Raw genomic sequence first — 57,671 nt, 5'->3', positions numbered from 1 at the left:
GCGTAGAGTAGCGAAGTCAGTAATAATTTTGTGAGTGGCCCTATTTGCCGCGATGCAATTAATTACCTGATATGTTTTTCTTTCATCAGGTACGTTTGACGTTATTTTCGGAGCAAGATTGATGCAGAATATTCTCGAATTATTTAAAGCCATAGGCTTAGGCTTAGTATTGCTACTGCCTTTGGCAAACCCATTGACGACAGTGGCCTTGTTGCTCGGGTTGTCCGGTAATATGACCAGCGAAGAGCGCAATCAGCAGTCAAAGATGGCATCAATCTACGTCTTCTTTATCATGACCATTGCCTATTATGCCGGGCAAGTTGTCATGAATACTTTCGGTATTTCGATTCCCGGTTTGCGTATTGCTGGTGGATTGATTGTGGCATTTATCGGCTTTCGGATGCTTTTCCCTCAGCAATCGGCTGAAGACACACAGCTTGAAGCAAAATCGCAGGATTTAAAGAAGCGCAAATCTATCAATATTGCCTTCGTGCCATTAGCTATGCCAAGCACTGCGGGGCCGGGGACCATTGCCATGATTATCAGTTCCGCCGCCTCCGTAAAAGGCCATGCCATGTTCAGCCCTTGGGTTGTAACGGTTGCACCGGTACTGATTTTCCTCAGTGTGTCACTAATTTTGTGGGGGTCACTGCTTAGTTCTGGGGCCATTATGCGCTGGGTCGGTAAAAGCGGTATTGAAGCGATTTCGCGTTTGATGGGGTTCTTACTGGTGTGTATGGGCGTGCAATTTATTATTAATGGCGTCTTGGATATTATCGCCAACTACCAACCCGCCATTGCATAACGAATAACGCAAGTTAAGAGAGAAACGCTAGCCGATGTTTATACTTATTAATACCAAGTTACAGCGTCCATCGACTACATCGGTTAGCGTTTTAATATTATTCTGACATCGCCCGGTAAGCAGTATCCACTTTCCACAAATAACGTGGTGCTTGCGCAGCCGGATGCTTCTTTTGTATATGCTGATAAAATTCGTTCGGGCTAAGACTATTAATTTTATTCACTGCCAGACGTTTATCTGATGAGAAAGTCCGCAGCATGGCACCCGCGCCATTGGCATAAGAAACGATAGTTGCATAACGCAATGTCTGCGGATCACTGATCCCCGCTAACTGCTGGTTTTGCAAAATATTGATATAAGCCGTCCCAATATCAATATTCTTCACCGGATCTTTTAATTCACCAGAACTCGGTTGACCATTGCGCCCTTTCATTCGGTACGCATCACGACCTGCGGTTGAGGCTTTAATCTGCATTAAACCCACTGCATTTGAGGTGCTCACCACATCAGGATTATAACCCGACTCCACTTGGATAATGGCTTTAATCAAAGTTTCATCAACACCATAATGGCTGGCTGCTTGTTTAATTACATCGCTATACGCAACTGTACTTGAACCGGCGCTGCTTTTCGGTGCATTAAGGAAACCACCTTGTGGCGCGTTCTTCAGCCACCCGTTATTTGCTTGCGGTGGAGGGGTTTGTTTGGCACACCCCGCCAGCAATAAAATTGCCATTAGGCAACCGACTTTTGGATTCACAGTATTCCCCGTGCTAATAAGCCGTTTTGTAGCATATACAAGTTGTCACCTCGTCCAAATAGATTTTTTGGCCTAGTTTGACCATTATCAAGATAATGATCAGGCTATATTCGGTAACTATCGGTAAGTTTTAGTTTATTGTATGGCAGGTCTTGACATCATCGCTAATGATATTGATAATCATTTTCATTTAAAGAAAGGGAACATCGCCATGTTTACTAAGCAAAAAATACCCTACCTGCACCCCATTAGCCGCCTGACACCCCGTTTTTTACGCGCCGTAGCCCTGTTTATGCTCGTTGCATTTTCAGCACTGAGTAGCACCTCGGCATTGGCAGAAAATAAACCCAACGACCCCAATAAAAAATTCAAAGTTGTGACGACGTTCACAATTATTCAGGATATTGCACAAAATGTCGCCGGTGATGCTGCCGTCGTTGAGTCAATAACCAAGCCTGGGGCTGAAATTCATGACTATCAACCCACCCCACGGGATATTGTAAAAGCGCAATCTGCGGACTTGATACTCTGGAACGGCATGAATCTGGAGCGCTGGTTTGAGCGCTTCTTCGAAAATATTAAAGATGTCCCTTCGGCCGTCGTCACCGATGGCATTACGCCACTGCCTATTCGTGAAGGGCCATATAAAGGCATTCCTAACCCCCATGCCTGGATGTCGCCGTCAAACGCATTGATCTATATTGAAAACATTCGCAAAGCACTGGTTGAACACGATCCAGCTCATGCTGAAACCTATAACCGCAATGCCAAAGCTTATGCGGAAAAAATTGCCGCTTTGGATGCTCCATTACGTGAACGTTTATCTCGCATCCCAGCAGAGCAGCGCTGGTTGGTGACCAGTGAAGGGGCATTTAGTTATCTGGCGAAAGATTATGGCTTTAAAGAGGTTTATCTATGGCCAATCAATGCCGAGGAGCAAGGCTCTCCGCAACAAGTGCGCCGTGTCATTGATACTATGCGTGCGAATAAAATTCCGGTGATATTTAGCGAAAGCACCATTTCTGATAAGCCCGCTAAACAAGTCAGTAAAGAAACCGGTGCGCAATACGGTGGGGTGTTATATGTTGATTCGTTGTCGAACGAAAAAGGGCCAGTTCCTACCTACATCGACCTGATTAACACCACAGTACAAACTATTGCGAAAGGATTTGGTCAATGAGTCATGCTGTTTTTGTCCGCCCGGAGTTGATAGTGGATAATGTCACTGTCACCTATAACAATGGGCATACCGCTATTTATGACGCCAGTTTTTCACTCACTGGTGGGACTATCTGCGCATTGGTCGGCGTCAATGGCAGTGGTAAATCTACCCTCTTCAAAAGCATTATGGGCTTAGTGAAGCCCAGTGTTGGCAAAGTCGAGTTAAGCAATAAGCCGATTAGCCACGCATTGAAGCAAAACACTATCGCTTACGTGCCGCAAACAGAAGAGGTGGACTGGAACTTCCCGGTGCTAGTGGAAGACGTTGTGATGATGGGCCGATACGGGAAAATGAATTTTCTGCGTATTCCGAGCCGGGAAGATAAAGCCATTGTGGATAAGGCTATCGAACGGGTGGGGTTAACCGCATTGCGTTCACGCCAGATAGGCGAACTTTCCGGTGGGCAGAAAAAACGGGTGTTTTTGGCACGAGCACTGGCTCAACAAGGTTCGGTTTTGTTGCTGGATGAGCCGTTTACCGGCGTCGATGTCAAAACAGAAAATGCCATTATTGATTTGTTGCGCGCACTTCGTGATGAAGGTCATCTGATTTTAGTTTCAACACATAACCTCGGCAGTGTGCCAGAGTTTTGTGATCACGTAATTCTAATTAATCAGACGGTGTTGGCGGCGGGCCCAACCGAAACCACCTTCACCCAAAAGAACCTTGAAATGACCTTTGGTGGTGTGCTGCGCCATATCAACTTGTCTGGCAATACACTGCATGACGATAACGACCCGCGCACCGTCACGGTTATCACCGATGATGAGCGCCCTGCGGTATTTTATGGTCACACCAAAAATGATCCACCGGCACAAAGCCAGTCGAAGGAGAAAAATCTCTGATGCTGGACATTTTACTGCAACCCTTTAATTACAATTACATGGTCAAGGCCATTTGGGTCAGTGCGATTGTCGGCGCGGTCTGCGCTTTCCTCTCGGCTTATTTGATGCTGAAAGGCTGGTCGCTGATGGGCGATGCACTCTCGCACTCGGTCGTTCCCGGCGTTGCTGGCGCTTATGCCCTTGGGCTGCCTTATGCCGCCGGTGCCTTCTTTACCGGCATGCTGGCGGCATTGGCCATGACACTGGTTCGCCACATCACCCGCCTGCGTGAAGATGCTATCATCGGCTTTATTTTCTCGACCTTTTTTGCCGTCGGGCTATTAATTGTTTCCCTCAATCCAACGTCAGTAAATGTGCAGTCGATTATTTTCGGTAATATTTTAGGGATAGCCGATGAAGATGTATTGCAGGTGGAAATCATTATTTTGGTTTCTTTTGTGATTTTATGTCTGATTTGGAAAGACCTGCTGGCGGTGTTCTTTGATGAAAGCCATGCCCTATCGATAGGATTATCGCCACTGCGGTTAAAAATTCTGTTTTTCACCCTGCTAAGCGCCTGTACTGTGGCGGCCTTGCAAACCGTTGGCGCAATTTTAGTCATTGCTATGGTGGTGACACCGGGAGCAACCGCCTACTTGCTCACCGACCGCTTCAGCCGCTTGCTGGTGATCGCTATCGCCATCGGTGCTTTTACCAGTGCTTTTGGTGCCTACCTCAGTTTCTATCTTGATGGCGCGACGGGCGGAGTGATTGTGACGTTACAAACGTTGGTTTTCCTGTTGGCCTTTTTCTTTGCCCCTAAACATGGCTTGCTGGCAACTCGCTACCAAACTCGCCAGAAGCGCCGCCACCCGGTCGCAACACATCCGGAGGATAATGTATGAATGCATTGTTCAGTCTGGTCAGTGAGCCTTTCGCCTATCCCTTTATGCAACGGGCGATCGTCGCTGCTATCGTGACCGGCGTGGTGTGTGCGGTCTTATCTTGCTATCTGGTGCTAAAAGGCTGGTCACTGATGGGAGATGCTATCTCTCATGCTGTGTTACCCGGTATCGTATTGGCTTTTTGGCTCGGTATCCCACTGGTTATTGGGGCGTTTGTCTCAGGGATTTTTTGCGCCGTCGCCACCGGTTATTTGAAGGAAAACAGTAGGGTCAAAGAAGATACTGTCATGGGAATTGTATTCTCCGGTATGTTCGCATTCGGCCTGGTGCTGTTTTCGCGCATGGATACTGACCAACACCTTAGCCATATTCTGTTCGGCAATATGCTGGGTATTTCACTGGCTGAGCTCAAACAAACTTTATGGATAGCGGGGTTCACCCTGCTGGTGGTGTTATTAAAGCGCAAAGATTTCATGTTGTATTGCTTTGACCCAAATCACGCCCGCGTGATTGGCTTGCCGGTTAAGTTACTGCACTACGGCTTACTTTGCCTGTTAGCATTAACTATCGTGGCTTCATTGCAGGCGGTGGGGGTTATTTTAGTCATCGCCATGTTGATAGCGCCCGGTATTATCGCCTTTCTGGTTTGTCGCAGTTTTGATCAAATGCTGGTGGTTGCTACACTGGTTTCGGTCACCGCCTGCGTATTAGGCACATTAGTCAGCTTCCATATTGATGGAGCCACTGGCCCCTGCATTGTCATTATTCAGGCGCTATTCTTTGTTGTCGCGCTGATTTATAACCATATAAAGCCGGTAAAAGGCCGCACAATAGCCACAGTGACACAAGACGAAGGCGCTGAAAACAGCGCAAAAGGTAACCTGCTATAATCAATTGAGTCACTAAGCTCGCTACAGCTAAATATAAGCCGTATTGTATTCAAACTTTACGGCTTATTTATAACTTGATATCACTCAGTCTATTTTCCACTGTGTTATTTCTGTAGCCCTAGCGCATTGACGTTATCGAAAATATGTCACGAATTGGGCGCAGAATATGTCTTTTATTTGATCCTGCACCGGTATCCCTGTGCATCAGCTCTTGTTATTCACAGGATAAAGACGCTAACCTAATGATCTATACCCATGAAACTAGATTTGCAGGTAGGTAGCTAATAGGGGGTGAATCATGTGGCAAGCAGTGAATCGTCTGTTAGGTGAATATCTCGGCCCCGCTGAAATTCGGGAAAGAACCGAATTACCGGGCGGCGATATTCACGAGGCCTGGCGTCTCAGTTATGGTGAAACTGAGGTTTTCGTCAAATGTGATACTCGCGAGATGCTGCCCATATTTACCGCCGAGGCAGACCAACTCTCTTTATTAGCTCGCAGCAAAACTGTGCAGGTGCCTGAAGTTTATGGTGTCGGCAGTGATCGTGATTATAGTTTCCTGTTACTTGAATATATTCCGCTTAAACCCCTCGATGCCCATAATGCTTATTGCCTTGGGCAGCAATTAGCACATTTACATCAATGGAGTGAGCAACTGCAATTCGGGTTGGATTTTGATAATGATTTGGCCACCACGCCGCAACCTAATAGTTGGCAACGCCGCTGGGCACAATTTTTTGCTGAGCAACGTATTGGTTGGCAATTACAGTTAGCCGCTGAAAAAGGAATGTCGTTTGGTGATATCGACCATATAACCCATCTTGTTCAAGAGCGGTTACAAAGCCACCAGCCACAACCTTCTTTACTACATGGCGATTTATGGCCAGCTAACTGCGCTGCCAGTGCTAATGGGCCGGTTATTTTTGATCCCGCCTGTTATTGGGGCGACCGAGAATGCGACCTTTCCATGTTACCGCTCTACCCTGCATTACCCGCTCAGATCTATGACGGCTACCAGAGTGTCTGGCCGCTCCCTGCTGGGTTTATTGAACGCCAACCTCTTTATCAACTTTATTATTTATTGAACCGTAGTAACTTATTTGGCGGGCAGCATTGGCTTAATGCACAGAAAGCCGTCGAACAGCTGTTACATCCAGAGCGGTTTTAATTTCTCTCCGTAAGAAAGCGTAATTTGAATATCGTCACCAGCACCCTAAAAGTTGGATAACCAACCAGTCAGGGTGCTTTCTTGTGCCCCAAGATTCGGCAGTGAAATCAAGTTTTTCTAAAAAAGTTTGAACAAAACCACAGATTAGATGCATCCCAGCCGTCTAATAATGACAGCTCACCCTGTTCTTTTTTGCCAGCGACAACCTCCGCCAAAAAGCGCTTACTTAAATAAAATCAAGAGCCTTCATTGAGGAATTTTAACCCTCCTCAATAGGAATTCTATTGCCAGAAAATTGGGAGTAAGACAAATGGTGGATATTCGCGAGTGGGAAAACCTTGCTAATAAAGAACTCAGCCGACGCGGAAAGAGTGTCGAAGATTTAGTCACGAAAACCTCGGAAGGTATTGCGGTGAAAGCGCTATATACCGCCAGAGATCTTGAGGGGCTAGAGGTGACCGGCTCCCTACCCGGAATGGCCCCTTATGTCAGAGGGCCACGCGCCACCATGTATGCTGCTCAGCCTTGGACTATTCGTCAATATGCCGGATTTTCAACAGCGAAAGAATCAAATGCTTTTTATCGCAGAAATCTAGCAGCCGGGCAAAAAGGTCTTTCGGTCGCTTTTGATCTGGCGACCCACCGGGGTTATGACTCTGATAACCCGCGGGTTTCTGGTGATGTCGGTAAAGCGGGCGTCGCCATTGACAGTGTCGAGGATATGAAAGTCCTGTTCGACCAAATCCCGCTGGACAAAATGTCTGTCTCCATGACGATGAATGGCGCAGTGCTGCCGATTATGGCGTTTTATATTGTAGCTGCGGAAGAACAAGGGGTGGCTCCCGCCCTGCTGACCGGCACGATTCAGAACGATATTCTGAAAGAGTATCTGTGCCGCAATACCTATATTTATCCACCCAAACCCTCCATGCGCATCATTTCAGACATCATCGCCTGGAGCTCTCAGAACATGCCGCGTTTTAACACTATCAGCATCAGCGGCTATCACATGGGGGAAGCCGGTGCCAACTGTGTACAGCAAGTGGCTTTTACCATTGCAGATGGTATTGAGTACATCAAAGCGGCACTGAGTGCTGGCTTAAATATCGATGACTTTGCCCCGCGCCTCTCATTCTTCTTTGGTATTGGCATGGATTTGTTTATGAACATCGCCATGCTACGTGCGGCGCGCTACCTCTGGAGTGAGGCAGTGAGCCAGTTTGGCGCGACTGACCCTAAATCATTAGCGCTGCGGACTCACTGCCAAACTTCCGGCTGGAGTCTGACCGAGCAAGACCCTTACAACAATATTATTCGCACCACCATCGAAGCCCTTGGCGCAACCCTGGGTGGGACACAATCTTTGCACACCAACGCCTTTGATGAGGCACTCGGCCTGCCCACTGATTTTTCAGCGCGAATTGCCCGTAATACGCAAATCATTATTCAGGAAGAGTCCGAGATTTGCCGCACCATCGACCCACTGGCTGGCTCCTATTTTGTCGAGTCACTCACCGATCAAATCGTCAAACAGGCCAGAACCATTATTAAACAGATTGATGAGGTTGGCGGCATGGCAAAAGCCATTGAGGTCGGGCTGCCCAAACGCATGATTGAAGAAGCCTCCGCCGGTGCGCAGTCTCTGATTGATCAGGGGAAGCGCGTCATTGTTGGTGTCAACAAATACAAATTGGAGAAAGAGGCCGAAACCCCAGTACTGGAAATTGACAACATTAAAGTGCGCAATGAACAAATTGCGCAATTGAAACGCATTCGTGCTGAACGCGACGACGAGGCAGTGCAGCACGCCTTGGCTAATCTGCGCCACGCCGCTGGGCATCATGAAAATCTGTTGGAAGCCGCAGTTCAGGCTGCTCGCCTGCGCGCCACTCTGGGTGAAATTTCAGATGCCATGGAAGAGGAATTTAATCGCTATCTGGTGCCCAGCGAATGTGTCACCGGGGTAATTGCACACAGTTACCATCAGAGTGAAAAAGATGCACAGGAGTTTGATCAAATACTGGCTCAAACCCAGCATTTCCTGGCCGAACATGGCCGCCATCCACGAATTCTGATCGCCAAAATGGGTCAGGATGGTCACGATCGTGGCGCGAAGGTGATTGCCAGCGCTTACTCTGACCTTGGCTTTGATGTCGATCTTAGCCCGATGTTCTCGACACCGGATGAAATTGCCCGACTGGCAGTCGAGAACGATGTCCATGTCATCGGCGCTTCCTCACTAGCGGCGGGTCATAAAACTTTGATTCCTGAATTGGTTGCAGCATTGCGCCAATACCAACGTCAGGATATTTGTGTGGTCGCCGGCGGTGTTATTCCGCCGCAGGATTATGCCTTCTTACGTGAACGTGGTGTTGCCGCCATTTACGGGCCGGGCACCCCAATGCTCGCCAGCGTGCGCGACGTATTACAGCTCATCAGTAACCATCATGATTAGCCGCGACAATCTTGACGATTACATTTGCCGCTTGCGCCAAGGTGATCGTGCGGCATTGGCTCAAGCCATGACGCTGGCAGAGAGTAGCCATCCCCAGCATCGGGCACTCAGCGCCCAGATGCTAGACCACATCATGCCCTACACCGGTCGGGCTAAACGGCTGGGAGTGACTGGCACGCCCGGTGCGGGAAAAAGCACTTTTCTCGAAGCGTTAGGTGAAGAGTTGCTGTCGCAGGGGCATAAGGTGGCGGTGATTGCGGTTGACCCCAGCAGCCCGGTCAGCGGTGGCAGTATTTTGGGCGACAAAACTCGCATGTTGAATTTGTCTCGTGCCGAGCATGCTTTTGTCCGTCCCGTCCCCTCAAGAGGCCATCTTGGCGGGATCAGCCAAAGCACCCGAGAACTGATTTTACTCTGTGAAGCGGCGGGCTACGACATCGTTATTGTAGAAACTGTCGGTGTCGGGCAATCGGAGACAGAAGTTGCCGCCATGGTGGATTGTTTTCTGTCGCTGCAAATTGCCGGTGCTGGCGATGATTTACAAGGCATCAAGAAAGGCATTATGGAAATGGCTGACTTCATCATCATCAATAAAGATGATGGCGAGAATCACGTCAATGTCGAAATTTCCCGCCATATGTACCACAGCGCGCTGCAAATTATCCGACGAAAATATCCCCTATGGCAGCCGCGAGTTCTCACCTGTAGCGCCCTGGAAAAACGCGGTATCCGCGAAGCCTGGCAAGCGGTGCAAACCTTTTGGCCGGTAATGGCGAACAGCGGGCAATTGGCGGCCTTGCGCGCGCGGCAAAATTTGGCGTGGGTTCACCAACAAATCGAGGCCAATACGCTGGCAGCACTGTTTGCCCGTGCTGATTTACGCCAACACTACCAGCAAATTGAAGCGCTGTTGCAGCAAAACCAAATCTCACCGCGGGCTGGAATTAGCGCCATCACCGATTTTATTACGCAAAAAATCTTCAATTAAAGGGAAATGATTATGTCTTATGAGTATGTCAAAGTATTGATTGCTAACCGGGTTGGTATTATTGAGTTTAATTATGCCCGCAAGCTCAATGCATTAAGCAAAGTATTTATTGATGATTTAATGCAAGCATTGCATGACCTCAATAACACCGATATTCGCTGCATTATTTTGCGCGCCGCGGAAGGCTCTAAAGTGTTCTCTGCCGGCCATGATATCCATGAATTACCCACTGGCCGACGCGATCCGCTGTCCTACGACGATCCACTGCGCCAAATCACCCGCATTATTCAAAAATATCCTAAACCGATCATTTCTATGGTTGAAGGGAGTGTATGGGGCGGCGCATTCGAGATGATTATGAGTTCAGATATTATCATCGCCTGTAGTAATTCGACCTTTTCAATGACGCCCGTGAATCTGGGGGTTCCCTATAATTTAGTCGGTATTCATAACCTGATTCGCGATGCCGGTTTTCACATTGTGAAAGAGCTGATTTTTACCGCCGCCCCTATCTCAGCCCAGCGCGCCCTGTCAGTGGGCATTCTCAATCATGTGGTTGAGCCTGAAGAACTGGAGGATTTCACGTTAAAACTGGCCCATGTCATTTCCGAAAAAGCCCCACTGGCCATTGCCGTGATTAAAGAAGAACTTCGCGTGCTGGGTGAAGCCCACACCATGAATTCTGATGAATTTGAGCGCATTCAAGGTATGCGCCGCGCAGTCTACGATAGCGATGACTATCACGAGGGCATGAGCGCCTTCATGGAGAAACGTAAACCTAACTTTCTTGGGCGTTAACCCTACTCAGACAGAGGATTTCTCTATGAAACGGTCATATCGCATCATGAGCGCGGATACCGCCGCCGAGTGTATTGAGCATGGGAATATGGTGGTCTTCAGCGGTTTTACCCCTGCCGGTGCGCCAAAAGTGCTGCCCGGTGCTATCGCCAGGCGTGCCATGGATCATCATGAGCAGCAAAAAGAGTTTCAAATCCGCTTACTGACCGGCGCATCCATCAGTGCCCAAGCCGATGATGAGCTGGCGCAAGCGGATGCCATTGCATGGCGAGCGCCTTATCAAACCGCCTCGCTACTGCGGGAGAAAATCAACCAAGGGGCGGTAAGTTTTGTTGATTTGCATCTGAGCGAAGTCGCCCAAATGGTCAATTATGGTTTCTTTGGTGACATTGATGTGGCGGTGATTGAAGCCTCGGCGCTCAGCGCCGATGGCAAAGTTTACCTCACCAGTGGTATTGGCAACTCCCCGGTTTTCTTACATAAAGCTAAAAAAATCATTATTGAATTGAATCATTATCACAGCCCACGCGTGGCTGAATTGGCTGATATTGTGATGCTGGGTGCCCCGCCTCGGCGCAATACGCTGCCAATATTCCACACCCTGGATAAAGTGGGGCAACCTTATGTACAAGTTGATCCCAGCAAGATTATTGGCGTAGTAGAAACTGAGTTACCGGATGCCAGTAACAGCCTCGACCGGGAAAACCCATTATGTGAGCAAATCGCTGACAACGTAGTTAATTTTTTACTGAATGAACTCAGGCTAGGCCGGATTCCACCGGAGTTTCTTCCGTTACAAAGTGGTGTGGGGAATATCAATAATGCGGTGATGAAGCGCCTTGGTGAAAATCCTCACATTCCGCCTTTTATGATGTACTCCGAGGTGTTGCAGGAGTCGGTTGTCCGGCTGATAGAAAGCGAAAAAGTGTTGGGTGTCAGTGCCTCCAGCTTGACCATTTCACCCACTTCACTGAAAAAAATTTATGACAATATGGATTTCTTCGCGAACAGAATAGTGCTGCGTCCGCAGGAGATATCTAACCATCCTGAAATCATTCGCCGCTTAGGTGTCATTGCGCTGAATGTCGGGCTCGAGTTTGATATCTACGGCCACGCCAACTCCACCCATGTGGCGGGTACCGAGTTGGTCAATGGCATTGGCGGCAGCGCCGACTTTGAGCGCAATGCTTATTTGTCCATTTTCATGGCCCCGTCGATCGTCAAGGGCGGCAAGGTCTCTACCATTGTGCCAATGTGTACTCATGTTGATCACAGTGAGCACAGCGTCAAAGTTATTGTCACCGAGCAAGGTGTGGCTGATTTACGTGGGTTATCGCCCATGCAACGTGCTGCGGCTATCATCAATAACTGCGCACACCCAATGTATCGTGATTACCTGCATCAATATCTGGCGCAGGCTAAAGGGGGTCATTTGCATCACAATCTGGCGCAAGCCTTCCAACTCCACCAAAATCTGTTCGAGTATGGCTCCATGTTAGTGCCTTAATCGCCATTACGGTCAGCATGTATATAGCCCATGACTTGTTCAATATGGTGATTATTCTTGAGTGAATAAAGATACTCACGCATGTACATGGGCTGATTCGGCGCATCGAAATATTTCAGCTTGGCCGGATTCACCAGTCGATAAGCAAACTGGGGCACAACCGTCAGAAACTGCCCCTGCTCTACCGCGCTGATTTTCGCCATAAAACTATAAGGGCGATAAATAATGGTGGGATTAATACCAATTGAACGAAAATGCGCATCTAATAACGATTCGAAATTAGCTCGGTTCTGAAAACGCATTTGTAACCACGGCAATGTATTCAATAATTCAAGTGATTGGCTATTTTCAAAGCGGCGCGAGACTAAAAAACCGAGCCGCAACGCAGGGAGCTCCGTGCTCTGCAAACTATCAATGTGAGTCACCCGCGGCGAAGCTTGCTGTGGCGAGATAATAAAATCTACCCGGCGATCCAGTAAATCATCAATGACCGTGTTTTCGCTAAATTCAAACGGCTGTGCGGTAATTCCATCATATTTGTCGCTAAGGCTGAATAACTGATCAAAAATAATTGTGGGGTAGGTGTTATCAATACCAATGACGATGTTTTTCTGCCGCTGGGACAGCGAGACAATAGTATTATCAATGGCAGAAAGCCGTTGATAAATTGGGAATAGCTCCTGATAAAGCTCTTGCCCAGCTTTGTTTAAACTGATGCTTTTCTCATTACGGGTAAACAGTGCATATCCCACCAACTCTTCCAGAGCCGCAATGCTTTTACCAAACGGCGAGGCTGTCATGTGTAATTTTTCGGCGGCTTTCGCCATGCTGTTTGTCTGAGCCAAAATAATAAAATTACGCATTTTCTTCGAAATGAAAACGTTCATTACTTTACTGATATCGCAGTGAAAAGAGATCTACAGCATAAGGGAATTACACAGGTAAAATTGTGAGTGCAAGAAGAGTATCGTATTCCGCGGGTCAGAAAATTCTTTCAATAGATTAATTTGCTTATTTATCATGGTGATAAATAGCAAGAAGGCCCGAATAAATGGGCCAATTTATGTATTTCTCTGGTCTGCCCGCTATCGGTGCTAACCCTGAGCCATCAATCCCAATAACTTGATAACAAAATAGAACGCCACGCCGATCACTAATGGCAGAATGTATAAGGTAAAAAACTGCAAAAATATCGTGTGATGCGGTAGGACAATCTTCTCTTCCAACTGCTCCCGAGTGCGCCCTTCGCTACCTTTGGCCTGCTCTAAGATCAGTTGGTCTTCAATGCCTTCACGGATGTGCCGCACTTGCCGCGACATACGGGCACCTGATGCCTGTAATGACAAACCAACAAAAATCAGCATATAAATGATAAAGAACATAATGTTCGATGCCGAAAAGTCTTGCTCGAAATTCGGTACCGGCGAGTTGTACCAGAAGATATCCAGAAAAGTGGTGTTGAAGCGGATCATATCAGTCATGACGTGGATAAAATCCAGCATAACTGCATTAACTCCGGTGCTCTTTTGACTATATTGATAGGCAAAATTGATAATTGAAATCAATGTTGACAGCAGTGCTGGAATAAAAACGAGCCACCCGGCGATCCGTTTGATAACAGCGACACGCCCAGCCTGTTGATAGGTCATGACTTCTCCTTGTAAATACCACAACTTATGTGGCCTTAGTTTACCCGCTACATCCCGCTTTTGTGCAGGATTTTGTTGCAATACTTGCGACTAACATAGATTCAAGCCTAGCTCATCCGACGAAATATCATTACGTTAATAAATTAAATTGTCAGAAAGAGAAAGAATTGCGTTCCCCCCGTTCAATCATTATGAACCAATGATAAAGTGTAAAACCCGTAGCGATATACCAACAGGAGTGATGACAAATGGCGACCCCTAACACCATTAAGGCCGCAATTTTCGATATGGACGGCTTGCTGATTGACTCGGAGCCATTATGGCTACAGGCTGAACTGGATATTTTCACCTCACTGGGGCTGGATACCACCTCGCGAGATACTTTGCCCGATACACTGGGTTTGCGTATCGATTTAGTGGTGAAGATGTGGTTCCAGGCCATGCCATGGCAAGGGCCGAGCCAGGCAGAAGTATGTAAGCTCATTATCGCCAGGGCGATAGAGTTGGTGGAAGAGAAGCGCCCAGTGTTGCCTGGCGTCGAATATGCGTTGGATCTTTGCCGCCAACAAGGACTAAAAATTGGTTTGGCCTCAGCCTCACCCTTGCATATGCAAAAGCGTGTGCTGGCAATGTTGGGAATTGAAAAATACTTCGACCGCTTGGTTTCCGCAGAATACCTGCCCTATAGCAAACCGCATCCTGAAGTTTATCTGAATGCCGCCTCTGATTTGGGTGTTGACCCACTGCAATGCGTCACTTTAGAAGATTCTGTCAATGGGATGATTGCCACTAAAGCGGCTCGCATGCGCTCTATTGTTATTCCATCCGAAGAGTATCGTACCGACCCGCGCTGGGCGTTAGCGGATATTCAGTTAGATTCGTTAAAAGAATTACGCAGAGAAGATATTTCGTGATCGACGATTTTTAATGACCGCGTTGTTATTGCAGATGAATAAGTATCGAGACAATGACAATAAAGGCGGCTGACATTGCAACTCAGCCGCCACAAGACGTTTTAGAGGAAATCATCCCGCTTAGGGGTAAAGGTGTCGATCAAAATACTGTTATCTTCCAGTGATACCGCACCGTGCATCTCATTCTTAACCGCGCGATAGGCATCCCCTGCTTTCAAAATACGTTTCTGCCCTTCAATTTCGACTTCAAAACTGCCGGCAGCGACATAAGCAATCTGGTCATGAATATCATGCTTATGTGCCGTACCAATGGCACCTTTGTCAAAATGAACGCAGACCATCATCAATTCATCACTCCAAGTCATGACTTTGCGTTTGATGCCATTACCTAGCTCTTCCCATGGCGTTTCATCATTAATAAAGAACATCTTCATCATTTCTCCTCATTATTGTGCAGAATTGTCTGTAGCGTAGTCACAGTTTTACGTTGAATTCGGCTCATTCTACGGCCAAATTCCGCAGTTTGATCATATTTAATCCAAAAATCATGACGTCCCTCAAAAAATAATAAAACATCATTTCATTTTTATTGAATTAACTTCCCGCAAATACTATCATCATCGCATTGAAGAAACACTCAGTCAGAAGTTAAACCTTCGTACGCGGTCAACATCATTCCGACTTCATGCGAATTTTCTCATCTGGCGAGCTATCTGATTGGGGTTATATCCCTCCAAGATATTGTTCTGAAAGAGAGGCACCGACATGCAAGTTCGTCAAGGCATCCATAGCGACCACGCAAAGCAACTTGATACCGCGGGTCTGCGTCGTGAATTTCTAATTGAAAATATTTTTGTCGCAGATGAATACACCATGACCTATAGCCACATTGACCGAATTATTGTCGGTGGCATTTTACCGGTCAAAAAAGTCGTCAGTATTGGTGATGAAGTGGGTAAGCAGTTAGGGGTCAGCTACTTTCTTGAACGTCGTGAGTTAGGGGTGATCAATATTGGTGGTCCGGGCCTTATCCGCGTTGATGGCCAGAGTTATGAAATCGGCAATGAAGAAGCTTTGTATGTCGGTAAAGGCGCAAAAGAAGTGCAATTCAGCAGCGTCGATAGTGCGCAACCAGCCAAGTTCTACTACAACAGCGCGCCGGCACACACCACTTATCCCAATAAAAAAATCACACTGGCAGAAGCCGCACCGCAAACACTGGGTGATGACGCTACCAGTAATCGTCGCACTATCAATAAATACATCGTGCCCGATGTGTTGCCAACCTGCCAACTGACGATGGGCTTGACCAAGCTGGCACCCGGCAACCTTTGGAACACCATGCCTTGTCATACCCATGACCGCCGCATGGAAGTGTATTTCTACTTTGATATGGACGAAGAAACCGCAGTCTTTCACATGATGGGCCAGGCACAAGAGACTCGCCATTTATTGGTCCACAACGAACAGGCTGTTATTTCACCGAGTTGGTCTATCCATTCGGGTGTGGGCACTAAGCGTTACACCTTCATCTGGGGCATGGTTGGTGAAAACCAAGTCTTCGGTGATATGGACCACATCGCCGTTAGCGAACTGCGCTAAATGTTTGCCAACAGCGTTAAGCGTCACCAACCAAAGCCGTCATTTGGCGGTTTTCTCCCCAATATTATAATCGCGGTAATCTTTGACCGCCTTGAGAGAGATGTTAGCTATGATCTTAGATTCCTTTGAGTTAAAGGGTAAAGTTGCTCTGGTTACCGGCTGTGACACTGGTTTAGGCCAAGGTATGGCGATTGGTTTGGCCGAAGCGGGTTGTGATATCGTCGGCATAAACATCGTTGAGCCACTAGATACTATCGAAAAAGTGACTGCACTGGGCCGCCGTTTCTTGAGCCTGACTGCCGACCTGAGCAAAATTGATGGTATCCCTTCCTTATTAGAGCGCGCAGTTAAGGAATTTGGTCAAATCGATATTCTGGTTAATAACGCCGGTATTATTCGCCGTGAAGATGCGATCAACTTCAGCGAAAAGGACTGGGACGATGTCATGAACGTGAACATCAAAACCGTGTTCTTTATGTCTCAAGCAGTGGCCAAACAATTCATCAAACAAGGCCATGGCGGCAAAATCATCAACGTTGCTTCAATGCTGTCTTACCAAGGCGGTATCCGCGTGCCATCTTATACTGCATCGAAAAGCGCAGTGATGGGCGTCACCCGTCTGTTAGCCAATGAATGGGCAAAACACGGCATCAATGTGAATGCGGTAGCGCCGGGTTATATGGCAACCAACAACACCCAACAACTGCGTAAAGATGAAGAGCGCAGCAAAGAGATCCTTGACCGTATCCCGGCAGGCCGTTGGGGCTTACCTGATGATCTGAAAGGCCCAGTGGTCTTCCTGGCCTCTAAAGCATCTGATTATATCAGCGGCTATACCATCGCCGTTGATGGTGGTTGGTTGGCTCGCTAAACCAATAATGATGATTAATTTGAGTTAAGGTTTGTTATACCGAGTTATAGACAATACGCAGACTCATAATCACCTTAAGGCACAACAGAAGTTGTGCCTTTTTTATTAGTTATTTATCAAATAGTTAACAAATAAACTCATCTTGAAAATCCTGCCAAAAAACCAAAAATAAAAAATTCAAAACAACGTTCCGACTTCGATCACACTTTTGTCATTCGCCCAATGACTCGCCAGTAAATACAAATATAATGGATTGAAACGATGTTTCTATTTATAAGGAACCTTAAACCGGTTCCGTACTGATGTTCAGATGATGGGGTTACGGTGATGGATTTTGTAGGCAACATTAAAGGCAGCGACGCAACGATGATCAACTGGCTCAGCGCTATTCGCAGCTATGTTGATTTAGTCCAGTCTGTTGGTCACAGCAAGCAAAACCCAACCCCTCTGATGGCTGATGGTTTTGACGTCCAGACCCACCAACCGGTAGTCTGGGCATTCCCTGATGGCCGTAATACTCCGATATCTAATTTTGCCAGTCAACAGAATTGGTTGCGCACTTTAGATGCTCTCAGTCTAGTGACGCAGGACCCGCAATATCACCAACAAGCACGGGTGCAAACGCGCTATTTCATGCAACTGGGTGTGCATGAGCAAAGCGGGTTATTTTACTGGGGCGGGCATCGCTTCTTAAATTTGGATACCTTGCAGACCGAAGGGCCAGAATCAAAAGCACAAGTGCATGAACTTAAACATCATCTGCCCTATTACAATCTGCTGGCCAGCGTTGACCGGGAAAAAACACTTAATTTCCTGCAAGGGTTCTGGCATGCCCATGTTGAAGATTGGCAAGCGCTGGATCTGGGCCGCCACGGTAGCTATGACAAACAACGTGACCCTCATGTTTTCACGCATCTGCGTCATGATGTGGTTAAACCAGAGGAGTTGCCACAGTTACCTGAGACTAAAGGCCTGACCTTTGTAAATGCAGGAACCGATCTGATTTACTCAGCTTATAAATATGCTGAGTACACCGGTGATATCGCCGCGGCGGCTTGGGGCAAGCATTTATATCGCCAATACGTTTTAGCTCGCAATCCTGAAACTAACTTGCCGGTTTATCAGTTCAGTTCACCACAACAGCGTCGCCCCATTCCGGCTGATGATAACCAGACCCAATCTTGGTATGGCGATCGCGCCAAGCGCCAGTTTGGCCCTGAATTTGGTGAAATTGCGCGCGAAGCGAATGTTTTGTTCCGCGATATGCGCCCACTGTTGATTGATAACCCATTAGCTATGTTGGATATTCTGCGTCAGCAGCCCGATGCTGAAGTGATGCAATGGGTGATTGAGGGATTAAAGAATTACTATCGTTTCGCATATGACGTCGAAAGCAATACATTGCGCCCATTATGGAACGACGGTCAGGACATGAGTGGCTATGTCTTGCAACGTGATGGCTATTATGGGGCCAAAGGCACGGTTATATCGCCATTCGTATTAGACGTTGATTATTTGCTGCCGCTGGTTCGTGCCTGGCGCTTAAGTGAAGATGACGAGCTGTTAGATCTGATTGGCGTATTGCTGCATCGCTGGCAGTTGGCTGAGTTAAACAAGCAAAAGCGCCGCGCAACACTGATGATCGGCAAAAAACCCGCCGCCACGCCTTATCTGCTGCTGGCCTTAGTTGAACTGGCTGAGCATTGCCAATGTACCCAATTATTTGAATTGGCCTGGCAAACTGGCAATACCTTATTTAAGCAACATTATCATCACGGCCTGTTTGTCGAATCGGCAAATCACCGTTATTTCCGTATCGACAACCCGATTGCATTAGCTTTATTAACCTTGATTGCAGCCAAACAAAATAAGTCGGCGGCAATACCTCAATTTATTACCAATGGTGGTTACATCCACGGAGATTATCGGGTGAATGGTGAAAGCCGCACTCTATACGATATTAATTTTATTTATCCGAAGCTTTTGAATCAGTAGTTTTATTTATCTTTCATGTTATTAAAAATAGGTAAGCATTATGAATGAAAACAGAATGCTGGGGTTAGCCTATATATCACCTTATATATTAGGGTTGATAATATTTACGGCTTTCCCCTTTGTATCATCTTTCTTTCTCAGTTTTACTGAGTATGACTTAATGAACCCTCCCGTTTATAACGGGATCGAGAATTACCGTCATATGTTCCTTGAAGATGATTTATTCTGGAAATCCATGGGCGTTACTTTCGCTTATGTGTTTCTTACTATTCCATTAAAATTAGCCTTTGCTCTGGGGATCGCTTTTGTACTGAACTTCAAATTACGTGGTATCGGCTTCTTCCGTACCGCTTTCTATATTCCGTCAATTCTGGGCAGTAGCGTAGCAATTGCGGTTTTGTGGCGTGCTCTGTTCGCCATTGATGGTTTGCTGAATGGTTTCATCGGTGTATTTGGGCTTGACCCAGTCAACTGGCTGGGAGAGCCGGCACTGGCATTGACATCGGTCACATTACTGCGTGTTTGGCAGTTTGGTTCTGCCATGGTTATCTTCCTGGCCGCTTTGCAGAACGTACCACAGTCCCAATATGAAGCTGCCATGATTGATGGTGCTTCTAAATGGCAAATGTTTATGAAAGTTACCGTGCCACTGATCACGCCGGTTATTTTCTTCAACTTTATTATGCAAACCACCCAGGCATTCCAAGAGTTTACCGCGCCTTATGTCATAACCGGTGGTGGGCCAACCCATTACACCTATTTATTCTCGCTCTATATATACGATACAGCGTTTAAATACTTTGATATGGGATACGGTGCGGCACTGGCCTGGATATTATTCCTGGTAGTCGCCCTCTTCGCCTCAATTGCATTTAAATCTTCCAAATATTGGGTCTTCTACTCCGCCGATAAAGGAGGAAAAAATGACTGACGTACAACAAAACCCCAACCAGAAGAAATTAAATCTGGCGCAGGATATTGCTGATGCGGAAATTAACCGCACATTGCGTAAAGCAAAAGTCAGTGCCGCTATCCGCTATGTCGTTCTGATTATTGTCGGGCTGATGATGCTTTATCCTTTGCTGTGGATGTTCTCGGCGGCATTTAAACCTAATAATGAAATTTTCACCACATTAGGATTATGGCCAGAGCACCCGACACAAGATGGCTTTGTTAACGGTTGGAAAACCGGTACTGAATATAATTTCGGTCACTACATGCTTAACACCTTTAAGTTTGTTATTCCGAAAGTCATTTTGACCATTATCTCTTCCACTATCGTGGCCTATGGATTTGCACGTTTTGAGATCCCATGGAAGAAATTCTGGTTCGCAACATTAATCACCACCATGTTGCTGCCGAGTACTGTGTTATTGATTCCGCAATACATCATGTTCCGTGAAATGGGCATGCTGAATAGTTACATGCCACTGTATCTGCCACTGGCGTTCGCTACACAAGGGTTCTTCGTCTTTATGCTTATCCAGTTCTTGCGCGGTGTTCCTCGCGATATGGAAGAAGCAGCACAAATCGACGGATGCAACTCCTTCCAAGTGTTGTGGTATGTGGTCGTGCCAATCCTGAAGCCAGCCATTATCTCTGTGGCCCTGTTCCAGTTCATGTGGTCAATGAACGACTTTATCGGCCCACTGATTTATGTCTACAGCGTAGATAAGTATCCGATAGCGCTGGCGCTGAAGATGTCAATTGACGTGACCGAAGGCGCACCGTGGAACGAAATTCTGGCAATGGCAAGTATCTCCATTCTGCCGTCCATCATTGTTTTCTTCCTGGCTCAACGCTACTTCGTTCAAGGCGTAACCAGCAGCGGAATTAAAGGTTAATAGAGGATTTATCATGGCTGAAGTCATTTTCAATAAATTAGGCAAAGTTTACTCCAACGGTTTCCGCGCGGTTCATGGCATTGATTTGAAGATCCATGATGGCGAATTTATGGTGATTGTTGGCCCATCTGGCTGTGCTAAATCCACTACCCTGCGCATGTTGGCAGGCTTGGAAACCATCAGTGATGGCGAAGTACGAATTGGTGATCGGGTGGTCAATAACCTGGCGCCGAAATCTCGTGGTATCGCCATGGTGTTCCAAAACTATGCGTTATATCCGCATATGACAGTGAAAGAAAATCTGGCGTTTGGCTTGAAGTTAAGCAAGCTGCCAAAAGACCAAATTGAAGCACAAGTTGCTGAAGCGGCAAAGATTTTGGAATTAGAAGACCTGCTGGATCGCTTACCACGTCAGTTGTCCGGTGGTCAGGCACAGCGTGTTGCGGTTGGTCGTGCCATTGTTAAAAAGCCAGATGTCTTTTTGTTCGATGAGCCGTTATCAAACCTAGATGCCAAACTGCGCGCATCAATGCGTATCCGTATCTCAGATTTGCATAAGCAACTGAAGAAAAGCGGCAAAGCAGCAACTACCGTTTACGTCACCCACGACCAAACCGAAGCAATGACCATGGGTGACCGTATCTGTGTGATGAAACTGGGCCACATTATGCAAGTGGATACTCCAGATAATCTCTATCACTACCCTACCAATATGTTTGTTGCCGGTTTTATCGGCGCGCCGGAGATGAATATCAAACCGAGCACGCTGGTAGAAAAAGACGGGCAAATTGGCCTGACCGTCGGCCAATACACCCTGGTCTTAAATGAAAAACAGCAGGCTAAAGTTGCCGCCCACGCCGGAGAAAAAGTGTTCTTCGGCGTACGTCCTGAATTCGTCAGCATGTCTATGCAGCCGTTTGCCGAAAATCACTCACAAGGTGAATTGGTACGAATGGAGAACATGGGCCATGAATTCTTCATGTATATCAAGGTTGACGACTTTGAATTGACCTGCCGCTTACCGTCTGACGAAGCACGGCCAATTATCGAAAATGGCCTGCATCGCACCGTGTATTTCCAGTTTGATATGGATAAATGCCATATCTTTGATGCAAAAACAGAAAAAAATATCTCTCTTTAACAGGAGCAGTACCTAATGAAAAAAGCGATCCTACATACGCTAATAGCATCCACTCTGGCGTTATTGTCACACCAAGCTTTTGCAGCACAGGATGAAGTCAATTTACGTATGTCATGGTGGGGGGGTAATGGCCGTCACCAGGTAACATTGAAAGCGATCGAAGAATTCCACAAACAACATCCGAATATTAATGTTAAATCGGAGTATACCGGCTGGGATGGTCACTTATCTCGTCTGACGACACAGATTGCAGGTGGTACTGAGCCAGATGTTATGCAGACTAACTGGAACTGGTTGCCTATTTTCTCTAAAGACGGCACTGGCTTCTACAATCTGTTTAACGTAAAAGAACAATTAGATTTGGCACAATTTGATCCAAAAGAACTGCAACAGACCACAGTTAATGGCAAGTTGAATGGTATTCCAATTTCTGTGACTGCGCGTGTTTTCTATTTCAATGATGCGACTTGGGCTAAAGCAGGTTTAGAATATCCTAAGACATGGGATGAATTACTTGCTGCGGGTAAAGTGTTTAAAGAAAAACTGGGTGACCAATATTATCCAGTGGTATTAGAGCACCAGGATACATTAGCGTTAATCCGCTCTTATATGACCCAAAAATACAATATCCCTACCATTGATGAAGCAGGTAAGAAATTTGCCTACACACCAGAACAGTGGGTTGAGTTCTTTACCATGTATAAAACCATGGTAGATAGTCATGTTATGCCATCCACCAAATACTATGCCTCATTCGGCAAAAGTAATATGTATGAAATGAAGCCGTGGATTAATGGTGAGTGGGCCGGCACTTATATGTGGAACTCCACTATAACTAAGTATTCCGATAACTTGACCAAACCTGCAAAATTGGATCTTGGCCCTTACCCAATGCTGCCAGATGCGAAAGATGCCGGCTTATTCTTTAAACCAGCACAGATGCTTTCAATTGGTAAAACAACCAAGCATCCAAAAGAAAGTGCGATGTTAATCAACTTCTTATTAAACAGCAAAGAAGGGGTTGAAGCATTAGGTCTGGAGCGCGGCGTGCCATTAAGTGCGGCTGCTGTGACCCAGTTACGTGCTAGTGGTGTAATTAAAGATGAAGATCCTTCTGTGGCTGGCTTGAATATGGCGCTGGAATTGCCACATAAAATGACAACTTCACCATACTTTGATGACCCGCAAATTGTTTCTCTGTTCGGTGACGCCATTCAATATATTGATTATGGCCAGAAGACCGTACAAGAAACTGCAGAATACTTTAATAAACAAGGTGACCGTATTCTGAAACGCGCAATGCGTTAATTAATTAGTTTAATTTAACTTAAGCTTCTAATAAACCCTGCCATTAATTTGGCGGGGTTATTTCGTTTTATAAACAAAGATAATAACGACCAATTAGACCGACATCACAATTTAATATTTGTTTAAAAAATTAATCATCAACAAAGATCTGGATCACATAATTATTTATAAATACAAATAGAATGTACATCCACAACAAATGAAACGTTGTTTCTTTATTCGTGAAATTGTTTTTCAATCGTATGTTGATTCTTTATAAATTTGTTAATGACTGTTGCTTTAAATAACCATAACCCTGGGATTATATAAAAAATGAAATTTAAATTACTGACTCTGGCAGTGGCATCTGTAATTAGCTTTAGTTCTGTGGCAACAACAATTGATTACCGACATGAAATGAAAGACACCAGTAAATCAGATCATAAAGACCGTTTACTGATCTCCAATCGCTTTGCTAATGGTTTTGGTTTGTCTTTGGAAGGGAAATGGGGCCAGCATAGTTCCGACACAACTCCGAATAAACCATTCAACGAGCATGTTAGTAATGGTACTGAAGTGGTTGCCAGCTATGTTTACCAATTCAATAAAACATTCTCACTGGAACCTGGTTTCTCATTAGAGTCAACTTCAGACTCTAACAACTACCGCCCTTACCTGCGTGGTAAAGTCGCCTTTACTGATGATTTCTCAACCTCACTGCGTTATCGCCCATATTACAAACGTAACCAGCCAGCTCAAACCAAACAAACAGAGAAGGGCCACGAGTTCACCATGCTGTTTGCCTATAACTTCTTGAAAGACTATTCAGCTGAATATGAATTGAACTACAAGAAATCTGAAGACGAAATTCTGGCAAATAAAGAGAAAGAAGAGTGGAGCCATGACCTGAAGGTCGCTTACAAGTGGGATAAAAACTGGAAGCCTTATGTTGCAATCGGCAACGTGGCAGGTAGCAAAACCACTGACGAGCGTCAAACTCGTTATCGTGTAGGTGTGCAGTACAGCTTCTAATTTTGGCCTTGTAAATAGACGTGTCGTTATAAGTACCCTCATCATTATTTGTTAAATTATGCCCATACCCGTATTACTTTGGGGAAAAGTTGACTCCCGGTCGCTTTTCCCCTTTTTTAAGCCGCGTAATCAGGGCCCCAATATCCAGTCAATCACCTCGCGCCTCGTCCCCTACATTTCCCCCGCAGCACAGATATCACACAGCTGAATACCAAAGCGGAATTTACCTCTCTCAGCCAGAGAAAAATGAGACATTTAGTTACAGCGTAACGGCTATCTAAAGCGAGATAAATCTCATATACTGGATATATCAACAGCTACAGATTCGGAATTCAAGTATGACAGGGGAAGGACACCTTATTTTTTCTGTCGCCTGCGTTATTTTTGCCAAAAAAGTCGGTCTTACCCCTGAACTGGCACATGGCGACTGGTGGCATATTATACCTGGCGCCCTGCTAACTTCCCTGCTGCCAGATATTGATCATCCAAAGTCTATCTTAGGTCAGCGGCTGAAGTGGATCTCAACCCCTATTGCTCGCGCATTTGGTCATCGCGGCTTTACCCATAGTCTGTTGGCGGTGATTGGTGGTATTGCCCTTTTCCAAATGGATATTTCACGGGATTGGATTGTTCCCCCAGATGTATTTCACGCCATGATTATTGGCTATTTTAGTCATCTATTAGCCGACATGATAACGCCCGCCGGAGTCCCCCTCCTCTGGCCTTGCCGTTGGCGTTTTTCTATCCCTATCTTGCGGCCCCAGAAAGGCAATCAATTGGAGCGAGTATTATGTGTGCTATTAGTTTGTTTTTCCGTCTATTGGCAGACTGACACGACAATTCCGCTGCTATCCTATATGGAGCAATTGAAAAACTTTAGACTGTGATCACACTTTAATGAGCAAACTATAACCAATCTGAATACATTCTATACAAATCATGGCAAAAATTTATAAACAATTCTTTTTGGATATAAGTGAGCCATGGGGTAACTGCTACCATACACGGCTAATGACATAATTGACTGTATCTGGCTCTGTTCTATAAAAAATAGAAATAGAGTGCGTAGCCAGTATTTAAAATAATAATTTGGAGATTTGGGGATGAACCTACCGCTTGTGATTAACGTGCTGGTATTTGTGGCACTGCTATTACTGTTGGCACAAACCCGGCATAAGCAATGGAGTCTGGCTAAAAAAGTTTTGGTTGGCCTGGGGCTAGGTGTGCTGTTTGGTCTGGGGTTGCAATGGGTTTATGGTGCAGATAATCCAGTACTGAAAGAATCTATCACTTGGTTTAATATTGTCGGCAATGGCTATGTACAGTTGCTGCAAATGATTGTTATGCCGCTGGTATTTGCCTCTATCTTAAGTGCCGTGTCTAAACTGCATAATGCTTCGTCACTGGGTAAAATCAGTGTTCTGACTATCGGCACTTTATTGTTTACCACATTAATTGCGGCATTGGTCGGGGTACTGGTTACCAATCTGTTTGGCTTAACTGCTGAAGGTTTAGTACAAGGCACACAAGAATCAGCGCGATTGAGTGCGATAGAGAGTAATTATCTTGGCAAAGTGACTGACCTGTCAGTACCTCAGTTGATTCTGTCCTTCATTCCGAAAAACCCATTTGCCGATTTAACCGGTGCTAGCCCAACATCAATCATCAGTGTGGTTATTTTTGCTACCTTCCTTGGTGTGGCGTCGCTGCAATTGCTAAAAGATGATGTGGCGAAAGGCCAACGTGTTCAGGTTGCTATTGATACCCTCCAAGCTTGGGTGATGAAGCTCGTGCGTCTGGTCATGAAACTGACCCCTTATGGGGTGTTGGCATTGATGACCAAAGTCGTTGCTGGCTCTAATATTCAAGACATCATTAAGTTGGGTAGTTTTGTTGTTGCATCCTATCTGGGCCTGGCCATTATGTTTGTGGTGCATGCGCTGTTGCTGTCTTTCACCGGTATCAATCCACTGAGATTCTTCCGTAAAGTATGGCCAGTGCTGACTTTTGCATTCACCAGCCGTTCCAGCGCAGCCAGCATTCCGTTGAATGTGGAAGCACAAACTCGTCGTTTAGGTGTGCCCGAGTCTATTGCCAGTTTCTCCGCCTCCTTTGGTGCGACTATCGGCCAGAATGGTTGCGCTGGGCTCTACCCTGCAATGCTGGCCGTCATGGTGGCACCGACTGTTGGCATTAACCCACTGGACCCAATATGGATTGCGACACTGGTCGGGATTGTCACTATCAGCTCAGCCGGTGTTGCCGGTGTGGGCGGCGGCGCGACCTTCGCCGCACTGATTGTCTTACCTGCGATGGGCTTACCCGTCACATTGGTTGCGCTGCTTATCTCAGTTGAGCCATTGATTGATATGGGCCGTACCGCATTGAATGTCAGCGGTTCAATGACTGCTGGTACTGTTACCAGCCAGTTAATGAAACAAACAGATAAAGAAATTCTTAATAGTGATGATGATGGCGATTTAGCCCATCAATAAGTATTGATATATTGAGTAGTGATAACCCGAGCAAGCCCGTCAGAAGTGACGGGCTTTTTTATTTCTAGCGACATCCATCTTGCAGTTTCAAGTACAGCGAACATCCCCAAAGTCATTGGAGCTACAGGTAGACGGCAATTGAACAAGTCCGATGAGCTTACTTATGTACGAGTGAAAGCAGCCAACCCCCCTGTAGCGTCAAGTACGCAGGGGACGATATTTCTCCACTAGCGCGAGTGCAATAGCTTCCGTCTCTACATCAGGTACGCCACTGAAATCTTGCGCTCTGAAATGCATCTGAAAAGCCTTAATGACTTGCTTCGTTTCATCATCCAGCTCACCACTTTGGGGGATTTGGTAACCATAGCGAGCTAGCGCCTGCTGAATAACACTGACTGAAGCCATATCTCGCTTATTGCGACCATCGATATACTTTGTGACCGTTGCGTCATCTGGCCACGCACCAATACCAAGCAGTGCCAAACGCTGCCAAGGGAATAGCGGACCGGGATCGGATTTTCTTAGAGGGGCAATATCGCTATGAGCAACAACATCAGTTGGGTCAATATTATAACGTTCAACAATGTCCTTGGTTAGCCGCTCAATCAGTTTAATCTGTGATTCGTTGTAAGGGTACCACTCCCTACCCAACATCTTCTCAGTGAAGCCCTTATTAACGATTTCAATACCTATCGAGGTATCATTCAGGCTACTACGCCCGTGCCAATAGCTAACACCGGCATGCCAGGCGCGCTGAGACTCGGGAACCAATTGCAAAACAACAGGTTTACCATCAAGAGTGTCAGGATGTGTTTTTACCAGATAATGGGCGCTGACCTGTCCTTGCGTCAGTACCTTCAATGATTCAGCATCATCTATCGCGGTATAATGAAGTACCAAGAACCGTACTCGTTCATTTTGGGCAATCGAAGGCATACTGGTATCAACCTTATAATCACCCCGATCGATCAATTTATGCTGATTGTCACGTTGGGAACTACTACAACCGGCTAGCAGCAGTAATATCCCGGCGCTTAATAACTTCCTCATCATATTTCTCCCTATAATATGCTTAAGCACGGTTATAGTGACCCAGCAGAACTAAATGAACTATAAACAATGTTTCTAAATAATAACTATTAAGATTTGAGAAGACTTATACACTGAGTGCCTTGACGTTGCCGTCATGAGGTATGATTGTCAATAAAAACGGCCCCTGATTATAGGAGCCGCTTGGGATGGAAAGGAATAAATAGTTATAATTAACAGCTGATTACAAATATCCAATAATTATACAGTATTTACCCTAATTAGAAATTTCCTCAGAAAGGATAATCGCGATAACCCATCTGTTCTGAAATATTGCGCGCTGCACGATGTAAAGATTTCACAATATCGCTCTTACTGTCTTCAGAAAAACGCAATGTTGGATATGAAATACTTAACCCGGCAATCACCACGCCGAAGCGGTCAAAAACAGGGACAGCGATACAACGCAGACCTTCTTCTTGTTCTTCAACATCTTCGCCGAAACCTTGTTCACGAACTTTATCCAGCACTGGCAACAATTCTGCGGCACTGCCCAAAGTATGTTTGGTACTGCGGGTAAACTCGATGTGAGACAAGATTTCTTCTACTTCACCACGGTCACGCCATGCCAGCAGCACTTTACCAATGGCCGTACTGTGCAGTGGATTACGACGCCCAATGCGAGAATGCATCCGCAGGTTATACATAGAGTCAATTTTATGTATATAAACGATGCTGTCTTCATCCAAAGCACCCAAGTGAATAGTTTCACGAGTTTCATTGGATAATTCACGCATTTGTATATCAGCGCTACGAATCAAATCGACATTTTGTAGTGCTTTAGCTCCCAACTCGAATAACTTCAACGTTAAGGAGTATTTCTCTGATTCGCCTTCCTGTGCTACATAGCCCAAGGATTTCATGGTCTGAAGGAAGCGGTATACTGTACTCTTAGGCATCATTACACGTTGAGAAAGTTCGGTAATACCAATTTCCCGTTCTTCGCCCAATGCTTGTAAGATGCCAAAAACTTTCAGAACCGACGAAACAGAGTCGGGCTGTTTATCTAGATCTGCAATAGCCATTGTTTGGTTACCCTACTCAGTTTTCTGTGTTTCATAAAACAATATGTTTTAAAAAAAATAGAACAGTGGTTTTATTATAAAGGGAAGTCGCGAGACTGTGCAATAAACCAATGTGAATAATCGGATAAAAGCCTTGCAGACAGCAAATTAGCCTCTTTCCATGAAAGAGGCTAGTGCAAAATTCAACTATTTCCAGACCGACTCAGGCAATGTGGCCAAATATAATGCCGGCTTACCGTGAACGTCAGATGTAAACAGCACTTGTTTATCATCAGGCGTAAAGGAAGGATGCGGATGTGTTACTTGGCGATCGCCTTCGAATACTTTCCATGAAGTGTCGTGGCGAGCAATACGATGCTGAGTGCCATTTTTCATGTTGAAAACATAGAGGAAAGGATCGTTTTCGATCTTATAGCCGCTATCATCTTGGACATCTACTGGTGCATCAGAACCATCACCAACCATCAGAGTGCCATCATAGTTACTCATGAGATGAGAACAGGCTGGCATTGAGGTCAGTTGGCGGTTTTCCAGTGTTTCTGGATCTGCACTGTAAATAAAACGGTCCGGGCTGCCTTTCATGTAAGAGACATACACCAAGGCTGAACCATCTGGTACCCAGAATTCATGGGTGCAGCTTTCGCCTGCGGCGTGGGTTTTCACCTTACGCATATTGCTGCCGTCTTCATTGATTAACCACATACGTGCGTCAACCAAGTCGTGTGGACCTTCATGGCAGAACGCTACTGTATTGTCATCATATGGGCGATAAATTGGATGACCAAGCCACTGATTTTCTTGCAGAATTACCGCTGACTCACCTGTTTTTAAATCAACACGCATCAGTCGGCAGCAGGGTTTCGTGAAATAGAACTCGTGGAATTTTTTCCAGTCAGTCAGCGGTTGCCAATCTTCACGCTTAATCTCAATACCCACTAACTTGGTACAATCTGAGTTTGCTACCCAAGTACCATAACCAACCCACTCTTCCGGCACTTGATAAACCACGTTCTCTGCCAAAGAGGCCAGATCAACGCGCATCAGGTTGCGACCATCCTTCACATAAAACAGCGCATCGTCATCCGGTGATAAGAAACCACCAAAAGTATTGTCGCCACGCCCTTCTGTCAGTTGTGTTGCCACCCGAGTATTGAGATCCAGCAGGTAATAGTTCCACGGGCCATCAAAAGCGCCGCCAAACAACAGTTTGCTGCCATCACGGGTGAAACATTTTTGATAGAAATAGTTACGGTGGCAAGTCACATCAGGAGGCGTCAGACGTGTCACTTGTGCACCGGTAGAGGCATCCTGATAAGTATGAAATGTCAGGGGGATTTGTTTACCTTTGGCCATCCGGAAAGTCCTTAAAATCATCAGAGAATTAAAATTTGCCCGCAGGGGAACCTGTTCGGCTAATACTATCTCACATTATAGAAACGATGTTTCATTTTTCCGTGATCGTGGTTCTGTTTTTACTGATTTACACAAATTACTGTCCTTATCAGGCTGTTAATCTTGCTTTGATAGCAACTTATGTACTCTTTTTTGAAAAAAATTGTCTTTTACAAATAACCCTGCTGGTAGGGATGCATTCAAGCACAATAATCGTTAGCATAGAAAAATTCCCCTACCTTATTATTTTTACAGATAAAACCTATGAACCCATCAGCAACAGATGGAATGCCGGTTCCTCAGCGCTATGCTGCAATACTGGTTATCGCTTTAGGTATTACGATAGCCGTGCTGGACGGCACTATTGCTAACGTCGCGCTACCGACCATTGCCCGTGACCTGAATGCCAGCCCCGCCACATCTATCTGGGTGGTAAATGCCTACCAGTTGGCCATTACCGTATCACTGCTTTCTATGGCTTCACTGGGTGACATCATTGGTTATCGGCGGGTATATCAGGCCGGTCTATTGGTATTTAGTATCACATCACTGTTTTGTGCCCTGTCGGACTCTCTCTGGACACTGACATTTGCCCGAGTGCTGCAAGGGCTTGGTGCTGCGGCACTGATGAGTGTTAATACTGCATTGATTCGCATTATTTATCCGCGGGCACAGTTGGGCCGAGGTATCGGTATAAACTCACTGATCGTGGCGGTTTCTGCCGCGGCTGGCCCCACCATTGCCTCCGCCATATTATCGGTTGCATCCTGGCAATGGCTGTTTGCGGTTAACGTTCCCATCGGGTTAGCGGCATGGGGGCTGGGTATGAAGTACTTACCTGCCAATAACATGAAAAGTAATGGCAATCGCTTTGATATGACCAGTTGCATAATGAATGCACTGACATTTGGCCTACTGATCACCGCTATCAGCGGTTTTGCCCAAGGAGAAAGCCCAACACTGATTGCTGCCGAAGTCATCGCATTACTGCTTATTGGCTTCTTCTTTGTGCGTCGCCAACTTAGCCAGCCCTTCCCTTTACTTCCGGTTGATTTGCTGCGCATTCCCATTTTCGCACTATCAATCGGCACATCAATTTGCTCTTTCGCCGCACAAATGCTGGCAATGGTTTCACTGCCATTTTTCTTACAAAGCGTATTGGGGCGTGATGAAGTCGCCACCGGACTGCTGCTAACACCATGGCCACTGGCCACTATGGTTGTCGCGCCTATCGCTGGGCGCTTGGTTGAACGCTACCATGCTGGATTACTGGGTGGGATTGGTCTGGCGGTCTTTGCCAGTGGTTTATTCCTGTTGGCAATATTACCGGCTGACCCTAGTGATATCGATATCATCTGGCGGATGGTGTTGTGTGGAGCTGGCTTTGGTCTGTTCCAGTCGCCTAATAACCACACTATTATTTCCGCAGCCCCTCAGCAGCGCAGCGGTGGTGCCAGCGGGATGTTAGGGACGGCAAGACTATTGGGGCAAACAACTGGCGCGGCATTGGTTGCGCTGATGTTTAATATGTTTTCAACCGGTGGAACTCATGCTTCGCTGGTTCTGGCTGGATGTTTTGCCAGTATCGCGGCATTGGTCAGTTTATTGCGCGTAAGCCAAAAACGGAGCTAAGCTTATTGTCATGCTAAAACCCCCGCCGATGTGAGGGTTTTATTTATCTTTATATATTATTACTATAATAAATTCCCTAGTTATTATCCTGCCAAGTAATACTCGCCAGAATATTATTTTTCGCGACAGATATTTATTTAAATAAGTTGTTTATCATTTATTTTGCATGATTTTTAATATCTTGCCAAAGCTAATTGTTTTTCTGCCAATCTTAACCATACCTTCTTCAGGTAAATAACTGAATTTGACATACAGAATGGGGCCACTTTCTTTTTGTTTTGCATCTAATTGATGGAGTGCATCATTCAAGCCTTTAAGGTCACTTGGAATACCTGCTGCATCGGTAAGAATAGTGCCGAAAGGTAAAAATTTTTGTGCCTGTTCAACTGAGGCGATTAAAATATCATTAAGTGGGAATAAACCGCTAAAGCGCTGCCTGACCACGTAGGGGGAGATACCCATGTAAATATCAGGTAAATCAGCGATATGGTTTTCAATCCCACTGGTTTCATTGTTAAGCAGGAACTCCGCAACTTCAACGGCGGTTCCTACCAACACCAGCGGCTTAGTCCCAGCCCCTTTCTCAGAAAAGAGATATTCATTATTGGAATCTTTGACTGCTTTTTTCAATTCGCCGCGGTCAACAATCAGGCTGAAATACTTCCCTTGCTTAATTTCTGGCGTGGGCTCTCGCCACATATCAGCGGTAGCAAACTGAGGTATACAGCTGCCAATTACCCCCATAAATAACAATAATGATGATGACGTAATTTTCTTCATAATTAATCCATATAAAATAATGTAAATTATTAAGTCATAGCAAGATTAGCGCCATCGACTAAATAGTATTGAAGCTGATAGCTTGGCACTTTTCATTCAATAAATAACTCATGCTTCAACCTTAATTAACGCATGATTATATTATTTATAGTGCTATAGAATTAGCTTAATAAAGTAGATTTGATTAAAGGTCACGTTCAATTTCATGATAGCCATATGAAATAGTATTCATACTGTTTTCTGTTACTCATTCCTTATTTTTAATGACTAATAAGTGTGGCAATAGTGACTTTGGCGCGAGCTAAAGAGAGGAGATAACTTCTGAGGTATCAGGCCAATGGCCCTGTTTCTTGGTGGGGTGTGCCTTATATAACATTCGCGGAGAGTCTCTTGCGACACTCTCCGCGAGTTTTAAAACCAACTTTAATGTTCCGCTGCTATGCTGGTTATTTCAGATATTGACCAGAACGCAGCGCTTCAATACGTTTATCCAGCGGCGGATGCGACATGAACAACTCGCTGAATGATTTAGATTTACCGTTAATGCAAAAAGCCATCATGCTGCCAGCTTCCTGTGGCTCATAGCTGGTTTTCAAGCGCTGCAATGCGGCAATCATCTTCTCACGCCCTACCAGCCTTGCTGAACCGGCATCGGCATGGAACTCACGGTGACGCGAGAACCACATGGTAATGATACTGGCAAGAATACCGAACACTAACTCCAATACCATTGATACGGCAAAATAAACCATCGGGTTGCCGGAACTACTGCCCTCATTGTCGCGGTCGCCAGACAAGAAGCCAGCAGCAACTTGCGCAATCAGGCGCGAAATGAAGATGACAAATGTATTCACAATCCCTTGAATCAAGGTCATGGTGACCATATCACCATTAGCCACATGACTAATTTCATGGGCAATAACCGCTTCAGCCTCATCACGGCTCATATTTTGCAAAAGGCCAGTACTGACGGCGACCAGTGAAGCATCACGGCGAGCCCCTGTGGCAAAGGCATTAATATCCGGGGCCTGATAGATAGCCACTTGTGGCATGGCAATGCCAGCCTGCTGAGACTGGCGACGCACAGTCTCCAGCAACCAACGTTCAGTTTCATTACGTGGCTGTTCGATAACTTCACCACCTACTGAACGCAAAGCCATCCATTTGGACATCAGCAACGAAACGAATGCGCCGCCGAAACCAAACAGACCGGCCATGATCATCAGCCCCTGCACACTGCTGGACTGAATACCTGTCAGGCTAAGCACCAACCCGAACACCAACATAACGGCTAGGTTGGTGAGAAGGAACAGAGCGATACGCATCATAAAAATTTATTTCCTTATTGTGTTAATTGGCGATTGTACTAAATCGACACTGCATTAAGTCAAAATAGGTATTAAGTCATAATTGCTATAAAACTGAATGATGACTTAGCCAAATTACTGCTGAGATATGCTGATCGTATGGGCATCTGATAAATTTTCAAGGCTTGTTAAGTTCTAAGAGAGTAAATCAACATAACTTTACAAATTTGGATACTTTTCATTACATATTCTGCTATTTTTTCGCCAATTCATTAGCTTCGCTATAAAAAAAGCAAAAAAAATCCGGGCTCAATAGAACCCGGATTATTAATATCAGCCGCAATTATTTTGCAGTTGTTGCCGCCGCTGTTGCGGGTTGAGGCTCAACTTGTGGCTGTGCTTTTTCTTTATGGGCTAAATCCAATGCAATATGCACGGTTTCATCCAGATAAGGGTCCGGCTCCTGATAGTCTTTTGGCAAATCTTCCAATGACTTCAGTGGCTTTTTACCTTCACGTTTGAAGCGCTCATTTAAGCGATTCAGGCGTGTGGCATCATCATCATGGTTCTCTTTCTCGCGCTGAGCGTAATTAAGAGAGACAATGTTTTTCTTATCTTTCAGTGCCTTATAGCGTTCAATATCTTGCTGAATATGTTGGAACTCAGGATCAGCAGCGATACGCGCCGCATGAATTTTAAGTAACTCTGGCTCCAACGGTTTCAGATCACCCGTCTTGGTATAGCTGGCAGCATTGATGCTGTCCCACGGCAAGGCATTGTCTTCGAAGCTTTCACCCGTTTCCGCCGGATCAACACCTGTTGGCATCACGATATCCGGAGTAACACCTTTGCGCTGAGTACTGCCGCCATCTACCCGGTAGAATTTCTGGATAGTGTATTGCAGTGAACCCAAGGCCGGCCATTCAGGGCGCAGCATCTGATCGTAAATACGATTCAGTGAACGATACTGTTGCACTGTACCTTTACCAAAGGTCGGCTCACCGACAATCAGTGCACGACCATAATCCTGCATTGCCGCAGCAAAGATTTCGGAAGCAGAGGCACTGTAGCGGTCAACCAATACCACCAGCGGGCCTTTGTAGTACACCACGCCGTCAGTATCACTGTCTTCGCGTACTTTGCCATTGTTATCCCGAACCTGGACCACTGGACCACTCGGAATAAACAGACCAGACAGAGAGACGGCTTCTGTCAGTGCGCCACCGCCATTGCTACGCAAGTCGATGATAATGCTGCTGACATTTTGTTTTTCCAGCTTCTGTAGTTGCACCTTAACGTCTTCAGTCAGGCCAACATAGAAACCCGGAATATCCAATACCCCGACACGCTCTTTGCCGATAGTTTTCACCGACATTTTCACTGCACGGTCTTCTAAACGAATACGTTCGCGAGTTAGTGTCACAGTGCGAGGTTTCGTCCCTTTACCCGCAGGTAAAATCTCCAAACGCACTTTACTGCCCTTCGGCCCTTTGATTAGCGCGACGACATCGTCAAGACGCCAGCCAATCACATCGACCATCGGTTTACCCGTTTGACCAACGCCGATCACCCGATCACCTACCGCGATAGTTTTACTTTTCGCCGCTGGGCCGCCTGGAACCATAGAGTTGATTAACGTGTAATCATCATCCATTTGCAGGACTGCGCCGATACCTTCCAGAGACAAGCTCATCTCGGTATTGAACTGTTCAGTATTGCGTGGTGAGAGGTAATTGGTATGGGGGTCGATTTCGTGAGCAAACGCATTCATGATCAACTGGAAGACGTCTTCGCTATTACTTTGCGTCAAACGCTTAATGGCTGCCTGATAGCGTTTCGTCAGCGTTTCTTTGATCTCTTTATCCGTTTTACCGGTCAATTTCAAATTAAGCTGATCGTATTTAACTTTAGCGTCCCAAAGCTTATTCAGCTCGGCTTCGCTGGTCGGCCACGGGGCTTTGCTGCGATCAATATCAATGGTGTCATTACCGGTAAAGACCATTGGCCGATCCAACACTGACAATGCATATTGATAGCGTTCAAAACGACGTTTTTGCGCCAAATTGAACAACGCATACGGCGTATCTAGCTGACCTGATTTTAACTCATCGTCCAGCGAATGTTTTTTATCCGCGAACTGTGCCACATCTGATGCCAACAACACGTTATGGCTGTAATCCAGCATGTTGAGGAAGCGATCAAATATCTTGGCTGAAAACTGATCGTCCAATGCAAATTGACGATAGTGAGAGCGAGTGAAGCGCGATGTTACGCGCTCACTCACGGTTGCATGCTCTGGTTCCTGGTGCAGTTGAGGAAGTTGATCGATGCGATAAGTTGTATCGGCCGCGTAACTCGCCCCCGCCAGTAACAAGCCTGCGATTGCTGTTAGTCTGACAAAATTGTTCATGCCTAGGTTGGCCTCCGTATCAGAACTGCAAGTGTTCTGCGCGCACAATCATCGCCAGACCGGAAGATAGCTGCACCCGTACGCCATCTTTAGCGATTTCTAATACGGTTGCGTCCATCGCACTCTTACCTGCTCTGACTTTGATTTCTTGACCAATTTGCAGTTTAGAGATATCTGTGACCGGCACAGGGCGTGGCTGGTTTTCCTCAGCCTGTGGACGAGGTGGCCGAGCTTGTTGCGGGCGAGGTGACTGACGAGGCTTGCGGTTTTCCACAGGGGCACCCGCTTCACGACGCGGCGCAGGTTTTTTACCTGCCGGACGTGGGCGACGTGGCTCTGGGGTTTCACCCGCAGCAATGGCAGCTTCGCGCTTTTTAGCTTGTTGTTCAGCACGTTGTGCTTGAACACGGGCTTTCGCCTCTTCCAGCTGTTTGCGGGCATGTTCGACATGTTGCTCTTCCAGCACACCACAAGGGTTGCCATCCAAATCAACACGTTCAGCACCGACTTTGACCCCATAAAGATAACGCCAGCTTGAGGTGTAGAGACGCAGCGCAGAACGCAATTGCGTTTTGCTTAAATTCTCTTCCCCCTGAACACGTTCGACCAGATCTTGAAAAATACCGATCTTCAGTGGACGTGCTTCGCCCTCGGCGGTGAAGCAAAGCGGGAACCGCTCAGCCAAAAAGGCTATGACTTCTTTACTACTGTTCAACTTAGGTTGATTTTCCATGAAATTTCCTGATTACAACGGGTTTGCCAACCAGCGCAGGCATGAACAGGCGTCATTATAATGACGCCATCAGCAATTGCCACGTTATCCGTATATCAACTTGCAGTCTGTGTGACATATTTTGAACTGTCACATAGCTCCAGATGCTCGCAAAGCCCCGCCACGACTGAGGTTAAGCCCAATTCGTCGTCTTCATCAAAGCGATCATAAACTATGCTGTCGATATCCAAAACGCCGATAACTTTCCCCTGAACTGTGATTGGCAGCACAATTTCAGCATTACTGGCGGCGTCGCAGGCGATATGACCGGGGAATGCATGCACATCACCGACTCGCTGAACGCGGTTTTCTGCGACCGCAGTTCCACATACGCCTTTCCCGACCGGAATACGCACGCAGGCGATTTTCCCCTGAAAAGGCCCCAACACCAGTTGCTTGCCATCAAGCAAGTAAAATCCAGCCCAATTTAAACCATCAAGGCGTTCATAAAGTAAGGCGCTGGCATTAGCCAATGTAGCGATGAAATTGGTTTCACCGGCAATCAGGGCACTCAAATCACGTTTTAATTCCGCGTAGAATTCTGCTTTTTTCATGTAATGACCGTTAGAAACCTAAGAATAGCCAGAGGCAATAGTTATGCGTAGCTTATATAAAATAATCATTAAATGCTCTTGGCTACAAGGTTATTCCGCGCTAATGAAGCAAAAGAGTTATCAACATTGTCAGTTTGACCCTTTTTGCCCCTTGTTTTGAGTGATTGCTCTGCTACCATCCGCGCTATTATTTATAAACCGGTGTCGGTGTCAGGGTTTTACATAATGAAGATACATGCCATTCAACGCCCTTTATCCACGGCACGAGTTCAACGCTGCTGCCAGTGTGATGCGTTATTTAGTTTGCCGCCCCTCAATGGCCAGCAAACCGCGTATTGCCCACGTTGCAGTGCGAAAATTACCAGCGGGCGCGATTGGTCTCTAACTCGGCTGACCGCAATAGCTGTCGCCATGCTGTTACTGATGCCATTCGCTTTTACCGAGCCGCTGATTACTATCCGCCTACTTGGTACGCGCATTGATGCCAGTTTGCTGGAAGGGATCTGGCAAATGAGTCGCCAGGGTGACCCTATAACTGCCAGCATGGTGGCATTCTGTATTCTGGGTGCGCCCATTACACTAACCGTCTCTATTCTCTACCTGCGCATCGGCAGCCGGATTGGCATGAATCTGCGCCCAATATTGCTGATGCTGGAGCGCTTAAAAGAGTGGGTCATGCTGGATATCTATCTTATCGGCATGGTAGTGGCCTGTATAAAAGTCAAAGAATATGCCGATGTCATGCCGGGTACTGGATTGATCGCATACCTGACACTCACCTTGCTCAGCATCTTGGCGCTGGTGCACCTGAATTTGGAGCAGTTGTGGGAGCGGTTTTATCCGCAAGAACAGACTCCCGGCCCAAGAGAAACACTGCGAGTTTGTCTGTCTTGCCAATATACCGGGCATCCTGATGCTTTGGGGCGCTGCCCGCGTTGCCATACCCCATTGCGCCACCGCCGGCGTCATAGCATCCAAAAAACCTGGGCGGCGCTAATCGCCTCTATTATATTGTTGCTTCCCGCCAACTTACTGCCGATATCAATTGTTTATGCCAACGGCACGCGCATGGAGGATACTATTTTCTCTGGTGTGGTCTCCTTGGCTTCCTCGGGTAATTTACCAATAGCCGCCGTAGTATTTATCGCCAGCGTGTTGGTGCCATTTACTAAAGTCATTGTCTTGATAACATTGCTGCTCAGTATCCATCTAAAGACCCAGCACAGTCTGAAAACCCGCATGCGGTTGCTGCGGTTGATTACCTGGATTGGCCGTTGGTCGATGCTGGACCTCTTTGTTATTGCGCTAATGATGTCGCTGATTAATCGTGATCAGCTCCTTTCTTTCACTATGGGGCCAGCAGCCTTCTATTTTGGGTCTGCGGTTATTTTGACTATCCTTGCTGTTGAATGGCTGGATAGCCGATTGATTTGGGATGCACATGCAACAGGAAACGCCGAGTACACCGACTGAGGCACAAATTAAACATAAACGCCGGATATCGCCTTTCTGGTTGCTGCCTTTTATCGCCCTGCTGATTGCCGGGTGGCTGGTTTATAACAATTGGCAAGAGCGCGGCACCGAGGTGACGATTGATTTTCAATCTGCCGCCGGGATTGTCGCTGGGCGAACGCCGATTCGTTATCAAGGTGTTGAAGTCGGGATGGTGCAATCCATCAGTCTGGATGATGACCTGCGCAATATTAAAGTTGTCGCCAGTATCAAAAATGATATGGAAGACTCACTGCGTGAAGGCACTCAGTTCTGGTTAGTGACCCCCAAAGCCTCATTAGCCGGGGTTTCCGGGCTGGATGCATTGGTCGGAGGCAACTATATCGGCATGATGCCGGGCGAAGGCAAACCTCAGAACCACTTTACCGCGCTGGATACCCAGCCCAAATTTCGCATGAATACCGGCGAATTAATGATTCATTTACATGCGCCGGATCTGGGTTCCCTGAATAACGGCTCACTGGTTTATTACCGTAAAATCCCGGTGGGGAAAGTCTATGATTACAATATTGCGCCTGATAATAACGGCGTAGTTATTGACGTGTTGATTGACCGACGCTTTGCCAAACTGGTTAAAAATGATACCCGCTTCTGGAATGTCTCTGGTTTCAAAGGTGATTTCAGCCTGAGTGGCGCGTCGGTGCAAATGGAAAGCCTGGCCGCATTGGTTAACGGCGCGATTGCTTTTGATTCACCACCCAACAGTCAAAATGCAAAGCCAGACCAGCCTTTCCAGCTCTATTCTGATCTGGCACATAGCCAGCGTGGCGTGGCGATCACCTTGGACCTTCCTAATGGAAATAACCTGAGTGAAGGCCGTACTCCACTGATTTATCAAGGGTTACAAGTAGGTACCCTGACTAAAATGACACTCCAGCCGGACAGTAAAGTGACTGGCGAGCTCACCATTGATCCGTCAGTGGTCGATTTAATGCGCGCCGGTACCCGCATTGAAATGAATAGCCCACGAATTAGTCTTAATAATGCCAACCTGAGTGAGCTTTTGACTGGCAATACATTGGAGCTCATCCCCGGCGAAGGTGAACCGCAACAGCGTTTTACCGTCCTGCCCAGCAGCAAAAGTCTGTTACAGCAACCCAATGTGCTGGAAGTGCAATTAACCGCGCCACAAAGCTATGGTATTGATGTCGGCCAGCCTATCTCATTGCATGGCGTGAAGATTGGTCAGGTATTAACCCGCGAGCTATCCGCCAATGGCGTAAACTTCACTGCGGCAATTGAAGCGAAATACCGGGATTTAGTGCACAAAGACAGCAAGTTCGTGGTGAATAGCCGCATTGACGTCAAACTCGGTATTGACGGAATTGAAGTGCAAGGTGCCAGTGCGCAAGAGTGGGTTGATGGCGGCATTCTGATTCTACCGGGCAGTAAAGGTGAACCGCTGGGTAAATATCCGTTATATAGCAGTGTGGAAAAAGCCACTGACGGAATTTTAGGTAACGGCCCAGCCACCACATTAACACTCACCGCCAGCAGCTTGCCTGATGTCCAAGCGGGCTCCGTGGTGTTGTATCGCAAGTTTCAGGTTGGTGAAATTACCCGCGTCAGGCCGAAAGCCAATGAGTTTGAGGTGGATGTTTATATCCAGCCAGAATACCGCAACCTGCTCACTGATAAGAGTATCTTCTGGGCCGAAGGGGGGGCGAAAGTACAGTTGAACGGCAGTGGTCTGACTGTGCAAGCCTCGCCACTCAATCGGGCACTAAAAGGGGCTATCAGCTTTGATAACCTTGAAGGGGTTACGCTAGATAAAGGGGCCAAACGAACACTTTATGGCAATGAAACCGCCGCTCGCGCTGTAGGTAGCCAGATTATCTTGCGCACTTTTGATGCCAGCAAACTGGCAACAGGCATGCCAATTCGCTATCTGGGTATCAATATTGGTCAAGTTGAATCTCTCAAATTGGCACCAGAGCGCAATGAAGTGTTAGCCAAAGCCGTGCTCTATCCTGAATATGTGCAGAGTTTTGCCCGGGCAGGAACTCGCTTCTCTATTGTTTCACCGGAGATTTCTGCCGCGGGGGTGAACAACCTCGATACGCTGTTCCAGCCCTACATTAATGTAGAGCCGGGTAAAGGCGGGATAGTGCGCAGCTTTGAGCTACAAACCGCGACGATTACCGACTCTCGTTATCTTGATGGCCTGAGCATTATTCTTGACACTGCGGAAGCTGGATCATTACAAGTTGGCACGCCGGTGCTGTTCCGTGGGCTTGAGGTCGGTACTGTCACTGGATTCAATCTGGGAGCCATGTCTGACCGGGTGCAAGTCTCGCTCCGTATCAGTCAGAAATTCCAGCAATTAGTCCGGCAGAATACAGTGTTCTGGCTGGCATCGGGCTATAATCTCGAATTCGGTCTGACTGGCGGCGTAGTGAAAAGCGGCACCTTCCAGCAATTTATTCGTGGCGGTATTGCTTTTGCTACCCCACCGACCACCCCACTGGCCCCGAAAGCCAATATAAATCAGCATTTCTTACTGAATGCCGAAGAGCCGAAAGACTGGCGTAACTGGGGCACCGCAATACCGCGCTTCTAGTTAATACTGATCCTCAGGGTGACTCGTCATGGGTTGCCCTGAGAATCATTACGGCAAACATCTAGTACACATTGCCGCAACCAACGATGGGCAGGATCGGCATCCATTCGTGGGTGCCATAGCATAGAGATAGTAATGGATGGCGAAGTTATCGGCAGTGGGAAGCTAAACATGCCGCGACGCAAATTCAGCGTGTGTTGTGCCGGGACGGTGGCAACCAAGTCGGAATCTTTCACCAAAGCCAGCGCAGTTGAAATACTATCAACGTAAGTGACCCTATTTCTTTCCAGCCCCAATAATTGCAAAGTATCATCCATCGGCCCTTTATGGCCCTGACGCCGCGAAATAATAATATGCCGCTGAGCGGCATAGCGGTCAGGTGTTATCTCCCCCTCGTTTAATGGATGCCCCGCCCTGACCACACCAATAAAACCATCACGAAACAGCGCTCGCGTGCGCAATTCTGGGCTGGCCGCAGAACCAACCACCCCGGTTTCCAAATCGACACTACCATCACGAAGTAACAGGCTGTCTTTATTAAGTTTTTGCATAAAACGCAACTGCACGCCCGCCGCGTCCTGGCTGATTCTCGTTAACAGTGCCGCACCAAAATTTTCAACAAAACCATCGCTGGTTCGCAAGGTGAAAACTCGGGTCAATTGAGCCAGATCCAGTTTCTCTGCGGGGCGCAAAACAGATGTTGCATCCTGTACTAATTGGCTGACCTGTTCACGTAATTCAAGCGCTCTTGGTGTAGGAACCAATGCCCGCCCTGCCCGCACCAGCAAGGGATCGCCCGTCGTCTTACGTAATCTTGCCAGCGCCCGGCTCATTGCTGATGGGCTCAGTCCCAATCGTTGCGCGGCCCCCACCACACTGCCTTCCGCCAGCAGGACATTGAGTGTGAATAATAAGTTGAGATCAGGTTTTGTCATGTTCTGACTCTAGCACAGGATTATGACATGGCGTTAGATGCATGAATAAACTGCATTCAGTGCGTCTTCCGCCTTATGAAGCAATGCCATAGTCTCCTGTTAATGTCTTTCAGGAGTGCCTCATAAATGAAAATTGATACTAACAGCACCAATTTATACCGTTCTGACAACAGCAGTCTGCGGCAAAAAATGATCAGCCTCTCACTACCGATGTTGCTTTCGTCACTCGCCACCAGCATTGCTAATGTCGGATTACCCACCCTGACGCAAGCTTTCAGTGCCTCTTTTCAAGAGGTGCAATGGGTGGTTTTAGCCTATTTACTGGCAGTGACCACATCGGCTATCAGTATTGGTCGCCTTGGGGATATCACCGACAAACGCCAACTGCTAAAAAGCGGAATTGGTTTGTTTGCTTTGGCCTCCCTAGGGTGCGCATTTGCGCCGACTATCGGGATATTGATCGCCGCTCGTGTCTTACAAGGGTTGGGGGCTGCAGCCATGATGACTCTGACTCTGGCACTGGTGAGTGAGACGATAGAACAAGGAAAAACAGGGCGAGCTATGGGGCTGCTCGGCACTGTATCCGCTATCGGTACGGCCCTTGGACCTTCGCTCGGCGGCATGCTAATTTCCAAATTTGGTTGGTCAGCTATATTCCTGATAAATATACCTTTAGCGCTATTAGCTCTGTGGTTAGTATCGCGCTATCTACCTAAAATCGTTACACTGTCATCTCAATCTTCGTCAGGATTTGACCCTCTCGGAATGCTGCTATTGGGACTCACACTTGCACTGTATGCCCTCGCCATGACCTTGGGACAGGGTATCTTCAGCGCCTTCAATTTTATCTTACTGGGGGGAGCCATTGTCGGCCTTGGATTATTTTTCTGGGTAGAAAAGAGAGCTAAATTTCCCTTAATTCACATTTCGATGTTGCGCCGTTCTGTGTTGCGTAATGGGTTAATCATGAGCGCATTAGTCACCACCATCATGATGGCGACCCTTATTGTTGGGCCATTTTATCTTTCATCGGCACTCGGTCTGCCTGCGCAATGGGTCGGATTAGCCCTGTCTGTTGGCCCGATAATCGCGGCACTAAGCGGTATTCCGGCGGGTTATTGGGTGGATAAACTGGGCGCTAACACTATGGTTGCTGTCGGGCTGGCGGGAATCACCGCCGGTACCATGGTACTGCCCATAATCACACCTACTGCGGGGGTTTTCGGTTATGTTGTACCTGTCTGCCTAATTACTGCAGGTTATGCCATTTTTCAAACTGCCAACAACACGCTATTAATTAAGTCTGTTGGCGTCGATCAGCGCGGTGTGACTGCCGGCATGCTGAATCTTTCCCGCAACCTGGGTCTGATTACTGGTGCATCGGTTATGGGGGCCGTTTTCTTCTCCGCCTCAGCCTCACAAAACACCGCGTTAGCCACAGCCGCAGATATCACTCGCGGCATGCAGCTGACTTATCGGGTGGCTGCGCTATTAGCGCTAATTGCTTTAGGAATAGCTGCAATTCATTTGAAAAATAAATCTTACCAATAATGATTCCTCAGTGAGAAATGACCGTCACTCATTATTTTGCTGAATGGATTCACATTAAAGATTTCAACCCATAAACATCAATTTATCTTTAATGTAGGCACTAGCCCTCTCTGATTATTTTCCACCGCGCCGTAGCAATAAATCAGAAATATGAGATGGATAAGTGATTTTTTGCTTAATATTGGACACTTTCTGAATCTTGCTGCTATTAATTAAATATCTAGAATTTTTAATGATTACTGTCATAAACATCGGTTGCGCTACGTTATTGGCTCAACCTCTTTCTAGATTACCTGGTTGCAAATTATATGATTAAGGAAGAAACAATGAAGAAAACCTTACTTATTATAGGTACACTGGCTTTATTACCCGCTGCTCCACCAGCAGAAAGTGCAGGTACGGTAACTGGGACGTTAGGGGCCACATTAACCATTATTACGGGCTGTTATATTAATGATGGCACCGCCCCGGGTGGGTTGACGAATTTAGGTACCATAAACTTCGGTACGGTATCTACCTTGAATACCGAGATAAAAGTGCCCTACAGCAGCACATCCGGTGGCACGTTGAATTTATACTGTAGTACCGGAACTAACTACAGTATTGCCATAGACAATGGCTTACATGCTTCAGGTAATCAGCGCCGTTTGGCTGGCGGAACTGCAGAGTTTGTCACCTATAACTTGTATAAAGACTCCGCGTATGGCCAAGCATGGGGAACAACAGGTTCCGGTCTTCTCACTGGCACGGCAAGCACCATCGCCACGGCCATCCCACTCACGGTTTATAGCCAAGTTCCAATACAGACCACCCCCAGCGTCAGCACCTATACCGACACAGTCAACGTGACTGTTAGTTGGTAGTGGGTATGATTCAGAATATTACGCTGGATAACTCGCTGATAACATTCTATAAAATAGCTTTTTTATGGCTATCCAGCGCGCTGTTATTACTGCAAGTTTATCCGGCTCATGCCGATATAAAAACCGCCAATATCACCGTTAGCGCCACCTTATTGCCAACCTGCATTGCAGGCACCGTTGTTGGTGGTGCCACAAGTTTTGGCACCCTAAATTTTGGTTCTGCCACCATGCTGAACACACCGATTGCCGTGACCGGGCAAGCTAATACCGGCGCAATTTCGGTGCAATGCAGTAAAAGCACCAGCTTTACCGTGTTACTCAGTGCCGGGCAAAGCGGTAGCGTCAATAGCCGTTATTTGGCCAGTGGCACAACCACCCAGCATGTGAATTACAACCTGTATACCGACGCCGCACATAGCCATATTTGGGATAATACCGTGGGGGTTTCACAAGTCGCGACAGGACAGCCCGTCACCCTTCCCGTCTATGGATTAATACCCATACAAAGTACACCGCCCGTTGGCATCTACACCGATACCGTGCAAGTCACGGTCAATTGGTAGGGAGGGACTATGGCGCATCACGGTTGCTATCCCACCTTGCTTCAATTGCTGGTACTTGCCCTGCTGGGCCTGCCCGGGGCAAGCAGTTATGGGGATACATTGACTAGCCCATTTGCGGTTAAAGCCTCCATTTTATCCGGCTGTATTTTGGGCAGTGGCACTGTAGATAGCAGCAGTTTTGGCACGCTGAGCTTTGGTAATGTGTCTTCACTCTCCACGGCAATTAATGTCGTCTCCAGCCAGAATGCCGGTTCAATTATTGTTCAATGTAGCGGGACTCCCAGCCTCACTTTGGCACTCAATAGCGGCGCCAACACTTCGGGCAATATCGCCTCCGGCAGACGACTACTCAACAGTGCTACCGGCGAGTATCTGTTTTATCAAGTATTTCAAGATAGCGCCCGCAGTGTTATCTGGGGCAATGGCAGCAACGGGGGAGCGACGCAAATGATTACCGCCAATAGCACGGTGCAACAAATCATTTTATACGCGCAATTATTTGCCAGCAGCACGCTACCCACCGCGGGGAATTACACAGACACACTTTTAGTCACTGTCAGCTATTAAGCGACCATTTATTTAATGTGGGTACTTTATCGACAAGGAGTTCACTATGACGAAATTAACATCACTCTCATCGATGGTTGTACTGGCAACAGCAGTCACCAGTGGCTCAGTTTATGCCGCGTCCTCGGTACTTATTTGGCCGATTGATCCGGTGATCAATAGCCATGAAAAAGCCACCGCTTTGTGGCTGGAAAATAGAGACAGTCAGCCAGTTTATATGCAAGTGCGGGTATTAGGGTGGCAGCAAAAAGAGGGGCAAGAAGATTACAGTAGCCAAACAGCCGTGCTTGCCAGCCCACCGGTTGCCACTATTCTGCCGGGTAAACGCCAACTGGTGCGTCTGATTAAAAATACCCAAGTCCCGGCGGGCCAAGAGCAGGCTTTCCGGGTACTGATTGATGAAATTCCCCGCAAAGATCCTAATGACGATGCGCCCACCCCGGCCCTGAATATGGGGTTAAAGTTTCAAATGCGCTACTCCGTCCCACTGTTTATCTATGGTGAGGGTCTGAAATCTGAAGATGCCAATAACCCCACGACGTTTTTCCCACTCAACCTAAGCTACAAACTCGTTTCGGATGGCAGTAAACAGTGGCTGGCGATTCGCAATCAGGGCCAGACCCACGCGCGCATCTCTCGGGTCAGTTTGCAGCATAATGATATCAATAGTGGGTTGATGGGCTATGTGCTGCCGGGCAGTGAAATGCGTTTCCAGGTTCCGGCATCGGCCCGCACCGGGCAATTAACGGCATCAGTCAATAGCAATGCCAAACCTGTCGCTATTCCTCATCAATAGATTGTTCTTATCTAAGAATATCTATTGATTGATGCATCGCTAATGCATTGATAAACAGGAATATAAGGTTTGGGATGATGATCAAATCCAGGCTATCGCCAATTTTGACATTGATGTATGCCTCAATGATATCCCCCATATTAATGCCGCAAACGGCAAGGGGGGATGATTTGCCGCCTCCGCCATCTGCCGCGGTGATGCCTGACGCCACCCTCTATCTGGAACTGGTGGTTAATGGCCGTAACTTCGGTGAGGCAGTGCCGGTGGTCTTTCGTGGCGGGCATTATTATCTGACGCCTGAGCAACTAAAAGCGGTGGGTTTACCGCTGCCTGAAGCAAATCCGCAGGAAGTTGCCATTGATGCGATGGATAAAGTCAAAGTCACCTATCAAGGCGACAGCCAGCAACTGCTCATTGATATCCCCAGCGAGTGGTTGCCGCAACAGCGGGTTAATACCGCCACGCCAACTGATTACAATTTAGCGCAAAGCAGTCTTGGCCTGTTATTCAATTATGATGTTTATGCCAGTCAGGGCAATAATAGCAGTCAACCCAGTAATCTCTCGGCCTGGACCGAGCAACGGCTCTTCGATCGCTTCGGTGTCATCAGTAATACCGGCGTATATCGTTCGACCCTGACAGACACCGCGGATGTCACCGTAGAGAAAGGATATGTCCGCTACGATACCCAGTGGCGGTCAAATGATGAAGATCATATGCTGAGCTACACGGCGGGTGACCTGATAACAGGCTCTCTGGCCTGGAGCAGTTCAGTGCGCCTTGGCGGGCTGCAATTATCACGCAATTTTGCCATACGCCCAGACTTAGTCACTTATCCACTCCCACAGTTTGCGGGTCAGGCCGCTATCCCCAGTACCGTAGACCTGTATATCAATAACTTTAGGACCCAATCGGCGACAGTTAATCCCGGGCCTTTTGTTATTGATAATGGCCCAAGAATCAATGGTGCGGGACAAGCCACTGTGGTTACCACTGATGCATTGGGGCGGCAAGTCAGTACATCGGTTCCCTTCTATGTCGCCAGTGATTTACTCAAGCCCGGCCTATGGGACTTCAGTGTTTCCAGCGGTATGCTACGCCAAAACTATGGCATTCAGTCTGCTGACTATGGCGATCCTGTCGCCACCGGAGTGCTCCGCTATGGCACGACACCTTGGTTAACGTTAGAGGGGCGAGCCGATATCGCCAAACAACTGAATGTTGCTGGCAGTGGCATCAGTTTACGTGCTGGGAATTACGGTGTGTTGAATGGTTCCTACAGTATCAGTCACGCAGGTAATGATATTTTAGGCAGCGGCATTGCACCAGAGCTGAATATTGATACTTCAGCAGCACCCTCCTCACCACGATACGGTGGCAAGGGTAATCAGTACTCATTCGGTTACAGCTATAGCAATGCTTTTTTCAGCCTGAATGCCCAGCGCATCACTCGCAGCCCTAACTACGGCGACCTGGCGAATTATAAGAGTGAATACCGACTCAGTAGGCGTACTGACCAGATCACTGGCAGTCTGGGGTTGGGAACTTATGGCTCTATCGGCTCCGGCTATTTTGATGTTCAGGATGCTTTAGGCGAGCGTACTCGGCTGGTTAACCTCAGTTACAGCAATACTGTCTTTGGCAATACCAGTTTTTATCTCTCAGTTAATCGGGAAATTGGCAGCAAAGGTTATAACGCGCAGATAGTGTTAAGTATTCCTCTCGGCGATTGGGGGGCTGGCAGTCTCAGCAGTATGCGTGATACCAATAACGTTTGGAGTCAAAGGGTCAATTATAGCCGAGCGACCCCCACCAACGGCGGGCTGGGTTGGAATCTGGCTTATGCCAATGGTAGCGGTGAAAGCAGTAGTTACCAGCAAGCCGACCTGACATGGCGGACGCGCGTCATGGAAAGTCGGGTCGGTGTCTATGGTAATGACAGCGACTACCGGAGTTGGGGGGAAATGAGCGGTTCGCTGGTCATGATGAACCGAGGGATCTATGCGAGCAACACTATCAATGATGCTTTTGCACTAGTTTCAACCCATGGTTTCCGCCAAATCCCGGTCAGTTATGAAAATCAGCTCATTGGAGCCACCAATGACGATGGCTATTTATTAATTCCTAATGTCACTTCCTACTATCAGGCGAAATTCCAAATAGATCCTATGAGCTTGCCGGCGGATGTTTCCATGCCCGAAGTTGAACGCCAACTGGCAATCAGTGAACGCAGCGGTTATTTAATCGATTTCCCGATAGAGCAAATTACGGCTGCGACACTACATGTTGTTGATGAGTCAGGTAAAGATTTACCGAAAGGAAGTCCAATATTTGCCGCCGATGCGAAACCCGCCAGTTATGTCGGTTGGGACGGTATTGCGTATATCGAACAAATTAAGCCACAAAATAAACTGAGAATAACCCGAGCGGATAATAGCGCTAATTGTTATGTGCAATTTGCGCTAAAAGCCAGCACCGGAATACAGAATATCGGCACAGTGACCTGCAAATGAGCGGCAACAAAATAACGGGAGAAAAAATGCGCCAGAATAAAATAAAAATACGCCCTAGCGGCTTCTTCTTGGCTATTAGCATTTTGCTGATATTAGTGATGGGATTGATAGCTCCAACTGCTCAGGCTGACTCCTGCACTTTTACTGCGGGTACCGTCACTTTGCCTCCCAGCTCTTCTGTGGCGGCAAATACCACAGCAGTGAATGCTCAAGGTGCCACGGCAATGACGTGTTCTGGCGCATTGATCTCTATTGCGTTATTAGGCTCATATACTTTATCAGCGACTATAGCCAGCACAACCAATAATCTAAACCTTAAAAATGCAGCGGGCGATCTTATCCCTTATTCTATTTATGCCACTGGCGCTTTTGGTACTGCTCTGGGAATTGGAAGCAAATTGGATTATAGCGGTTCAAATCTTTTATCTATTAGCTTAGGAAACTTAAACGCCAATCTTCCCATCTATATCCGCACCGGCAATAATGGCGCAATTAACGTGAATATCAGTGCAGGCACCTATACCGATGTGATCACTTTGGACTGGAACTACAATATATGCAAAGTATTGAATGTGTTGGGCGGTTGTTTAGGTTCCTGGCAAGGCTCGGGAACCGGAACCGATATATCCACCGTGACAGTCACCCTGGTGGTCAGTAAGAATTGCGCCATTAATAGTGCTCAAGATGTTAACTTCGGTAGTTTCGCTTTAGTGGGTCAGTTCAACCCGATCAGCCAGACGATTACCCTCACCTGCACCAAAGGCTCGACCTTTAATACTTATGTCACCACCGGTGATAACCCAGTGACTAATTGGCAGCAAATGAAACTGACATCTTCAACCGCCACCGATTATTTGCAATATCAGCTCTATCAAGGTGCCTCGGGCTCCACACTGTGGAATGCAACCTCCATACTGCCCGGAACCGGCACTGGCACGCAACAGCAGGTTCCCTTTCATGCGGTGATTAACCCCAATCAGAATCAACGCACCCCAGGCAGCTATCAAGACAACGTGAGTCTGGTGTTGGTGTATTAAATGTAAGTTTTATCCGAAGGTGAAAATGAGCACATTTTAAAATTATTGTTTTCGCCTTATTTATTAATGTAGTAGAAATCAAAAAAAGATTTGTAGTTAAGAAAATTCCGATTGAGCTGTACTAAATCTGTCCCTGTTATACAATCTGCGGGCTTAAATAATAGCCGACAGAATTTTACCTAAGGAAAGCCGCGATTAAACAGGAGTGGACATCATGACTGATTATGATAATCGGGAAAAATCAGCTGACATTGCTCTGTTAAAAGAAATGAACAGCTTACGGGACATCATCGAGAATAACTCAGATTGGATCTGGGAAGTTGATGCTACTGGCTGTTACACCTTTTCATCGGCAAAATCTGTCGAGCTTTTGGGGCGTCGCCCTCATGAAGTGATCGGCAAAACCCCCTTTGATTTTATGCCCAAAGATGAAGCTAGTCGGGTGGGAAAGATATTCGCTGAGATTGTGGCTGCTCGTATCCCTTTCGCGGGTTTGCAAAACCGTAATATTCGCCCAGATGGTAGCGAAGTCTTGCTTGAAACCAGCGGTATCCCACTGTTTGACGATAATGGTGAATTCAAAGGCTATCGGGGTATTGACCGCAATCTGAGCAATTTACCTTATGATGCCGGTAGACGCTTATTTGAGCTCGAATCCATTTATTCTAATGCACCGGCGGGCCTGTGCTTCATTGACTCAACCCTGCGCTACCTGACGGTAAATGATTATCTTGCTGAATTATTGGGTAAAAACACAATAGAGATCAATGGCCGTAAAGTGGCTGATTTCTTACCCAGTATCGTCCCTATTGTACAAAGTGCCCTATTAAAAGCTTATTGCAGCGATAGCATCCCTGATGCTGAGTTTCAGATGCCAGATAAGAAGCGGGTCTTTTTCATGCGCATGAAAGCGGCTCGATATCCCAGTGGTCAAGTGAGCGGTTTGTCAGTTGCCATGATAGATATTACGCCGCTGAAAGAGATGGAAGAAAAGCTGCGCAGTAGCAAGCAGCATTACCGCAATATGGTCGAACTGAACCCACAAATTCCGTGGACGGCCTCCCCTGACGGGATGATCACCAATGTCAGTTCTCGCTTTGAAAAAATTACCGGCTTAACCCGTGAAGAAGCGCTGGCAGACAGATGGTTGCGCACCATTCATGCTGATGATCGCCATCCTACCCTGATAAGTTGGGAGCATTCCCTCCAAACTCAGGAACCTCTCGACGTTGAAATTCGCTTTTGTCATGTGGAAAAAGGCTGGAACTGGATGCGTATTCGCGCAGTTCCCAGTGTTGATGATCAGGGTAATGTGCAATGTTGGTATGGCACTGCCGAAGATATCCATGAACGCAAGCTATTGGAACTGAAGCTGATTAAGGCCAATCGACGCCTGGAGATTCAAGCCAGAACCGACTCGCTGACTAAATTACCTAATCGTCGAGAGTTCAAAAAAGTGCTGGCCCATGAATTTATGCGGGCAAGGCGCTCAGGCTCCCCATTGGCGGTCTTAATGATTGATATCGATTATTTCAAGAATTTTAATGATTGCTATGGTCATATTTCGGGTGATGCCTGTCTGCGTCTGGTGGCCAGAGCATTACGTAAATCATTAAAACGCAGCACTGATATTGTGGCCCGCTATGGTGGTGAAGAGTTTGCCGCCATTCTGCCGGATACCGACCAGAAAGGGGCCAGTCTGGTGGCAGAGCATATTCTGCAATCTATCCGCGCCATGGGGATTAAGCATAGTGACAGTAAATTTCGCAAAGTGACCATCAGCCTTGGCGTGACCGTGTATCAAGCACACCAGCACAGCAGCATTACTGATCAGGCTGACCTGATGTTGACCGCAGATCAGGCACTGTATTACTCGAAGAAGAATGGGCGTAATCAATTTAATTTGGCCGAACTTCCTTACTAAGGACGCGATTTTTTTGCGGGCACCCTCTGGCGCTTTTTTTTAGCTCAGCTATTCTCAATAAGGCGACCAATCTGGTCACACCTCATACCACTACAGGTGGAAAGGAGTCTTTATGGGAAAAACGGTAGTAAAAATCCGAAACTTTGAAGTTGATGACGCCGTGTTATCCGCACCACAGGCAAAAGGTGAAAATACACTCAGTATCCCCTGCAAATCGGACCCTGACTTGTGTATGCAGCTAGATGGGTGGGATGAACAGACCAGTATTCCAGCGACACTCGATGGTAAAGACCGGCTGCTATATAAGAAACATTATGATAGACATCAGGATGCCTGGGTGATGAGGGTAACTTGATTGACCAATCAGAAGATCCGTCAGCCCATATATGAATAGATGAGTGACGGCTTCTTCTTTTACCATGCAGTTTTACCATTCGGAACTGCTGCCCAATCGGTGATAAATCAGAAGACCGATCAGCAAAAATCAGCTATCAGAACTTTTCCAACACTTTAAACTGCATGCAAATCAGCATCATATCCGGGGAAAACATATCGTACTCCTCGAAAAAACGCTGCTGTGTTTTGCGCCAGTAAGCCAGCGTTCGATCGCCCTCACCTTCAGCCAAAGCATGAGCTTCATCTACTTGATCAAAGGTTTTCAGCTCAACGTCGGTTAACTCGACAGCACATACCGGCTCATTGCGGCCATTAACCACAACAAACACATCACCCGCTTGTGGGACGCCATCTTCATCTAATGCGGCACAGGTCGCGGTTTTAGTGCCATCCAGTACCAGCGCCAACACATCATCGGCGACTTGCTCAGTATCGCCAAAAGCCCAACGCTCGGCGTTTTCATATTTTTGTGGAATGGTAGCCATGGTTTCATTATTCCTATTCGTAATATTATTGATGCAGCGCATATTACACTTTATCGCTACGAACTAACTCTCGCATCAATATAAATTTTCGCTACTATAACTCAGGTTGCGGTAAACAAATAAACTCCGCAGAATTATTTCAAATCAAACAACAATATTCAGATAAAAATAGGGACCTCATGGTGACCAAGCGCTTACATACCAAGCATTGGAAAACGTTTTTGGTGTTACTTTGTATCTGTGGCGCATTAATGCTGCTACGGTGGGCATCAATGATTTTTGGCTGACCCTATCGCCGCTAGCGTTTATCTTTCGGCAAAAATAAACAGCCACACTTTGGGCAGACTAATGCCGTATTTTTATGCACTTTATCTGTGCTCTGCTCTGACGTCGCACCACAATCTGGGCACGTAATTTTCACTTTGGCACTGCTAACCCATTTTCTGACATTATCAAGAAATGACATATTCTTCCCGCCCCTCAGTTGTACAACCCCATTAGATTACGTTAATCGACAGCACTAAACCGTGGTGTGGTCAGCGTTACTCAGATTATCTGTACCGGATCAGATTTCGCTTACAGGAAAGAACCGGTTTTGCAGGAGACAATGGAAAGAAACAAGCGGAAAATGGAAAGATACGAGGGAAAACATTCACCACGCAGCATGGCTGGCATGCTTGGCGTAGTGAAATGGTAGGCAGGTTATTGGAAACCCTTGGTTGGGGATCAGTGATTCCATAATTCTTGGATCAACCCTCTGACCCGAACCTTGGAAGCACCGGCAACCAGGCTGATGATACGGTTAGCACTCAACGTAGAAACATCAGTATTCCATTCCTCAAAAGAGTGATCGGCGTAACTGTCGTTGAAAACCTTTTTTATCGAGGATTCAGCTTCGGACATCTCACTGAAACTCTTAGCGTTTATTAAGCACTGAGCAATGATTGAGACTTTTTTCATGTTTTATCCTTGATTATCGGTCGCATAGTGTAGCACAATTACTCCCTCTCTGATCATATGCTGGCTAAATTGTTTTCAATTCAAGCTAACAGATTGATAAAAATAAAGATTTATGATTCCCTTCTCCGCCACTATCCGCTTGAAGCATCACCAATTTCAATTAGTGCCAATACCCAGACCACTGCCAATCATCACCAAAACTTCTTAAAAAAAGCTCCATCATCACAAGCACGTAACACAAAATTCATTATTTATTCATTTACTGTGCGTTTTTTATTCAATTTGCGTGCTATATTGTAATTGCTCTGTCATGACCAAAAGTTCTACCCCAAGTAGGTAACCGAGGTGTCAAATGATCAGCAATATTTTTCTTTATTCACTTTTTATTATTTATATCACTGCCGCCCTCGTTGATGGGTCACTACCACTATTAGACATGATGTAACCCACCTAATATAAAGACTCAATTTAATGAGTTCGCCACTCTCTGCTCCATTAAGAACCATATCGACGCTGCCACTGTTGATTTGACATGTGATACCAGCAATGCTGGCTAAGTGGACTCTCCGGGCTAACATTAGGATGAGGAAAACTCTCTGGCGCTCGCTCCATCCCAATTCGTGACATCAATGCTTGTGAACGCAAATTAATTAATGCGGTAAACGAAACAATCTCAGCCAGATTTAATTGCTTAAAACCAACGTCTAAGGCCGCGAATGCCGCTTCGGTGGCCAATCCCTGCCCCCAACATGGATAAGCAAAGCGCCAGCCTATTTCGACACAAGGTGAAAAAGGTAATTCGGCTGTAGGGATATGCAATCCTAAAGTGCCGACAAATTCCCTGGATGCTTTGAGCTCAACCGCCCACATTCCCCACCCACGCTGGGCGATCAATCGTTGGCAACGGTCAGCCATTGCATCACTTTCTTTGCGGGTTAACGTTGCAGGAAAAAACTCCATCACCCGTTTGTCGGCATTTAACGTGGCAAATGGGGCCTTGTCAGCAGGAACCCACTGCCGCAGCCGTAGACGTTCGGTTTCAACTTCAATCACTTGCTTCATTTACGGCTAATGTTGCGACAATGCGCGCCATTGCTGTACTGAAGGTCGCTGCCATTGATAACTTGCATACTTGCGCAGAGACTCTGGCAGCGCATCACCACTAAGCGCTAGCCGGTTAAGCATGAGTGCTAAATCCGTATCTGCGATGCACCACTCGCTAAATAGGTTTTTTCTGCCATCGGAAAGTAAGCGCTCCAACCCCGAAATAAGCTTATTAGCTGACTGCTGAGCACTGTCAGACAGTGGCGGCAATCTCAGCCCGGCAAAAACCACCTCAGTAGGGCGCTCGGCACGAATAGGCATAAAATCACTGCGCAACCACGCCTGGACTTCACGTGCTTTAGCGCGTTCTTGTTTGTCCTGCGGATAAATTCGTGCATATTCCGGAGAAGAAAAACGCTCTTCTAGATATTCGGAAATTGCTGAAGATTCAGATAATTGAAAGTCATCAATAACCAATGTAGGCACCCGTCGAGTCACGGACAACAGGCCATAGGCTGCCTGTAAATTCTCACCCGCAGATAGATCGATGGGAGCCAATGAGAAAGGAAGCGCTTTTTCCGTCAGTGAAACAAACGCCGACATCACATAGGGGCTGAAAAAATTCGCATCACTATACAAAGTAATAGTTTGATAACTCATTGGGGCTCCACATGGTTATTATTGAGAAGATTAATCAGCCACTTGTTGGTCATCTAAAATCGTTAACAAGATGTCTGCATCCGGGGTCGTTATATGTTTCCCCTCAAGGAAGCCTGCCAGTTTGGCCTCGGCATTATGCTCGAACACTTCATAACCGGCGATGCGGTAGCCAGGGATGCCATCCTGTCCACGAATATATTCATCGCCATCAATATAGTAGCCAATGGTGCCGCTAGCATCTTCAATTTCATAACGTTTATCAAATGGAAACTGTTTCATCATATACCCTAAAACTCAACATACCGACATAATGCCAATTTATGACTATGTTAGGAAGAGGTAGACAGAATCTAAGCCTTCTTTTTAAGTATATAATAACACTGGTTTAGAAATGATAAAGATTGCCATGAGTCTCATGGCAATCTTTATTACTACTCATCTAACCTGTTCAAGATAACCGTATTATTTCATGGTTATTTCTTAAACTTTAAAGAAAGCAATGCATTATTGCCCACTGTCATATATTTATCAGCTAAAGCCTCGGTACTATTAAATGTAGCGATAGCCAACTTTCCATCAATCGTCGTCAGCAACATTACATTTTTGATGGTTCCATCCGCAGCCGGTGTGTCCATGGTCAGAATATAAGCTTTACGCCCATCAATATCCTTCTCTTCCAGAGTAGGTTTAAATGCAGCGAATTGCGTTTTCATCATTTTGACGACATCACCAAGCTTACCTTCAGGTATTGCGTTATTGGTATCGCTAAATGCGAAGGATACGCTACCATCGCCAACAGCGTAAGCTTCTTGCGGTGCATTGGCTTGAGGATACTTAGTTGCCAACATTTCTTTAGACATCAACGTGAATTCAGCTGGCATATCAATGTAAGCTTTGCCACCAAAGACTTTAGTACCTGTTGGTTCGGGATCAGAACAACCAGCCAGTACAATCACCATTGCAAATAATAGAAAAATACTTTTCTTTAACAAAATAAACACCCCAGAATAAAATTAATATAATACCCAGCAATAATGAATGCCTGGCACTGTTTTGATAAAGTTTCGTTGCCACTAAATTATATCCACTTGTATTCTTCCCAGTCCATTTAGATCATCCAAGATATATCCTAATTAATTAACTCCAACCTATAGATCTAAGTTTTTAATATCGTTTATTTTAATCACAAAAT

At 46.6% G+C, this 57,671-nt stretch carries 54 protein-coding genes; 34 read left to right on the top strand and 20 right to left on the bottom strand.

Translation table 11 applies throughout. From position 1 onward, the window contains the following. Positions 1 to 121 precede the first annotated feature (121 nt). The gene (locus FTA96_RS09715; protein ID WP_145573711.1) at positions 122 to 805 is read left to right on the top strand and encodes a MarC family NAAT transporter; all 684 of its coding nucleotides are present in this window, start codon (positions 122 to 124) and stop codon (positions 803 to 805) included. Positions 806 to 902: 97 nt separating this feature from the next. On the opposite strand, the gene FTA96_RS09710 is transcribed toward FTA96_RS09715, so the two are convergent. Then, complete coding sequence (locus FTA96_RS09710; protein WP_050109595.1) at positions 903 to 1,565, bottom strand: transglycosylase SLT domain-containing protein; 663 nt, start codon at positions 1,563 to 1,565, stop codon at positions 903 to 905. A 211-nt stretch (positions 1,566 to 1,776) separates the two neighbouring features. Here FTA96_RS09710 and yfeA point away from each other — a divergent pair, with 211 nt between their 5' ends. From yfeA to FTA96_RS09670, 9 genes are all read left to right on the top strand, one after another. Next, positions 1,777 to 2,745 (top strand): iron/manganese ABC transporter substrate-binding protein YfeA, encoded by a 969-nt coding sequence (gene yfeA, locus FTA96_RS09705; RefSeq protein WP_050318853.1) that lies wholly within the window; start codon positions 1,777 to 1,779, stop codon positions 2,743 to 2,745. Continuing rightward, complete coding sequence (yfeB, locus tag FTA96_RS09700) at positions 2,742 to 3,632, top strand: iron/manganese ABC transporter ATP-binding protein YfeB (RefSeq protein ID WP_050134549.1); 891 nt, start codon at positions 2,742 to 2,744, stop codon at positions 3,630 to 3,632. The genes yfeA and yfeB overlap by 4 nt, the downstream gene beginning before the upstream one ends. Further along, complete coding sequence (yfeC, locus tag FTA96_RS09695) at positions 3,632 to 4,516, top strand: iron/manganese ABC transporter permease subunit YfeC (protein WP_050109598.1); 885 nt, start codon at positions 3,632 to 3,634, stop codon at positions 4,514 to 4,516. The genes yfeB and yfeC overlap by 1 nt, the downstream gene beginning before the upstream one ends. Then, entirely contained in the window at positions 4,513 to 5,406 is an 894-nt protein-coding gene (gene yfeD, locus FTA96_RS09690) for an iron/manganese ABC transporter permease subunit YfeD (RefSeq protein ID WP_050151132.1), read from the top strand. The genes yfeC and yfeD overlap by 4 nt, the downstream gene beginning before the upstream one ends. 298 nt (positions 5,407 to 5,704) lie before the next feature. Further along, the gene (locus FTA96_RS09685) at positions 5,705 to 6,574 is read left to right on the top strand and encodes a fructosamine kinase family protein (protein ID WP_145507223.1); all 870 of its coding nucleotides are present in this window, start codon (positions 5,705 to 5,707) and stop codon (positions 6,572 to 6,574) included. A gap of 310 nt (positions 6,575 to 6,884) precedes the next feature. After that, positions 6,885 to 9,029 (top strand): methylmalonyl-CoA mutase, encoded by a 2,145-nt coding sequence (gene scpA / locus FTA96_RS09680; protein ID WP_050146261.1) that lies wholly within the window; start codon positions 6,885 to 6,887, stop codon positions 9,027 to 9,029. Continuing rightward, on the top strand, positions 9,022 to 10,017 hold the full coding sequence (gene meaB / locus FTA96_RS23255; RefSeq protein ID WP_050109602.1) for a methylmalonyl Co-A mutase-associated GTPase MeaB: 996 nt from the start codon (positions 9,022 to 9,024) through the stop codon (positions 10,015 to 10,017). The genes scpA and meaB overlap by 8 nt, the downstream gene beginning before the upstream one ends. 12 nt (positions 10,018 to 10,029) lie before the next feature. Then, positions 10,030 to 10,815, top strand: coding sequence for a methylmalonyl-CoA decarboxylase (scpB, locus tag FTA96_RS23250; protein WP_050109603.1), 786 nt, complete (start codon positions 10,030 to 10,032; stop codon positions 10,813 to 10,815). A gap of 25 nt (positions 10,816 to 10,840) precedes the next feature. Further along, a complete protein-coding gene (locus FTA96_RS09670) occupies positions 10,841 to 12,322 on the top strand; it encodes a succinate CoA transferase (RefSeq protein WP_050151128.1) in 1,482 nt (493 codons plus the stop codon). Here FTA96_RS09670 and srsR read toward each other — a convergent pair. Both srsR and FTA96_RS09660 read right to left on the bottom strand, forming a co-directional pair. Beyond that, on the bottom strand, positions 12,319 to 13,209 hold the full coding sequence (srsR, locus tag FTA96_RS09665; protein ID WP_050109605.1) for a LysR family transcriptional regulator SrsR: 891 nt from the start codon (positions 13,207 to 13,209) through the stop codon (positions 12,319 to 12,321). The genes FTA96_RS09670 and srsR overlap by 4 nt on opposite strands. A gap of 207 nt (positions 13,210 to 13,416) precedes the next feature. Continuing rightward, positions 13,417 to 13,971 (bottom strand): YniB family protein, encoded by a 555-nt coding sequence (locus tag FTA96_RS09660; protein WP_050109606.1) that lies wholly within the window; start codon positions 13,969 to 13,971, stop codon positions 13,417 to 13,419. 248 nt (positions 13,972 to 14,219) lie between these two features. Here FTA96_RS09660 and hxpB point away from each other — a divergent pair, with 248 nt between their 5' ends. Further along, positions 14,220 to 14,885 (top strand): hexitol phosphatase HxpB, encoded by a 666-nt coding sequence (gene hxpB / locus FTA96_RS09655; protein WP_145573709.1) that lies wholly within the window; start codon positions 14,220 to 14,222, stop codon positions 14,883 to 14,885. Between the two features lie 101 nt (positions 14,886 to 14,986). On the opposite strand, the gene FTA96_RS09650 is transcribed toward hxpB, so the two are convergent. Next, positions 14,987 to 15,319: a cupin domain-containing protein gene (locus FTA96_RS09650; RefSeq protein ID WP_019210190.1), complete on the bottom strand. Its 333-nt coding sequence runs from the start codon at positions 15,317 to 15,319 to the stop codon at positions 14,987 to 14,989. Positions 15,320 to 15,650: 331 nt separating this feature from the next. Between FTA96_RS09650 and kduI the strand changes: the two genes are divergently transcribed. From kduI to FTA96_RS09600, 10 genes are all read left to right on the top strand, one after another. Then, positions 15,651 to 16,487, top strand: coding sequence for a 5-dehydro-4-deoxy-D-glucuronate isomerase (kduI, locus tag FTA96_RS09645; RefSeq protein WP_050109608.1), 837 nt, complete (start codon positions 15,651 to 15,653; stop codon positions 16,485 to 16,487). 109 nt (positions 16,488 to 16,596) lie between these two features. Next, the gene (kduD, locus tag FTA96_RS09640) at positions 16,597 to 17,358 is read left to right on the top strand and encodes a 2-dehydro-3-deoxy-D-gluconate 5-dehydrogenase KduD (protein ID WP_050109677.1); all 762 of its coding nucleotides are present in this window, start codon (positions 16,597 to 16,599) and stop codon (positions 17,356 to 17,358) included. A 327-nt stretch (positions 17,359 to 17,685) separates the two neighbouring features. Next, positions 17,686 to 19,353, top strand: a complete 1,668-nt coding sequence (locus tag FTA96_RS09635; RefSeq protein ID WP_145573786.1) for a pectate lyase — start codon at positions 17,686 to 17,688, stop codon at positions 19,351 to 19,353. A 40-nt stretch (positions 19,354 to 19,393) separates the two neighbouring features. Beyond that, positions 19,394 to 20,284, top strand: coding sequence for a carbohydrate ABC transporter permease (locus FTA96_RS09630; protein WP_050109610.1), 891 nt, complete (start codon positions 19,394 to 19,396; stop codon positions 20,282 to 20,284). Next, positions 20,277 to 21,197, top strand: a complete 921-nt coding sequence (locus FTA96_RS09625; protein ID WP_050109611.1) for a carbohydrate ABC transporter permease — start codon at positions 20,277 to 20,279, stop codon at positions 21,195 to 21,197. The genes FTA96_RS09630 and FTA96_RS09625 overlap by 8 nt, the downstream gene beginning before the upstream one ends. Before the next feature lie 13 nt (positions 21,198 to 21,210). Further along, complete coding sequence (locus tag FTA96_RS09620; protein WP_050109612.1) at positions 21,211 to 22,338, top strand: ABC transporter ATP-binding protein; 1,128 nt, start codon at positions 21,211 to 21,213, stop codon at positions 22,336 to 22,338. 15 nt (positions 22,339 to 22,353) lie between these two features. After that, entirely contained in the window at positions 22,354 to 23,646 is a 1,293-nt protein-coding gene (locus tag FTA96_RS09615; protein WP_050109613.1) for an ABC transporter substrate-binding protein, read from the top strand. Between the two features lie 312 nt (positions 23,647 to 23,958). Beyond that, positions 23,959 to 24,657: an oligogalacturonate-specific porin KdgM family protein gene (locus FTA96_RS09610; protein WP_050109614.1), complete on the top strand. Its 699-nt coding sequence runs from the start codon at positions 23,959 to 23,961 to the stop codon at positions 24,655 to 24,657. A gap of 338 nt (positions 24,658 to 24,995) precedes the next feature. Further along, on the top strand, positions 24,996 to 25,544 hold the full coding sequence (locus FTA96_RS09605) for a metal-dependent hydrolase (RefSeq protein WP_050109615.1): 549 nt from the start codon (positions 24,996 to 24,998) through the stop codon (positions 25,542 to 25,544). 216 nt (positions 25,545 to 25,760) lie between these two features. After that, positions 25,761 to 27,152: an L-cystine transporter gene (locus FTA96_RS09600; RefSeq protein WP_050109616.1), complete on the top strand. Its 1,392-nt coding sequence runs from the start codon at positions 25,761 to 25,763 to the stop codon at positions 27,150 to 27,152. Between the two features lie 198 nt (positions 27,153 to 27,350). Here the strand turns inward: FTA96_RS09600 and FTA96_RS09595 are convergent, their stop codons facing one another. The 3 genes from FTA96_RS09595 to ogl form a co-directional block, all read right to left on the bottom strand. Continuing rightward, positions 27,351 to 28,202: an N-acetylmuramoyl-L-alanine amidase gene (locus tag FTA96_RS09595; RefSeq protein ID WP_050134573.1), complete on the bottom strand. Its 852-nt coding sequence runs from the start codon at positions 28,200 to 28,202 to the stop codon at positions 27,351 to 27,353. A gap of 272 nt (positions 28,203 to 28,474) precedes the next feature. Continuing rightward, positions 28,475 to 29,266 (bottom strand): DNA-binding transcriptional regulator KdgR, encoded by a 792-nt coding sequence (kdgR, locus tag FTA96_RS09590; RefSeq protein WP_050109618.1) that lies wholly within the window; start codon positions 29,264 to 29,266, stop codon positions 28,475 to 28,477. A gap of 186 nt (positions 29,267 to 29,452) precedes the next feature. Further along, positions 29,453 to 30,619, bottom strand: coding sequence for an oligogalacturonate lyase (ogl, locus tag FTA96_RS09585; RefSeq protein WP_050121228.1), 1,167 nt, complete (start codon positions 30,617 to 30,619; stop codon positions 29,453 to 29,455). Between the two features lie 303 nt (positions 30,620 to 30,922). On the opposite strand from ogl, the gene FTA96_RS09580 reads away from it, so the two are divergent. Then, positions 30,923 to 32,290 (top strand): MFS transporter, encoded by a 1,368-nt coding sequence (locus FTA96_RS09580; RefSeq protein WP_145573707.1) that lies wholly within the window; start codon positions 30,923 to 30,925, stop codon positions 32,288 to 32,290. A 153-nt stretch (positions 32,291 to 32,443) separates the two neighbouring features. Here the strand turns inward: FTA96_RS09580 and FTA96_RS09575 are convergent, their stop codons facing one another. From FTA96_RS09575 to FTA96_RS09555, 5 genes are all read right to left on the bottom strand, one after another. Beyond that, positions 32,444 to 33,034: a hypothetical protein gene (locus FTA96_RS09575; protein WP_145573784.1), complete on the bottom strand. Its 591-nt coding sequence runs from the start codon at positions 33,032 to 33,034 to the stop codon at positions 32,444 to 32,446. Between the two features lie 482 nt (positions 33,035 to 33,516). Further along, positions 33,517 to 34,398, bottom strand: a complete 882-nt coding sequence (htpX, locus tag FTA96_RS09570; protein WP_050097497.1) for a protease HtpX — start codon at positions 34,396 to 34,398, stop codon at positions 33,517 to 33,519. A gap of 322 nt (positions 34,399 to 34,720) precedes the next feature. After that, on the bottom strand, positions 34,721 to 36,787 hold the full coding sequence (gene prc / locus FTA96_RS09565; protein WP_050109622.1) for a carboxy terminal-processing peptidase: 2,067 nt from the start codon (positions 36,785 to 36,787) through the stop codon (positions 34,721 to 34,723). 19 nt (positions 36,788 to 36,806) lie between these two features. Beyond that, positions 36,807 to 37,520 (bottom strand): RNA chaperone ProQ, encoded by a 714-nt coding sequence (gene proQ / locus FTA96_RS09560; protein ID WP_004706516.1) that lies wholly within the window; start codon positions 37,518 to 37,520, stop codon positions 36,807 to 36,809. 95 nt (positions 37,521 to 37,615) lie between these two features. Then, entirely contained in the window at positions 37,616 to 38,113 is a 498-nt protein-coding gene (locus tag FTA96_RS09555) for a GAF domain-containing protein (RefSeq protein WP_050109623.1), read from the bottom strand. A gap of 225 nt (positions 38,114 to 38,338) precedes the next feature. On the opposite strand from FTA96_RS09555, the gene yebS reads away from it, so the two are divergent. After that, on the top strand, positions 38,339 to 39,586 hold the full coding sequence (gene yebS / locus FTA96_RS09550) for a membrane integrity lipid transport subunit YebS (protein WP_050146252.1): 1,248 nt from the start codon (positions 38,339 to 38,341) through the stop codon (positions 39,584 to 39,586). Further along, complete coding sequence (locus FTA96_RS09545) at positions 39,555 to 42,185, top strand: PqiB family protein (protein WP_050121223.1); 2,631 nt, start codon at positions 39,555 to 39,557, stop codon at positions 42,183 to 42,185. The genes yebS and FTA96_RS09545 overlap by 32 nt, the downstream gene beginning before the upstream one ends. Before the next feature lie 26 nt (positions 42,186 to 42,211). Here FTA96_RS09545 and FTA96_RS09540 read toward each other — a convergent pair whose 3' ends face one another. Next, positions 42,212 to 43,120, bottom strand: a complete 909-nt coding sequence (locus FTA96_RS09540) for a LysR family transcriptional regulator (protein WP_050121221.1) — start codon at positions 43,118 to 43,120, stop codon at positions 42,212 to 42,214. A 126-nt stretch (positions 43,121 to 43,246) separates the two neighbouring features. Here FTA96_RS09540 and FTA96_RS09535 point away from each other — a divergent pair, with 126 nt between their 5' ends. The 9 genes from FTA96_RS09535 to FTA96_RS09495 all read left to right on the top strand — a co-directional run bounded on the left by FTA96_RS09535 (position 43,247) and on the right by FTA96_RS09495 (position 53,289). Next, entirely contained in the window at positions 43,247 to 44,671 is a 1,425-nt protein-coding gene (locus FTA96_RS09535) for an MFS transporter (RefSeq protein WP_145573705.1), read from the top strand. A gap of 326 nt (positions 44,672 to 44,997) precedes the next feature. Beyond that, on the top strand, positions 44,998 to 45,534 hold the full coding sequence (locus FTA96_RS09530) for a Csu type fimbrial protein (protein WP_050109628.1): 537 nt from the start codon (positions 44,998 to 45,000) through the stop codon (positions 45,532 to 45,534). Positions 45,535 to 45,539: 5 nt separating this feature from the next. Beyond that, entirely contained in the window at positions 45,540 to 46,097 is a 558-nt protein-coding gene (locus FTA96_RS09525; protein WP_145534448.1) for a Csu type fimbrial protein, read from the top strand. 9 nt (positions 46,098 to 46,106) lie between these two features. Further along, complete coding sequence (locus tag FTA96_RS09520) at positions 46,107 to 46,664, top strand: Csu type fimbrial protein (RefSeq protein ID WP_145573704.1); 558 nt, start codon at positions 46,107 to 46,109, stop codon at positions 46,662 to 46,664. Between the two features lie 46 nt (positions 46,665 to 46,710). Next, on the top strand, positions 46,711 to 47,460 hold the full coding sequence (locus FTA96_RS09515) for a fimbrial biogenesis chaperone (RefSeq protein ID WP_145573702.1): 750 nt from the start codon (positions 46,711 to 46,713) through the stop codon (positions 47,458 to 47,460). A gap of 74 nt (positions 47,461 to 47,534) precedes the next feature. Then, a complete protein-coding gene (locus tag FTA96_RS09510) occupies positions 47,535 to 49,973 on the top strand; it encodes a fimbria/pilus outer membrane usher protein (protein WP_145573700.1) in 2,439 nt (812 codons plus the stop codon). Positions 49,974 to 49,999: 26 nt separating this feature from the next. Further along, positions 50,000 to 51,010, top strand: coding sequence for a Csu type fimbrial protein (locus FTA96_RS09505; protein ID WP_145573698.1), 1,011 nt, complete (start codon positions 50,000 to 50,002; stop codon positions 51,008 to 51,010). A 214-nt stretch (positions 51,011 to 51,224) separates the two neighbouring features. Beyond that, entirely contained in the window at positions 51,225 to 52,934 is a 1,710-nt protein-coding gene (locus FTA96_RS09500; RefSeq protein ID WP_050109633.1) for a sensor domain-containing diguanylate cyclase, read from the top strand. 112 nt (positions 52,935 to 53,046) lie between these two features. Then, positions 53,047 to 53,289, top strand: coding sequence for a YebV family protein (locus FTA96_RS09495; protein WP_050146238.1), 243 nt, complete (start codon positions 53,047 to 53,049; stop codon positions 53,287 to 53,289). Positions 53,290 to 53,425: 136 nt separating this feature from the next. On the opposite strand, the gene FTA96_RS09490 is transcribed toward FTA96_RS09495, so the two are convergent. Then, positions 53,426 to 53,815 carry an ASCH domain-containing protein gene (locus FTA96_RS09490; RefSeq protein ID WP_050109635.1) on the bottom strand — a complete coding sequence of 130 codons (390 nt, stop codon included), beginning with the start codon at positions 53,813 to 53,815 and terminating at the stop codon, positions 53,426 to 53,428. 179 nt (positions 53,816 to 53,994) lie between these two features. On the opposite strand from FTA96_RS09490, the gene yniD reads away from it, so the two are divergent. Next, a complete protein-coding gene (yniD, locus tag FTA96_RS23490; RefSeq protein WP_087818087.1) occupies positions 53,995 to 54,102 on the top strand; it encodes a small membrane protein YniD in 108 nt (35 codons plus the stop codon). An 11-nt stretch (positions 54,103 to 54,113) separates the two neighbouring features. On the opposite strand, the gene FTA96_RS23400 is transcribed toward yniD, so the two are convergent. From FTA96_RS23400 to FTA96_RS09465, 6 genes are all read right to left on the bottom strand, one after another. Next, positions 54,114 to 54,281 carry a YnfU family zinc-binding protein gene (locus FTA96_RS23400; protein WP_004706500.1) on the bottom strand — a complete coding sequence of 56 codons (168 nt, stop codon included), beginning with the start codon at positions 54,279 to 54,281 and terminating at the stop codon, positions 54,114 to 54,116. Between the two features lie 260 nt (positions 54,282 to 54,541). Then, the gene (locus FTA96_RS09485) at positions 54,542 to 54,775 is read right to left on the bottom strand and encodes a hypothetical protein (protein ID WP_050109636.1); all 234 of its coding nucleotides are present in this window, start codon (positions 54,773 to 54,775) and stop codon (positions 54,542 to 54,544) included. A 495-nt stretch (positions 54,776 to 55,270) separates the two neighbouring features. Continuing rightward, a complete protein-coding gene (locus tag FTA96_RS09480; protein ID WP_050109638.1) occupies positions 55,271 to 55,837 on the bottom strand; it encodes a GNAT family N-acetyltransferase in 567 nt (188 codons plus the stop codon). Between the two features lie 6 nt (positions 55,838 to 55,843). Beyond that, positions 55,844 to 56,479: a glutathione transferase gene (gene yfcF / locus FTA96_RS09475; RefSeq protein ID WP_050136353.1), complete on the bottom strand. Its 636-nt coding sequence runs from the start codon at positions 56,477 to 56,479 to the stop codon at positions 55,844 to 55,846. A gap of 30 nt (positions 56,480 to 56,509) precedes the next feature. Then, positions 56,510 to 56,758: a hypothetical protein gene (locus tag FTA96_RS09470; RefSeq protein ID WP_050109640.1), complete on the bottom strand. Its 249-nt coding sequence runs from the start codon at positions 56,756 to 56,758 to the stop codon at positions 56,510 to 56,512. 194 nt (positions 56,759 to 56,952) lie between these two features. Continuing rightward, positions 56,953 to 57,471, bottom strand: coding sequence for a hypothetical protein (locus FTA96_RS09465; RefSeq protein ID WP_050121212.1), 519 nt, complete (start codon positions 57,469 to 57,471; stop codon positions 56,953 to 56,955). Positions 57,472 to 57,671 lie beyond the last annotated feature (200 nt).

The organism is Yersinia alsatica, from assembly GCF_902170305.1.
In the GTDB taxonomy this organism is placed as follows: domain Bacteria; phylum Pseudomonadota; class Gammaproteobacteria; order Enterobacterales; family Enterobacteriaceae; genus Yersinia; species Yersinia alsatica.
The sequence above is the reverse complement of the archived record's forward strand: the minus strand, read 5'-3'. Positions and strand labels throughout refer to the sequence as shown.

Excerpts from the sequence above, each read along its gene's own strand:
- FTA96_RS09545 (WP_050121223.1), top strand. The coding sequence starts at position 39,555 with ATGCAACAGGAAACGCCGAGTACACCGACTGAGGCACAAATTAAACAT.
- hxpB (WP_145573709.1), top strand. The coding sequence starts at position 14,220 with ATGGCGACCCCTAACACCATTAAGGCCGCAATTTTCGATATGGACGGC.
- FTA96_RS09485 (WP_050109636.1), bottom strand. The coding sequence starts at position 54,775 with ATGAAAAAAGTCTCAATCATTGCTCAGTGCTTAATAAACGCTAAGAGT.
- FTA96_RS09685 (WP_145507223.1), top strand. The coding sequence starts at position 5,705 with ATGTGGCAAGCAGTGAATCGTCTGTTAGGTGAATATCTCGGCCCCGCT.
- FTA96_RS23400 (WP_004706500.1), bottom strand. The coding sequence starts at position 54,281 with ATGTCATTTCTTGATAATGTCAGAAAATGGGTTAGCAGTGCCAAAGTG.
- FTA96_RS09525 (WP_145534448.1), top strand. The coding sequence starts at position 45,540 with ATGATTCAGAATATTACGCTGGATAACTCGCTGATAACATTCTATAAA.
- FTA96_RS09615 (WP_050109613.1), top strand. The coding sequence starts at position 22,354 with ATGAAAAAAGCGATCCTACATACGCTAATAGCATCCACTCTGGCGTTA.
- yfeC (WP_050109598.1), top strand. The coding sequence starts at position 3,632 with ATGCTGGACATTTTACTGCAACCCTTTAATTACAATTACATGGTCAAG.
- FTA96_RS09515 (WP_145573702.1), top strand. The coding sequence starts at position 46,711 with ATGACGAAATTAACATCACTCTCATCGATGGTTGTACTGGCAACAGCA.
- FTA96_RS09500 (WP_050109633.1), top strand. The coding sequence starts at position 51,225 with ATGACTGATTATGATAATCGGGAAAAATCAGCTGACATTGCTCTGTTA.
- kdgR (WP_050109618.1), bottom strand. The coding sequence starts at position 29,266 with ATGGCTATTGCAGATCTAGATAAACAGCCCGACTCTGTTTCGTCGGTT.
- FTA96_RS09610 (WP_050109614.1), top strand. The coding sequence starts at position 23,959 with ATGAAATTTAAATTACTGACTCTGGCAGTGGCATCTGTAATTAGCTTT.
- FTA96_RS09630 (WP_050109610.1), top strand. The coding sequence starts at position 19,394 with ATGAATGAAAACAGAATGCTGGGGTTAGCCTATATATCACCTTATATA.
- FTA96_RS09595 (WP_050134573.1), bottom strand. The coding sequence starts at position 28,202 with ATGAGGAAGTTATTAAGCGCCGGGATATTACTGCTGCTAGCCGGTTGT.
- FTA96_RS09505 (WP_145573698.1), top strand. The coding sequence starts at position 50,000 with ATGCGCCAGAATAAAATAAAAATACGCCCTAGCGGCTTCTTCTTGGCT.
- FTA96_RS09660 (WP_050109606.1), bottom strand. The coding sequence starts at position 13,971 with ATGACCTATCAACAGGCTGGGCGTGTCGCTGTTATCAAACGGATCGCC.
- FTA96_RS09600 (WP_050109616.1), top strand. The coding sequence starts at position 25,761 with ATGAACCTACCGCTTGTGATTAACGTGCTGGTATTTGTGGCACTGCTA.
- htpX (WP_050097497.1), bottom strand. The coding sequence starts at position 34,398 with ATGATGCGTATCGCTCTGTTCCTTCTCACCAACCTAGCCGTTATGTTG.
- proQ (WP_004706516.1), bottom strand. The coding sequence starts at position 37,520 with ATGGAAAATCAACCTAAGTTGAACAGTAGTAAAGAAGTCATAGCCTTT.
- yfcF (WP_050136353.1), bottom strand. The coding sequence starts at position 56,479 with ATGAGTTATCAAACTATTACTTTGTATAGTGATGCGAATTTTTTCAGC.
- FTA96_RS09650 (WP_019210190.1), bottom strand. The coding sequence starts at position 15,319 with ATGAAGATGTTCTTTATTAATGATGAAACGCCATGGGAAGAGCTAGGT.
- FTA96_RS09635 (WP_145573786.1), top strand. The coding sequence starts at position 17,686 with ATGGATTTTGTAGGCAACATTAAAGGCAGCGACGCAACGATGATCAAC.
- yfeA (WP_050318853.1), top strand. The coding sequence starts at position 1,777 with ATGTTTACTAAGCAAAAAATACCCTACCTGCACCCCATTAGCCGCCTG.
- FTA96_RS09535 (WP_145573705.1), top strand. The coding sequence starts at position 43,247 with ATGAAAATTGATACTAACAGCACCAATTTATACCGTTCTGACAACAGC.
- FTA96_RS09620 (WP_050109612.1), top strand. The coding sequence starts at position 21,211 with ATGGCTGAAGTCATTTTCAATAAATTAGGCAAAGTTTACTCCAACGGT.
- FTA96_RS09495 (WP_050146238.1), top strand. The coding sequence starts at position 53,047 with ATGGGAAAAACGGTAGTAAAAATCCGAAACTTTGAAGTTGATGACGCC.
- FTA96_RS09490 (WP_050109635.1), bottom strand. The coding sequence starts at position 53,815 with ATGGCTACCATTCCACAAAAATATGAAAACGCCGAGCGTTGGGCTTTT.
- yfeD (WP_050151132.1), top strand. The coding sequence starts at position 4,513 with ATGAATGCATTGTTCAGTCTGGTCAGTGAGCCTTTCGCCTATCCCTTT.
- srsR (WP_050109605.1), bottom strand. The coding sequence starts at position 13,209 with ATGAACGTTTTCATTTCGAAGAAAATGCGTAATTTTATTATTTTGGCT.
- yniD (WP_087818087.1), top strand. The coding sequence starts at position 53,995 with ATGGTGACCAAGCGCTTACATACCAAGCATTGGAAAACGTTTTTGGTG.
- FTA96_RS09530 (WP_050109628.1), top strand. The coding sequence starts at position 44,998 with ATGAAGAAAACCTTACTTATTATAGGTACACTGGCTTTATTACCCGCT.
- ogl (WP_050121228.1), bottom strand. The coding sequence starts at position 30,619 with ATGGCCAAAGGTAAACAAATCCCCCTGACATTTCATACTTATCAGGAT.
- FTA96_RS09520 (WP_145573704.1), top strand. The coding sequence starts at position 46,107 with ATGGCGCATCACGGTTGCTATCCCACCTTGCTTCAATTGCTGGTACTT.
- yebS (WP_050146252.1), top strand. The coding sequence starts at position 38,339 with ATGAAGATACATGCCATTCAACGCCCTTTATCCACGGCACGAGTTCAA.
- scpA (WP_050146261.1), top strand. The coding sequence starts at position 6,885 with ATGGTGGATATTCGCGAGTGGGAAAACCTTGCTAATAAAGAACTCAGC.
- FTA96_RS09625 (WP_050109611.1), top strand. The coding sequence starts at position 20,277 with ATGACTGACGTACAACAAAACCCCAACCAGAAGAAATTAAATCTGGCG.
- kduI (WP_050109608.1), top strand. The coding sequence starts at position 15,651 with ATGCAAGTTCGTCAAGGCATCCATAGCGACCACGCAAAGCAACTTGAT.
- FTA96_RS09605 (WP_050109615.1), top strand. The coding sequence starts at position 24,996 with ATGACAGGGGAAGGACACCTTATTTTTTCTGTCGCCTGCGTTATTTTT.
- FTA96_RS09470 (WP_050109640.1), bottom strand. The coding sequence starts at position 56,758 with ATGAAACAGTTTCCATTTGATAAACGTTATGAAATTGAAGATGCTAGC.
- FTA96_RS09670 (WP_050151128.1), top strand. The coding sequence starts at position 10,841 with ATGAAACGGTCATATCGCATCATGAGCGCGGATACCGCCGCCGAGTGT.
- FTA96_RS09575 (WP_145573784.1), bottom strand. The coding sequence starts at position 33,034 with ATGGGGGTAATTGGCAGCTGTATACCTCAGTTTGCTACCGCTGATATG.
- FTA96_RS09480 (WP_050109638.1), bottom strand. The coding sequence starts at position 55,837 with ATGAAGCAAGTGATTGAAGTTGAAACCGAACGTCTACGGCTGCGGCAG.
- kduD (WP_050109677.1), top strand. The coding sequence starts at position 16,597 with ATGATCTTAGATTCCTTTGAGTTAAAGGGTAAAGTTGCTCTGGTTACC.
- scpB (WP_050109603.1), top strand. The coding sequence starts at position 10,030 with ATGTCTTATGAGTATGTCAAAGTATTGATTGCTAACCGGGTTGGTATT.
- prc (WP_050109622.1), bottom strand. The coding sequence starts at position 36,787 with ATGAACAATTTTGTCAGACTAACAGCAATCGCAGGCTTGTTACTGGCG.
- FTA96_RS09715 (WP_145573711.1), top strand. The coding sequence starts at position 122 with ATGCAGAATATTCTCGAATTATTTAAAGCCATAGGCTTAGGCTTAGTA.
- FTA96_RS09580 (WP_145573707.1), top strand. The coding sequence starts at position 30,923 with ATGAACCCATCAGCAACAGATGGAATGCCGGTTCCTCAGCGCTATGCT.
- FTA96_RS09555 (WP_050109623.1), bottom strand. The coding sequence starts at position 38,113 with ATGAAAAAAGCAGAATTCTACGCGGAATTAAAACGTGATTTGAGTGCC.
- meaB (WP_050109602.1), top strand. The coding sequence starts at position 9,022 with ATGATTAGCCGCGACAATCTTGACGATTACATTTGCCGCTTGCGCCAA.
- yfeB (WP_050134549.1), top strand. The coding sequence starts at position 2,742 with ATGAGTCATGCTGTTTTTGTCCGCCCGGAGTTGATAGTGGATAATGTC.
- FTA96_RS09510 (WP_145573700.1), top strand. The coding sequence starts at position 47,535 with ATGATGATCAAATCCAGGCTATCGCCAATTTTGACATTGATGTATGCC.
- FTA96_RS09540 (WP_050121221.1), bottom strand. The coding sequence starts at position 43,120 with ATGACAAAACCTGATCTCAACTTATTATTCACACTCAATGTCCTGCTG.